47 protein-coding genes, 1 tRNA gene and 1 pseudogene (1 of these 49 running past the window's edge) are annotated in these 57,671 nt (G+C 61.6%); 21 read left to right on the top strand and 28 right to left on the bottom strand.

Going from position 1 to position 57,671, the window contains the following annotated elements:
* Positions 1 to 335 precede the first annotated feature (335 nt).
* Entirely contained in the window at positions 336 to 1,307 is a 972-nt protein-coding gene (locus EDD78_RS12350; RefSeq protein ID WP_132085145.1) for an N-acetylglucosamine kinase, read from the bottom strand.
* 55 nt (positions 1,308 to 1,362) lie between these two features.
* Entirely contained in the window at positions 1,363 to 2,127 is a 765-nt protein-coding gene (locus tag EDD78_RS12355; RefSeq protein WP_132085146.1) for a helix-turn-helix transcriptional regulator, read from the bottom strand.
* A gap of 168 nt (positions 2,128 to 2,295) precedes the next feature.
* Between EDD78_RS12355 and EDD78_RS12360 the strand changes: the two genes are divergently transcribed.
* Genes EDD78_RS12360 through EDD78_RS12370 form a run of 3 tightly spaced genes read left to right on the top strand, consistent with a single transcriptional unit; the run spans position 2,296 to position 5,695 of the window.
* A complete protein-coding gene (locus EDD78_RS12360; RefSeq protein WP_132085147.1) occupies positions 2,296 to 3,609 on the top strand; it encodes a class II D-tagatose-bisphosphate aldolase, non-catalytic subunit in 1,314 nt (437 codons plus the stop codon).
* Positions 3,602 to 4,948, top strand: a complete 1,347-nt coding sequence (locus tag EDD78_RS12365) for an MATE family efflux transporter (protein WP_132085148.1) — start codon at positions 3,602 to 3,604, stop codon at positions 4,946 to 4,948. The genes EDD78_RS12360 and EDD78_RS12365 overlap by 8 nt, the downstream gene beginning before the upstream one ends.
* Positions 4,949 to 4,972: 24 nt before the next feature.
* Entirely contained in the window at positions 4,973 to 5,695 is a 723-nt protein-coding gene (locus tag EDD78_RS12370) for a polysaccharide deacetylase family protein (RefSeq protein WP_132085149.1), read from the top strand.
* Positions 5,696 to 5,771: 76 nt separating this feature from the next.
* Here EDD78_RS12370 and EDD78_RS12375 read toward each other — a convergent pair whose 3' ends face one another.
* The 3 genes from EDD78_RS12375 to EDD78_RS12385 all read right to left on the bottom strand — a co-directional run bounded on the left by EDD78_RS12375 (position 5,772) and on the right by EDD78_RS12385 (position 9,144).
* Entirely contained in the window at positions 5,772 to 8,120 is a 2,349-nt protein-coding gene (locus tag EDD78_RS12375) for an Ig-like domain-containing protein (protein ID WP_132085150.1), read from the bottom strand.
* Positions 8,117 to 8,428: a hypothetical protein gene (locus EDD78_RS12380; RefSeq protein ID WP_132085151.1), complete on the bottom strand. Its 312-nt coding sequence runs from the start codon at positions 8,426 to 8,428 to the stop codon at positions 8,117 to 8,119. The genes EDD78_RS12375 and EDD78_RS12380 overlap by 4 nt, the downstream gene beginning before the upstream one ends.
* Positions 8,429 to 8,679: 251 nt before the next feature.
* Positions 8,680 to 9,144, bottom strand: coding sequence for a GNAT family N-acetyltransferase (locus EDD78_RS12385; RefSeq protein WP_132085152.1), 465 nt, complete (start codon positions 9,142 to 9,144; stop codon positions 8,680 to 8,682).
* Positions 9,145 to 9,296: 152 nt separating this feature from the next.
* On the opposite strand from EDD78_RS12385, the gene uvrB reads away from it, so the two are divergent.
* A complete protein-coding gene (gene uvrB / locus EDD78_RS12390) occupies positions 9,297 to 11,297 on the top strand; it encodes an excinuclease ABC subunit UvrB (RefSeq protein WP_079697940.1) in 2,001 nt (666 codons plus the stop codon).
* 23 nt (positions 11,298 to 11,320) lie between these two features.
* Here the strand turns inward: uvrB and EDD78_RS12395 are convergent, their stop codons facing one another.
* Entirely contained in the window at positions 11,321 to 11,707 is a 387-nt protein-coding gene (locus EDD78_RS12395) for a hypothetical protein (protein WP_079697939.1), read from the bottom strand.
* A 111-nt stretch (positions 11,708 to 11,818) separates the two neighbouring features.
* Here EDD78_RS12395 and EDD78_RS12400 point away from each other — a divergent pair, with 111 nt between their 5' ends.
* From EDD78_RS12400 to EDD78_RS12410, 3 genes are read left to right on the top strand one after another with little or no spacing between them, the layout of a single operon-like run.
* Positions 11,819 to 12,049: a helix-turn-helix domain-containing protein gene (locus tag EDD78_RS12400; RefSeq protein ID WP_079697938.1), complete on the top strand. Its 231-nt coding sequence runs from the start codon at positions 11,819 to 11,821 to the stop codon at positions 12,047 to 12,049.
* Positions 12,050 to 12,088: 39 nt separating this feature from the next.
* Entirely contained in the window at positions 12,089 to 12,805 is a 717-nt protein-coding gene (locus EDD78_RS12405; protein WP_079697937.1) for a DUF554 domain-containing protein, read from the top strand.
* Between the two features lie 15 nt (positions 12,806 to 12,820).
* Positions 12,821 to 13,426, top strand: coding sequence for an HAD family hydrolase (locus EDD78_RS12410; protein ID WP_132085153.1), 606 nt, complete (start codon positions 12,821 to 12,823; stop codon positions 13,424 to 13,426).
* A 322-nt stretch (positions 13,427 to 13,748) separates the two neighbouring features.
* On the opposite strand, the gene EDD78_RS12415 is transcribed toward EDD78_RS12410, so the two are convergent.
* From EDD78_RS12415 to EDD78_RS12450, 9 genes and pseudogenes are all read right to left on the bottom strand, one after another.
* Positions 13,749 to 14,579: a replication initiation protein gene (locus EDD78_RS12415; RefSeq protein ID WP_159448883.1), complete on the bottom strand. Its 831-nt coding sequence runs from the start codon at positions 14,577 to 14,579 to the stop codon at positions 13,749 to 13,751.
* 120 nt (positions 14,580 to 14,699) lie between these two features.
* Positions 14,700 to 14,783 (bottom strand): annotated as a pseudogene (locus EDD78_RS14280) (helix-turn-helix domain-containing protein); the annotation flags it as partial.
* A gap of 10 nt (positions 14,784 to 14,793) precedes the next feature.
* Positions 14,794 to 14,925 carry a hypothetical protein gene (locus EDD78_RS14225; RefSeq protein ID WP_286170889.1) on the bottom strand — a complete coding sequence of 44 codons (132 nt, stop codon included), beginning with the start codon at positions 14,923 to 14,925 and terminating at the stop codon, positions 14,794 to 14,796.
* Positions 14,926 to 15,127: 202 nt separating this feature from the next.
* Complete coding sequence (locus tag EDD78_RS12425) at positions 15,128 to 16,351, bottom strand: EpsG family protein (RefSeq protein WP_159448882.1); 1,224 nt, start codon at positions 16,349 to 16,351, stop codon at positions 15,128 to 15,130.
* 981 nt (positions 16,352 to 17,332) lie between these two features.
* Positions 17,333 to 17,827 (bottom strand): collagen-like triple helix repeat-containing protein, encoded by a 495-nt coding sequence (locus EDD78_RS14230; protein WP_132085154.1) that lies wholly within the window; start codon positions 17,825 to 17,827, stop codon positions 17,333 to 17,335.
* Positions 17,817 to 18,575 (bottom strand): ParA family protein, encoded by a 759-nt coding sequence (locus tag EDD78_RS12435; protein ID WP_079697931.1) that lies wholly within the window; start codon positions 18,573 to 18,575, stop codon positions 17,817 to 17,819. The genes EDD78_RS14230 and EDD78_RS12435 overlap by 11 nt, the downstream gene beginning before the upstream one ends.
* 670 nt (positions 18,576 to 19,245) lie before the next feature.
* Positions 19,246 to 20,337, bottom strand: coding sequence for an A/G-specific adenine glycosylase (gene mutY, locus EDD78_RS12440; protein WP_132085155.1), 1,092 nt, complete (start codon positions 20,335 to 20,337; stop codon positions 19,246 to 19,248).
* A gap of 16 nt (positions 20,338 to 20,353) precedes the next feature.
* Complete coding sequence (locus tag EDD78_RS12445) at positions 20,354 to 21,772, bottom strand: glycoside hydrolase family 18 protein (protein WP_132085156.1); 1,419 nt, start codon at positions 21,770 to 21,772, stop codon at positions 20,354 to 20,356.
* The gene (locus EDD78_RS12450; protein ID WP_132085157.1) at positions 21,772 to 22,479 is read right to left on the bottom strand and encodes a 5'-methylthioadenosine/adenosylhomocysteine nucleosidase; all 708 of its coding nucleotides are present in this window, start codon (positions 22,477 to 22,479) and stop codon (positions 21,772 to 21,774) included. The genes EDD78_RS12445 and EDD78_RS12450 overlap by 1 nt, the downstream gene beginning before the upstream one ends.
* A gap of 233 nt (positions 22,480 to 22,712) precedes the next feature.
* On the opposite strand from EDD78_RS12450, the gene uvrA reads away from it, so the two are divergent.
* Positions 22,713 to 25,532: an excinuclease ABC subunit UvrA gene (gene uvrA / locus EDD78_RS12455; RefSeq protein ID WP_079697927.1), complete on the top strand. Its 2,820-nt coding sequence runs from the start codon at positions 22,713 to 22,715 to the stop codon at positions 25,530 to 25,532.
* Positions 25,533 to 25,587: 55 nt separating this feature from the next.
* Here uvrA and EDD78_RS12460 read toward each other — a convergent pair whose 3' ends face one another.
* Positions 25,588 to 27,069, bottom strand: coding sequence for a DUF4417 domain-containing protein (locus EDD78_RS12460; RefSeq protein ID WP_165873224.1), 1,482 nt, complete (start codon positions 27,067 to 27,069; stop codon positions 25,588 to 25,590).
* 354 nt (positions 27,070 to 27,423) lie between these two features.
* Here EDD78_RS12460 and EDD78_RS12465 point away from each other — a divergent pair, with 354 nt between their 5' ends.
* The 5 genes from EDD78_RS12465 to EDD78_RS12485 all read left to right on the top strand — a co-directional run bounded on the left by EDD78_RS12465 (position 27,424) and on the right by EDD78_RS12485 (position 33,832).
* Complete coding sequence (locus EDD78_RS12465) at positions 27,424 to 28,722, top strand: MFS transporter (RefSeq protein ID WP_132085159.1); 1,299 nt, start codon at positions 27,424 to 27,426, stop codon at positions 28,720 to 28,722.
* Positions 28,723 to 28,867: 145 nt separating this feature from the next.
* Complete coding sequence (locus EDD78_RS12470; protein ID WP_079697924.1) at positions 28,868 to 29,557, top strand: response regulator transcription factor; 690 nt, start codon at positions 28,868 to 28,870, stop codon at positions 29,555 to 29,557.
* Complete coding sequence (locus EDD78_RS12475) at positions 29,544 to 30,533, top strand: sensor histidine kinase (RefSeq protein ID WP_132085160.1); 990 nt, start codon at positions 29,544 to 29,546, stop codon at positions 30,531 to 30,533. Before EDD78_RS12470 ends, EDD78_RS12475 begins: the two co-directional genes overlap by 14 nt.
* A gap of 81 nt (positions 30,534 to 30,614) precedes the next feature.
* Positions 30,615 to 31,304 (top strand): ABC transporter ATP-binding protein, encoded by a 690-nt coding sequence (locus tag EDD78_RS12480; RefSeq protein ID WP_132085161.1) that lies wholly within the window; start codon positions 30,615 to 30,617, stop codon positions 31,302 to 31,304.
* Positions 31,301 to 33,832 (top strand): ABC transporter permease, encoded by a 2,532-nt coding sequence (locus EDD78_RS12485; protein ID WP_132085162.1) that lies wholly within the window; start codon positions 31,301 to 31,303, stop codon positions 33,830 to 33,832. The genes EDD78_RS12480 and EDD78_RS12485 overlap by 4 nt, the downstream gene beginning before the upstream one ends.
* A 60-nt stretch (positions 33,833 to 33,892) precedes the next feature.
* Here the strand turns inward: EDD78_RS12485 and EDD78_RS12490 are convergent, their stop codons facing one another.
* Together EDD78_RS12490 and EDD78_RS12495 are read right to left on the bottom strand one after the other, a co-directional pair.
* Complete coding sequence (locus EDD78_RS12490; protein WP_165873225.1) at positions 33,893 to 34,651, bottom strand: tyrosine-protein phosphatase; 759 nt, start codon at positions 34,649 to 34,651, stop codon at positions 33,893 to 33,895.
* Positions 34,652 to 34,944: 293 nt separating this feature from the next.
* Positions 34,945 to 35,035 (bottom strand) — tRNA-Ser (locus EDD78_RS12495).
* Positions 35,036 to 35,206: 171 nt separating this feature from the next.
* Here EDD78_RS12495 and EDD78_RS12500 point away from each other — a divergent pair.
* Together EDD78_RS12500 and ybaK are read left to right on the top strand one after the other, a co-directional pair.
* Complete coding sequence (locus tag EDD78_RS12500; protein ID WP_165873226.1) at positions 35,207 to 36,865, top strand: M23 family metallopeptidase; 1,659 nt, start codon at positions 35,207 to 35,209, stop codon at positions 36,863 to 36,865.
* A 398-nt stretch (positions 36,866 to 37,263) separates the two neighbouring features.
* Positions 37,264 to 37,752, top strand: a complete 489-nt coding sequence (gene ybaK, locus EDD78_RS12505) for a Cys-tRNA(Pro) deacylase (RefSeq protein WP_132085165.1) — start codon at positions 37,264 to 37,266, stop codon at positions 37,750 to 37,752.
* A gap of 44 nt (positions 37,753 to 37,796) precedes the next feature.
* Here ybaK and EDD78_RS12510 read toward each other — a convergent pair whose 3' ends face one another.
* Together EDD78_RS12510 and EDD78_RS12515 are read right to left on the bottom strand one after the other, a co-directional pair.
* Positions 37,797 to 38,894 carry a hypothetical protein gene (locus EDD78_RS12510; protein ID WP_132085166.1) on the bottom strand — a complete coding sequence of 366 codons (1,098 nt, stop codon included), beginning with the start codon at positions 38,892 to 38,894 and terminating at the stop codon, positions 37,797 to 37,799.
* Positions 38,895 to 38,910: 16 nt separating this feature from the next.
* Positions 38,911 to 40,023 carry a GGDEF domain-containing protein gene (locus tag EDD78_RS12515; protein WP_132085167.1) on the bottom strand — a complete coding sequence of 371 codons (1,113 nt, stop codon included), beginning with the start codon at positions 40,021 to 40,023 and terminating at the stop codon, positions 38,911 to 38,913.
* A 225-nt stretch (positions 40,024 to 40,248) separates the two neighbouring features.
* Between EDD78_RS12515 and EDD78_RS12520 the strand changes: the two genes are divergently transcribed.
* The 5 genes from EDD78_RS12520 (at position 40,249) to EDD78_RS12540 (ending at position 49,392) form a co-directional block, all read left to right on the top strand.
* On the top strand, positions 40,249 to 40,983 hold the full coding sequence (locus EDD78_RS12520; protein ID WP_132085168.1) for a hypothetical protein: 735 nt from the start codon (positions 40,249 to 40,251) through the stop codon (positions 40,981 to 40,983).
* A gap of 251 nt (positions 40,984 to 41,234) precedes the next feature.
* A complete protein-coding gene (locus tag EDD78_RS12525; RefSeq protein ID WP_132085169.1) occupies positions 41,235 to 45,206 on the top strand; it encodes an AlwI family type II restriction endonuclease in 3,972 nt (1,323 codons plus the stop codon).
* 32 nt (positions 45,207 to 45,238) lie between these two features.
* Complete coding sequence (fabV, locus tag EDD78_RS12530; RefSeq protein WP_132085170.1) at positions 45,239 to 46,420, top strand: enoyl-ACP reductase FabV; 1,182 nt, start codon at positions 45,239 to 45,241, stop codon at positions 46,418 to 46,420.
* Between the two features lie 276 nt (positions 46,421 to 46,696).
* On the top strand, positions 46,697 to 46,999 hold the full coding sequence (locus EDD78_RS12535; RefSeq protein ID WP_079697912.1) for a hypothetical protein: 303 nt from the start codon (positions 46,697 to 46,699) through the stop codon (positions 46,997 to 46,999).
* A complete protein-coding gene (locus EDD78_RS12540; protein ID WP_132085171.1) occupies positions 46,996 to 49,392 on the top strand; it encodes an Ig-like domain-containing protein in 2,397 nt (798 codons plus the stop codon). Before EDD78_RS12535 ends, EDD78_RS12540 begins: the two co-directional genes overlap by 4 nt.
* Before the next feature lie 41 nt (positions 49,393 to 49,433).
* Here the strand turns inward: EDD78_RS12540 and EDD78_RS12545 are convergent, their stop codons facing one another.
* The 8 genes from EDD78_RS12545 to EDD78_RS12580 form a co-directional block, all read right to left on the bottom strand.
* Positions 49,434 to 50,930 carry a xylulokinase gene (locus tag EDD78_RS12545; protein ID WP_132085172.1) on the bottom strand — a complete coding sequence of 499 codons (1,497 nt, stop codon included), beginning with the start codon at positions 50,928 to 50,930 and terminating at the stop codon, positions 49,434 to 49,436.
* Positions 50,931 to 50,935: 5 nt separating this feature from the next.
* Positions 50,936 to 51,955: a Gfo/Idh/MocA family protein gene (locus EDD78_RS12550; RefSeq protein WP_132085173.1), complete on the bottom strand. Its 1,020-nt coding sequence runs from the start codon at positions 51,953 to 51,955 to the stop codon at positions 50,936 to 50,938.
* A gap of 34 nt (positions 51,956 to 51,989) precedes the next feature.
* A complete protein-coding gene (locus EDD78_RS12555; RefSeq protein ID WP_132085174.1) occupies positions 51,990 to 52,433 on the bottom strand; it encodes a carbohydrate ABC transporter permease in 444 nt (147 codons plus the stop codon).
* Positions 52,433 to 52,849 carry an ABC transporter permease family protein gene (locus tag EDD78_RS12560; protein WP_132085175.1) on the bottom strand — a complete coding sequence of 139 codons (417 nt, stop codon included), beginning with the start codon at positions 52,847 to 52,849 and terminating at the stop codon, positions 52,433 to 52,435. Before EDD78_RS12560 ends, EDD78_RS12555 begins: the two co-directional genes overlap by 1 nt.
* A 105-nt stretch (positions 52,850 to 52,954) precedes the next feature.
* Positions 52,955 to 53,857, bottom strand: coding sequence for a carbohydrate ABC transporter permease (locus EDD78_RS12565; protein ID WP_159448879.1), 903 nt, complete (start codon positions 53,855 to 53,857; stop codon positions 52,955 to 52,957).
* 60 nt (positions 53,858 to 53,917) lie between these two features.
* Positions 53,918 to 55,312 (bottom strand): ABC transporter substrate-binding protein, encoded by a 1,395-nt coding sequence (locus EDD78_RS12570; protein ID WP_132085176.1) that lies wholly within the window; start codon positions 55,310 to 55,312, stop codon positions 53,918 to 53,920.
* Between the two features lie 59 nt (positions 55,313 to 55,371).
* On the bottom strand, positions 55,372 to 56,103 hold the full coding sequence (locus tag EDD78_RS12575) for a GntR family transcriptional regulator (RefSeq protein WP_159448877.1): 732 nt from the start codon (positions 56,101 to 56,103) through the stop codon (positions 55,372 to 55,374).
* Positions 56,104 to 56,320: 217 nt separating this feature from the next.
* Entirely contained in the window at positions 56,321 to 57,070 is a 750-nt protein-coding gene (locus EDD78_RS12580; RefSeq protein WP_132085177.1) for a sugar isomerase domain-containing protein, read from the bottom strand.
* Positions 57,071 to 57,480: 410 nt separating this feature from the next.
* Between EDD78_RS12580 and EDD78_RS12585 the strand changes: the two genes are divergently transcribed.
* A protein-coding gene (locus EDD78_RS12585) for a Gfo/Idh/MocA family protein (protein WP_132085178.1) crosses the window boundary here: on the top strand, positions 57,481 to 57,671 show its 5' end (the start). 778 nt of this gene lie beyond the right edge of the window; only the first 191 of its 969 coding nucleotides appear in the window; it begins with the start codon at positions 57,481 to 57,483; its stop codon lies beyond the right edge, outside the window.

A 57,671-nucleotide genomic window follows, 5' to 3' on the forward strand; every position in this document is an offset into this window, starting at 1 on the left:
CCTGCAGGAGCGGTACGGCGGCGATGCCAAGGAGGCCGCCGGGGACGGCGGCAAGGAGAAGCAAAACCCCGGCACCGGCGGGTGCCGAAGATAACCCGTGCGCCAATGCGGGGAAACGCAGGGGAGGGGGAGGCCGTGGTGGCCTCCCCCTCCCGTTTTGTCCTGCTTTAAGATTCCCCGATGAGACTGACGTACTCCCGGAGCAGCTTGACGCACCGCGCGGGCGGCAGCATGCCGGTATCCAGGCGGAGGCGGCAGGCCTGTCGGAATAACAGCCGTAATCATTGGAGCGGCGCTTGCCGGTCTTCTTTTCGCGCCGGCAAATCCCTCCACGGTTATTTCCCTTCCTGCTCCAGCAGCGCCCGGACAGCCGCGTCGAAGCGCTCCGGCGCAAACTGCTCAAAGGCCAGGAGCGCGGCGCCCATAACGGGCGAAAGCAGCGGGGTACATAGCCTGCCGCCCATCTCCCCGACCTCCTGCCGAAAGGGCGCGAGCACCAGCTCGCCGGCCTTAAAGAGCCCGCCCGAATAGGAGACGGCGAATTCATTCCCGAAGCAGAACTGGTCCCGCACGCCGCGCACCGCCAGCGCCAGCTCGTGCGCCGCTTCGCGGTAGAGCGCGACCGCCCCCGGGTCCCCCTCCTTGGCCGCTTTCTCCAATATCACCTGCAGCGAGGCCACCTTCTCCCGGTAGGGCGCGTAGTCCCGCTCGATGATATCCACGAACTCGAAGTCGCTGCCGAGGCCGAACTCCTCGCGCACCAGCCGGTAGAGCGCCGCTCTGGGCGCGCGGCCGTCCGCCTCCTTGGCGAAAAGGCCCATGGTCATCCTGCCCAGCCAGTAGCAGGAGCCCTCGTCCCCGAAAAACTCCCACCAGCCGCCGCTGCGCGCAGTGTTGTGCCCTTCATCCCGCCCGAAGGCGATCGACCCGGTCCCGGCCACGATATTGATCCCCGGCTTGCCCGCCAGCGACCCCATATAGCCCACGTCCACGTCGTTGACCACCAGCGTCCCGGCCCCGGCGAAGAGGGAAGCCACCCCCTCGCGCAGCCGCCTGTCACTCTCGGCCTGCTCGCCGTAGAGCGGGAGCCCCAGCGCGATCCCGCAAAGCGCGCGCTCATCCGCCCCGGCCTCGGCGAAAAGGGCCTTCACATTCTCGCCAAGGTTATGAAACACCGTCTCGAACCCGTGCTGCCGGTAGGAGCTGCCGATGGCGCTGCGCTGCGCCCGCACCCGCCCCTCCTCGTCGCAGAGCAGATAGGCCGTCTTGGTGCCGCCGCCGTCCACGCCGATAAAATATTCCATCATTCCCGCCCCTTTGTTATAACATTATAATTAACATAACATACACCTTCCCGGGGTGTCAACCGTCTGCGGCCATTTTGCCGCGGCAGGCGCGGCGGTATTGCAGCGGGGTCATCCCGCTCTCCCGCTTGAAGGCGGCGCAGAAATGCTGCGCGCTGGAAAAGCCGCAGGCCACCGCGATGTCGATCGCCAGATCCCCGGTATCCCGCAGCAGGCCTTTCGCCTGCCGCAGCCGGGTGAGCAGCAGCACCTGCCCGAAGGTGCGCCCCGTCTGGCGGCGCAGCACCCGGCTCAGGTGGGAGGGGCTGACGTAGAGCTTTTTTGCCAGGTCCTGCAGCGTCAGCTCCTCGGCGTAACCCTCGCCGATGAGGCGCAGCGCCGCCGCCGCGAGCGTCTCGCCGGTGCGCCGCCGCCCGGGTGGGACAGGCAGCGTGCGGCGGCGGCAGCGTTCCAGCAGCAGCAGAGCCGCCAATGCCAGGTGCTCGCGCGCCTGCCCGGCGTATTCCCCCTCCCCGAGCGTCTGCAGCGCCCGAAGGCAGCCGCAAAGGCTCTCCCGCTCCCCCTCCCCGGGGCGCAGGCAGAGCCATCCGCTTTCCCTGGCGGCGCGCAGCGGCTCCCCCGCCGGGCCGGGCGGCTCGAAGTTTTCCGGCAGCCGCGCGGCCGGGATCGGCGCCTGCGCCGCGCCGAGCGGGAGCCGCCGCGGCGTGTCCGGTGCGAGCAGCAGCGCGCTGCCTGGCTCGAAGGAGACCCATCCCGCCCCGGACTGGAACCATCCGCCGCCGGCGGGGAGCAGCAGCTCGAAATCCTTCACCTTCTCTTCCATCCCTTCGCCTCCTCCCGTCTCAATGGGTTCAGTTTAACAGAATATTGGGAGCGTTTCAAGCGAAAAAGGGATATATAATTGATTTATAATCATATATTCTTAATAATTGTTTATGATGTTATTATATAATGACCTTAATAAGACTACATAAGAAAAGGGGTTGAGGGGATGCATCCTCTGCAGCAGATGATCGCGGCGCGCGAAAACGGCAGCCCGCTCGGGATCTGTTCGGTGTGCAGCGCCAATGAATTCGTACTCGCCGCCGGGATGGACCGCGCCAAAAAGTGGGGGGTTCCTCTATTGGTCGAAGCGACCGCCAACCAGGTCAACCAGTTCGGGGGCTACACCGGGATGCACCCGGAGGACTTCGTGCGGTTTGTCCGCGCGCTCGCCGAAAAGGAGGGCTTCCCACAGGAGCGGCTGATCCTGGGCGGGGACCACCTCGGGCCGCTGACCTGGAAGGACGAACCCGCCGAAAGCGCCATGGAAAAGGCGCGGGAGCTCGTGCGCCAATACGTCCTGGCGGGCTATCAGAAGATCCACCTCGACACCAGCATGCGCCTGGGGGACGACGACCCTGACGCGCCGCTTTGCGAAACGCTCTGTGCCGAGCGGGGGGCCGCCCTCGCCGCCGCCTGCGAGAGGGCCTATGACGAGCTGCTGCAGCGCGACAAGAACGCCCCCTGCCCGGTCTACGTCATCGGCAGTGAGGTCCCGGTCCCCGGCGGGGTGAAGGGCGAGGACGAGGGGCTGCGCGTCACCTCCCCCGAGGCGTTCGAGCGCACCCTGCGCCTCTTTTGCGAAGAATTCGGGAAGGCGGGCGCCGCCCGCGCGGCAAAGCAGATCATCGCCGTGGTGGTCCAGCCGGGGGTGGAGTTCGGCTCCCAGGACATCCACGCCTACCGGCCCGCCGAAGCCAGGGAGCTTTGCGCGCGCCTCGCGGCGCACCCGGGCGTGGTCTTCGAGGGGCACTCGACCGACTACCAGACCCCGGAGAGCCTGCAGGAGATGGTACGCGACGGGATCGCCATCTTAAAGGTGGGCCCTGCGCTCACCTTCGCCCTGCGCGAGGGGCTCTTCGCCCTCTCCCAGATCGAGCGGGAGCTGATGGATACCGGGCGCGCCGACTTCCCCGCGGCGCTCGAGCAGGCCATGCTCGAGTGCCCGAAAAACTGGCAGGGCTATTACGGCGGCACGCCAAGCGAGCAGGCGTTCCTGCGTAAATACAGCCTCTCGGACCGCTGCCGCTACTATCTGGGTGAAGAGAAGGTCGCCGCCGCCACCGGGAAGCTGCTCCAAAACCTGCGGGAGCGGGAGATCCCCCTTCCCCTGTTCAGCCAGTACCTCCCCCGCCAGTACACGGCGGTGCGCGCGGGGACCCTGCCAAACGAGCCGCGCGCCCTGCTGATCGACGCGGTCGGCCGGGTGCTGGACGAATACTACGGCGCTTGCGGGACCTGGACGCGGTGTCCCTATGTATGATCCCGCCGACCTGATCCAGGAAAGCGTCGGAAAGCTCTTTTCGCGCTATCTCTTCCCGAGCATCTGCGCCACCATCATGATCTCGATCAACTTCTTCGTCGATACGCTTTGTATCGGCCGGGCCATGGGCGAAGGGGGCTTGGCCGCGCTCAACCTCTCGCTGCCGGTAACCAGCCTGCTCTACGCGGTGGGGTCCCTGCTGGGGGTCGGCGGCTCGACGCGCTATTCGGCGGCGATGGGCCGCGGCGAGATCGACGAGGCGCAGAAGATCTACACCCTGTCGACGCTGCTCTGCCTCTCCGTCTCGCTGCTGCTGATGGCGCTGGGGGTGCTTTTCCTCCCCCAGCTCGTCACCTTCATGGGCGGGACGGGCGGGAGCCGGCAGGGGGTGACCGACTACCTGCGCTATGTCGTCTGGTTCATACCGGTCTTCACCGGGGAGATGTTTTACAACATCTTCGTGCGCAACGACCGCTCCCCGCGCTACGCGATGTTTTGCACCCTGTGCGGCAGCTCGACAAACATCCTGCTGGATGTGCTCTTTATCTTCGTCTTCGACTGGGGGATGGCGGGCGCGTCGCTCGCAACCTCGCTGTCCATCTGTATCAGCCTCGGGCTGCTGCTCTGCTATACCCGGCGAAGTGAATGCCTGCTCCGCCTTCAGAAAATTTCGCTGCGGCTGTCCGAAATCTGTCAGATTCTGCGCGTGGGCTTCTCCAATTTCCTGTTGGAGATCACCACCGGGGTGGTCACCTTCGTCTTCAACATGGTGCTGCTGCGCCTGGCCGGGGAGAACGGGGTCGCCGCCTATGGGATCGTAGCCAACCTGACCATCGTGGTGACCGCCACTTTAAACGGCGTCTCGAACGCCATGCAGCCGATCGTCAGCGCCAACGCGGGTGCCGGCCTCGGCGGGCGGGTGGCGCGCACCGTGCGCCTGGCAATTTTCTGCGCGCTCGGCTTCGGGCTGCTCTTCGCGCTGGCCGGGGAGGTGTTCAGCGTCCCGCTGGTGCGCACCTTCGTAAGCGCCGAGGGCGGGTTCCTCGCGATGAGCGCCCGGGCGGTGCGGATCATTTTCCTCTCCTACCTGCCCGCCGGGGTCAACATCGTGCTCACCGTCTATCTCCAGTCCATCCAGGCGGCGAAGGAGGCCATCACCCTCTCGCTGCTCAAGGGGGTGGTCCTGCCCAGCGTGATGGTCATGCTGTGCGGGTTCCTGTTCGGCCTGACCGGGGTATGGGTTTCCACCATCCTCAGCGAAGGGGCCATCCTGCTGTGCGCGCTGCTGCTCTGCCGTGGCGCCGGGCAAAAGTTTGCCGCTTATCAACCCGTAGAATAAGCCTTTGAAAGGAAGGGATTATAAATGTCCAGCCTATTCACCGCCGATCTTTTGGGCACGCTGCAAAAGGACCCGCGCGCGCTGGAGATGTTCCGTTATCTCAGCCAGGGCGCCTCGATCCGGGTCATCAACTACCACAACACCGAGCCGCGGGACATCCCCCGCTTTGAGCGGGAGATCTCCTACTATGCCGAGCACTTCCAGCCGGTGACGGTGCGCGACCTCGACGAATTCTTCGCCACCGGCCGCTGGCCGTATGAGCGCCCGGGGCTGATCCCCGCCTTCTTCGAGGGCTTCCGCAACCACTACGACGTCGTCTTCCCCATCCTGGAGAAGTATCATTTCACCGGGTGGTTTTACATCCCCAGCTTCTTTTTGGACGTGCCGGTGCCCGAACAGCTGGAGTTTTCCAAGGCGCACGAGCTGGACGTGATCGACGAGAGCGCCTACCCGGACGGACGCTTTGCCATGAACTGGGACGAGCTGCGCGAAATCTCCCACAGTCACGAGGTCTGCTGCCACAGCGGGACCCACTTCCAGATTTTTTGCGACACGCCGGACGAGGACATGCACCGGGAGATCGTGCTCGCGAAGCGGCGGCTCCAGGAGCAGCTGGACAAAACCGTGGACGTCTTCTGCTGGCTCTACGGCGAGGAGTACGGCTACAACACCCGCGCGCACAAATATCTTGAGGAGGCCGGCTACCGTTACGTGCTGAGCAACCTGAAGATGGAAAAAATCCGCTAGTCCTTTTATGGATATAGAACTCATTTGCGAAGGGGCCCCAAAGCGCTGGTGACGCTTTGGGGCCCCTTCGTGTCCACTAGGGGTTAAGGATGATTGCGGGGCGGACTGAGCAGGAGAGAGAGGCATCATAATTGACAAGCCCACCATTTCTTTCAACTGCACATGCGGGTACCGAACCTCCCGAGTGCCGGGAACGCAGCCACGCATTTAGGCCGCCGTACACAATTTTTACTGATCCATAGTTGCTTGTTGTCACCCCGGTCAGATAGCTGAATTGTTTCGTGTTGGTATAGCCGTCTGCCACCCAGCTGGGCAGACTGTTTCCGTAAATCTCATAAGCGCTGGGCAGCCAGGCATAATCCCCCACATACCTATGTTTGGAAAGCTTTCCCCTTTGTGTCGCATTCAAACTATTATAAAAACTATTGCACTGCGATCGTACCGTACTGCTGCTGTAAGTATTGTTGCCACCGAATATACCGGTCGAATAATTGAAATTGGCCAGCAGCACAACCGAGCCGCTGTTTCCTCCATAGCTGTTGCCATTGCTGTCGATCACCCACCAATTGCGTCCCGCCCAGTCGACGGTGGTGCCCAGCTTACAGACGTTGACCGTCAGCGCCTGGCTGTAGGAGGTGTTCCCGGCGGCCTTGGCGTAGATGGTCGCCGTGCCCTGCTTACCGCCGGCCGTGATGGTGACCGAAGCGCCGCTGGCAGTGGAAGCGCTGCCCACCGTAGCGATCGAGGTATCGCTGCTCAACCAGGTGACGTTTCGGTTGAGCGCCGTCGCCGGACTCACCGTGGCCGAAACTGAGCCTGTCCCGCCGAAGGCCAGATTCATCTGGGAAACGGAAATCGTGATTCCCGTCGGCCCCTGGTCGGTGACGGTGACGGTATAGGGCACGCTGGTCACCCCGTCCGCCGTGGCGGTGAAGGTGGCGGCGCCAGCCGTCGTCGCCGTCACCAGGCCCGAGGCGTCGATGGTGATCCCTTCCGGACCGCCCGTTTTCGCCCAGCTCACCGCTTTGAAGTGCGCATTGTCCGGCTTGACCGTCGCCGCAAGCTGGGTGGTGGGATTGAGGTTGTCGCTGGTGCGCGTAAGGCTGTTGGTGCCCGAGACGGTCACCGTGGTCACGGGGATCTTGTCCTTGACCGTGATGGTGCTGCTCCCGCTCCTGCCGCCGACGGACGCGGTGATGGTGGCATTCCCCGGCGCGACGGCGCTCACCAGCCCCGCGGCGTTGACACTGGCGATCCCGGGATCTCCGCTCGTCCAGACCGCTGCCGGGGCCGCACCCGTGCTGACCGTCACCGTCGCTGCCAGCTGCACCGCCTGCGGCGCGCCTTGGGTGTAAATCGTGAAGCTTCCCGGACTCACCGTCAGCCCGGTCACCTGCACCACCGTCACGGTGCAGGTGGCCTTATAAAACCCGCCCTTGTCCGTCACCGTGATGGTCGCCGTACCCGGCTGCTTGCCGTTGGCCGAGAGGTGGTAGACGTTGTTGCTTACTTTTGTCATATCGACCTGGTCCGGGTTGCTGTTCTCCCAGACCAGCTCGGTGCCGCCGTTGTCTCCCGTCAGGGTGGCGGTCAGCTCAAAGTCGGTTTCGGCCACTGTGCCCCCGGTGAAGAGGGTCTTGCTGCTGGGGTTGAGGCCGATCCCACTGATCGGGACCACCGTCACCGCACAGCTGGCTGTGACGGTGTTGGGATTATCGTAGACGGCGGCGGTGATGGTCACGGTTCCCCCCGTGTTTCCCGTGACCATCCCCGTCACCGGGTCTACCGAAGCGATGGCTGGGTCGCTGCTCGACCAGAGCACCTCGGCGGCATAGCTCTGGGAGGTGGGGTTCTTGTCGGCGGCCAGCTGTACCGTCTGGCGCTCCCCACCGGTTTGCAGGTAGACCGTCTTATCCCCCACCGCCTCGCCCCCGGCCTTGATGGTCAGGCTCTCGATGGCCTGGTAGGTGTAGGATGAGGTTTTCGTTTTGGGCAGGTCGAAGCCGGCCCGGCCCGCCTTCGCGACGGGCGTGACCGAGATGGTGAAGCCGGTGTCCCGCTGCGGCGGGTCGCTGAAATACAGCTTGTAGCTGTAGTCCTCCCCCGACACCTCGGGCTCTCCCGAGGCGGACAGCCTGTCCGCCTCCCCGCCGCCCTCGGGCAGGGCGGTGACGGCGAAGCCTTCGATCCGGGCGGGGTCGTTATTCTTCACCGGCACCCGGATGAACTCGGGGCCCGCAGCGGCCCGGGCGCGGAAGAGGGAAATCTCCGGGGTGGGTATCTCCGGGTCGATCTCCGCGATTCCGGGCGGGGTGCTCCCCCCGAGGGTCGCGCCCGGATCAGCAGACGCTGCCGCCGCCCCGGCGACCGGGATGATCCCGGCCGCCAGGGAAACCGCCAGCAGCCAAGCGGGAAGCCGCCTCATTGCGCCACCACATCCCCGGAAGCGGCGCGGATTTCACCGATCGTGAAATCGTCGAGCGGTATTTTCTCGCTCTCACCCATGGTTGCTCCCCCTCGGAGAGTTAGGGGGCCCACGGGGGGATGATTCCCCCCGTGAGGTGGGCCGCCGGCATCAGCCGGCAATTGCATTTCCGCAGAAATGCCGCCCACCTCGATCCCCTCCCCGAGCAGTCCCGCGTAATATTCACGGCGGCCGCTGCCGCCCACCGTGAAACCGGCGAGCGTGCAGAGCGCCAGCGCCGCCCCCATAATGACCATTCCCCTTTTCATGACCTGTCCTCCTGAAAAATAAATTGACCTCTAGCATAGGCTGCTTGCGGTCACCCATTTTGGAGGCTTCGGCAAAAAATGAGGTTTTGACTTGAAATCCGTTCCAGAACAGGATATAATTAGGATAATTCGGGAATGAACGGGCGGAAGATTCGCCGCTCCTTCTAAAAACAACAAAAAGACGACCGTTAGTAGCCTATACTAACGGTCTTTCTTGTTGCTTGACAGTTTCATGTTTTTTCTGACAGGGCCTAAAGCTCCAGCTCCATCGGGGTGTCGTCCGGCTCTACGGCGCGAAAGCCCAGGCGTTCGTAGACCTTCCGCCCCGCCGTGGTGGCCTCCAGCTCGAGATAGTGCAGCTCCATTTTCCGCGCATGGTCCACCAAACGGCCTACCACCCGTCCCGCCAGCCCCATACGCCGGAAACGCGGCACAGTATAGACGCTGATGATCCGTCCGCACCGCCCGCTGGGCGCATGCAGGTTGGGCGGGCGCTCCTGGGTTTGCAGCAGGGCCATCGCGGCGGCGCGTCCCTCACATTCGCACAAACAGGCGCAAAGGTCCTCCCTCAAATGCCGCTCAAAATAGTCCGGCAGGCTCTGCCGCAGCGCCGCCGAGTCCTGGGGCCGCAGCGGCCCGTGCAGCTCCTCGAGATAGTCCATGCGCAGCGCGCAAAGCTCCCCGGCATCCGCCGATGTCGCCATCCGTAGTTCCATGCCGTTCCCCTCCTGATTTCATTTTAGAAATAGTATACCATTTTTACGGAAAACTCCCAAGCGGGGGTTTATGCACGGCGGCGGATGATGTATAATAGATATAAAACGTCTATTTTCAAACAACCATCCACTGTCCAATACGAGGTAACTTTATGGACCAGTTTAAGCTGCATGCCCCCTACTCCCCCACCGGCGATCAGCCCGAAGCGATCGAGGCGCTTGCCGCCGGGATCGAGCGCGGCGATAAGGAGCAGTCCCTGCTGGGGGTCACCGGCTCGGGCAAGACCTTCACCATGGCGAACATCATCCAGAAGGTGAACCGCCCCACCTTGGTGCTCGCCCACAACAAGACCCTCGCCGCGCAGCTCTGCTCGGAATTCCGGGAGTTTTTCCCCGAGAACGCGGTGGAGTATTTCGTCAGCTACTACGACTACTACCAGCCCGAGGCGTACATCGCCTCGAGCGACACCTATATCGAGAAGGATTCGGCCATCAACGACGAGATCGAGCGGCTGCGCCATTCGGCCACCTGCGCGCTGTGCGAGCGGCGGGATGTGATCATCGTGGCGAGCGTGAGCTGCATCTACTCCCTCGGCGCGCCGATCGACTACAAAAACATGATCATCTCGCTGCGCACCGGCCACAGCTACGACCGGGACAAGCTGCTGCAGAAGCTGGTGGAAATCCAGTACGAGCGCAACGACATCAACTTCATCCGCAACAAATTCCGGGTGCGCGGCGATGTGGTCGAGGTCTTCCCCGCCTACTACGAGGACACGGCGATCCGCGTCGAGTTCTTCGGCGACGAGGTCGAAAAGATTAGCGAGATCAACCCCCTGACCGGCGAGGTCAAAAACGTGGTGACCCACGCGGCCGTCTATCCCGCCTCCCACTACATCGTGTCGCGCGATAAGATGACGGACGCCATCGCCGAGATCCGCCAAGAGTGCGACGAGCGGGTCCGTTTCTTCCAGCAAAACGGCAAGCTGATCGAAGCGCAGCGGATCGCCGAGCGGACCAACTATGATCTGGAAATGCTCCAGGAAATCGGCTTCTGCAAGGGGATTGAGAACTATTCGCGGGTCCTTTCCCGCCGCGAGCCGGGCAGCATGCCCTACACCCTGCTCGACTACTTCCCCCGCGATTTTGTGCTCTTCGTGGACGAGAGCCACGTCACCCTGCCGCAGGTGCGTGGGATGTTCGGCGGGGACTATGCGAGAAAAAAGAACCTGGTGGACTTCGGTTTTCGGCTCCCTTCGGCGTTCGACAACCGGCCCTTAAATTTTGATGAATTCTGCGGGAAGCTGAATCAAATCGTCTATGTTTCGGCCACCCCGGCCGAGTACGAGCGCAGCCGCTCGACCCAGCTGGTGCGCCAGGTCATCCGCCCGACCGGGCTTCTGGACCCCGAGGTGGAGGTGCGCCCCATCGAGGGGCAGATCGACGACCTGCTTTCCGAAATCAACCTGCGCGTGGAGAAAAAGGAGCGGGTGCTCATCACCACCCTCACCAAGAAGATGGCCGAGAACCTGACCGACTATCTGCACAACATGGGCGTCAAGGTGCGCTACATGCACCACGACGTGGACACCATCGAACGCATGGAGATCATCCGCGATTTGAGACTGGGCGAGTTCGATGCGCTGGTGGGAATCAACCTCCTGCGCGAGGGGCTCGACATCCCCGAGGTATCCCTCGTCGCCATCCTCGACGCGGACAAGGAAGGATTCCTGCGCTCGGAGACCTCCCTGGTGCAGACCATCGGGCGCGCGGCCAGAAACGCCGGCGGCAAGGTCATCATGTATGCCGACGAGGTCACCCGCTCGATGGAGGCGGCCATCACCGAGACGCAGAAGCGCCGCGAGCTCCAGCAGCGCTACAACGAGGAGCACGGGATCGTGCCCAAGACCATCATCAAGGACGTGCGCGAGATCCTGGAGATCAGCAAGAAGGAGGACACCGACCAGAAGTCCATCAAGAAGATGTCCCGCGCCGAGCGTGAGGATACCATCCGCAAGCTGACTTCGCAGATGCGCCAGGCCGCGCAGCTGCTGGAATTCGAGCAGGCGGCCTTCCTGCGCGACAAGATCGAAAAGCTGCGCCAGTCGCTGGAGGACCGGGCGCCAAAGCTCCCCCGCGGCAAGAAGCAGTAGCCTGCTGCGGCAGGGATTGCGGTTTATGAAACGGGAAGGTCTCCCCTCCCCAATCCACGAAAATTGGCTTTGCGAATTGCGGCAAGCAAGGCTTTGCGTTTTTCCTCGCTACGCTGGCTGTCTACAAATTCGGACAGCCATTCTTTTTGCTGGACAAGGGTTTCTTCTGCAGTCGTACTTTTCTCTTTTTGAGATATAAATGCATCGATATCTTCCCCCTTTGCCAGGTTTAAAAAGTAAATACTCAAAATACGGTTCCCGGTCGCTATTGCCAGAAAACACAGGCGAATAAGCCCTTCGACATTTTTTAGCATCATCGCTGCCAGCTCGTCCTCCCCGCACCACTCAAGAAACATCTCCAGTTGGCGTCCTAATTCCATGTTCCATTGTTTTTTTAAGCTCTCTTTCATAAAATTTTTCCTTTCTTCAGTTTTGTGACTATCTAGTGACAATAATAGCACTTTTTTTCATTATACTCAATATAAAAGTTTCTATTAAGTCACAAAACTGGAGGAGTTTCCATGCAAATGATTCTGCAGGACCTGCCATTGGGCCGGAATATCCGGACAATCCGGCTTTCAAAAGAAATGACTCAAAAGGAAGTTGCCGAGAAGCTGCAGCTCATGGGAAGCCTGATCTCCCGTACCACCCTGGCCAATATCGAAAGCGGCCGTCGGAACATCAAAGCAAGCGATCTAAAAGCCTTAAAAATACTTTTTGCGGTGGACTATTCAGAATTCTTCAAAGATTGAATCGCAATCAGTAAAAATCAAACGAAGGGAAGCGCGCACATGCTGGGTGAAGTGATCAACGCGCTGGGAATCCTGCTCGGCGGCGCCATCGGGCTGCTGGTGGGCAGAAAAATGAACGAAGGGGTGCAGACGGGGCTCTCGAAGGCCCTGGGCCTCTCGGTGCTGGTGGTGGGGCTAAACGGCGTCATCAGCAACATGTTTACCGTCGAGGGCGGCAAGCCGCAAAGCGCGGGCGAGCTGCTGCTCGTCTGCTCTCTCGCCATCGGCACTCTCGCGGGCGAGGCGCTGCGGCTGGAGGAGAGGATCACCGCCTTCAGCCGCAGGATCGAAGGGCGCTTTCGCATGAGCGGCTTCACCGCCGGGTTCGTCAGCGCCTCCACCCTCTTCTGCGTGGGGGCGATGGGGGTGGTCGGCTCGTTAAGTGCCGGGCTGACCGGAGATATCTCGATTTTGGTGACCAAGTCCCTGATGGACATGGCCTTTTCGGTGGTACTCGCCGGGAGCCTGGGCAGCGGGGTGCTCGCCTCGGCGGTGCCGGTCTTCCTCTACCAGGGGGCCATCTGCCTGCTGGCGGGCCAGCTGCGCAGCGTGTTGGTGGGGGAGCTGTTGCGGGACATCAGCGTGACCGGCTTCGCACTGATCATCTGTATCGGCCTCAACTACGCGGCCGACGCCAAAATCCGGGTGGCCAACATGCTGCCGGCCCTTCTGGTACCGCCGCTGTGGCATGTCATCCGGGGAATCCTCCCATTATAGAAAGGAGCAACCGATTTGATCCGTAACATTGTATTTGACCTGGGCCAGGTGCTGGTTACCTTTTCGCCCGAATATATCGTGCGCCGCTGCGCGCCCGATCTCCCCGAGGAGGATGTGCGCCTCCTGGTGGAGCGGGTGGTGCGCGATCCCGAATGGATTAAACTGGACAGCGGCGAAGCGAGCGAGGAGGAGCTAATCCCGGTGTTCTGCCGGCGGCTCCCCGAGCGCTTACATAACGGGATCGCCGCGCTGCTGCGCGGATGGATCGATTGCCTGCTTCCGATCGGGGAAATGCAAGCGCTGGCCCAAAGCCTCGGCGGGGCGGGCTACCGGCGGTACCTGCTCTCCAACGTGTCCCACCGTTTCTGGGCGATCAAGGAGCAGATTCCCCCGCTCGACGGCTATCTCGTCTCAGCCGACGAGCGGCTGATAAAGCCCGACCCGGCGATCTATCAGCGGCTGTTTGAGCGTTTTTCACTGGATCCCGGGGAGTGCTTCTTCATCGACGACCGGGAGGAAAACATCGATGCGGCCAGGGCCTGCGGAATGGATGGGTTCGTCTTTACGGGCGATGTGGCGGCGCTGAAAGAGGCCCTGCGCCAGGCGGGGGTTGTACTTTAGCCGGCGCCATCTGTGCACAGACCAATGATGGCGGTCCTGCCGCCATGGGGAAACCCCTTGATAGGGTTTCCCCTCGCAAAAACCTCCCACAGGGAGCTTTTTGCCCCCTTCCTGATCCGAGGAAGGATTATGTCACGGCCAACTGACAACAGGCCGCGGGCTCTGCCCGCACCCGCCAAAAGGGCATGTCGCCATCAGCGCCTTGGACCCTTTAGAATCCCTTTAAAGTCCCGAAGCAAAGCAAAACAGGGGATGTATCAATCATTGATACATACCCTGTTACAATTTTGTTTCAATGTCTGCATGCTCAGTGTCTGCACGTTCAGTGCTTATACAGCGTGTCGATCCGGTGGGCGAGCACCCCCAGCGAGTCGTTCGGCTCGATGGTGAACTTCAGCTCCACGATCTTGCGCCCCCGCGCCACCGTCTCATAAGTCACATAGATGTCGCTGTACTTGTTGATCTCCCCCACCGCCATCTCCAGCACCTTGACCCGGAAATCCTTGAAGTTTATGTAGTTCTGCGCGTCCAGCCGCTCCTTGAGCTCGTCCACCCCGACCGACATCTTCCCCAGGTACGAATAACTCTTCATCAGCTCGTAAAGGCGGATGCTGTACTTCGACTTGAAGGAGAGCACATTAATCAGGTGATAGGAGGTAAACTGCTTCTTGAGCTCCAGCAAAAACGGCCGCATATCCTCGCAGATGCGCAGGGTAATGGTCCCCTGCTTGCGATTGTAGCGGCAGGTGGACAGCCAGGAAAGCAGGATCTCCTCATGGTCGTTGATCCGCACAAAGAAGCTCTTATCGCGCAGCTTCTTGGTGACCTCCTTGAGGTAGCTGTAGCTGCTGTCCGGCGTGATGTCGCAGATGTCGCAGAACTCCTTGATCGAAAATTCGTAGGTCTGAAATTCCCGGTCGTCGATCCCGATCTTGGAGATCAGGTATAAGATCACCTTCTGCTCCTGCAGCGTCAGCGAATAGCGCGTCTTCTGGATCAGCACATTCGCCTTGGTGACCTTGTAATTGCGGCTCTCCTCGATGTCCAGCGCCCGCCGGTCCAGATAGCCGCCCTCCTGGCCCCAGGCCTCGAGCAGCTCCCGTTTCACCCGCGGGTCGCTGGTCACCGGACGCCGCTGTTCCTCTTTTACCAAAACCCCCACCCCAATGCGCGAATATATGTTCTCATTTTAAGTATATCCGACATTGGGACTTTTGTCAAGGGTGTGTCCCAATTATTTTTCCCGGTCTCCCTCCCCTTGCGGTTCCCGGTATCAAAGCAGCTCCCCGGCGGTGCAGCCGAGCGCGCAGCACAGCCTCGCCAGGATGGCCAGATCGACCCGCTGGACCTCCCCTTTACAGTATGCGTTAGCTGGCTGCGCTGCATAAGCGCAAGGTGCGCAAGCGGTTTTTGCTGATCCCGGCCCGGCGCAGCACCTCCTCGATCCTGATTTCGACCTGCCCGTAGTCCTCGTCACACCAAATATCCGGTTTCTCCATTGTTGTTACTCCTATATCATGCTTTCTGCCTTTAGTATAGTATATCCCGGTGCAAAACGGTATGGCCATCGTTTGGCCATACCGACTCTTGCTTATTTCTCTTTGCTACAATGATACCACACCAGAAGCGCAAACCAGGACTTTGCCACAAAACAATGGCATTTAAAAAGCCCCCACCAAACGGTGGGGGCTTTTCTTTCTGTTAAGGCAGCCGCTCCAAAAATCCGACAAACGAATGGTACGGAAAAACCCCGTGGAAGCCGTTGGTCCCGTCGTACATCCCGAACACCTGGTAACAGAAGGTCGCCACCAGTACTGCGCCGACCACGCACCAGTAATAGACCTGCTGCAGGGCGACCGTCTCCTTCATGGCGCCGAACTGCCGCGAAAGGCTTTTGAGCTTTGGGCTCTTGCCGCCGAGCGAGCGCGCCTGGCGCAGCTCCTCCCGAAGGCTTTGATATTTCTCCATCATCGCATTGTCCGGCGCGAAGGTCTCGCAGGCCATCGGCACCGCCAGCAGCACGAAGATATAGACATATAGCGAGAAGCGCTCCAGCACAAAATGCTTGGTGATGAACAACCAGATCAAGAAGCTGTAGAGCATCATATTGACCATCAGTCCGCCGTCGGGGTACCGTTCGGTAACCTTTTTCTGGGTGCACAGCGCCAGCAGCAGGATCAGCGCCGGGACGATCAGAAAATGGAACCCGAACCCCAGCTCGAGGTATATTTTCCCTTTGTACTGGGTATAGATATAATCGGTGATAAAGTCGATGATATAACCGCTGGTGACGTAGAGCGCCAGCGCCAGCCCCGCGTAGGTACCCAGCACCCATTTTTTGAGCGGGATATAGCAGACCAGCAGGATGGGCAGCATGATAATGGCACTCTTGTGGAAGGTGCAGGCCAGAAGGATCACTCCGGCATAGCACAGCGCGGCCGGAATCTTGCGCCTGCGCAGCAGCGGGAAGCCGAGCAGCAGGATGGCCACCGCCAGATTCTGGCGCACAAAGTTCATGGTGCCATAGAAGAAGGTCAACGTGACATACAGCCAAGTGGACAACCACACGTTCGGGCTGTAACGGTAAATGAACCAGGCGACCGGCACTAGGCAAAGCAGCGCCATTACAGCATAGAGGAAGACGGTATCCATGCTGATCAAGGAGAGCAGCTTGCACAGCAGCACATAACCTTTTTCCTCGGGCATGGCCCAGAGCTGCGATACGGGAGTCGCCCCGATCCGCTGATAGATTTCGATGTAGGTATCGTAGTCGTTGCCGATCCCCTGCCGCAGGGCCGCCAGCAGGAAGAGGGCCCCGAAGGTGACGGCAAGATAGCAAAGTTTCTTTTTAGGCGTCGGCTTATGTATGCACAGCGGCCAGGCCAGTGCAAGGATCAACACAAGATTGAGGATGTAAATGAGCAAGATGGTTCCTCCAGTCTATCTTTCTTCCCACAGGGCGCGAAGCACTCCTGTTTATTATACACCCCTTCCCCTTTTACTGGCAAGCCGACACGGCAAATTTTACCCCCAACCATTCCCCACCTTTGTAAAGGCTCCGCCCTTCCACACAGTTGGCCGGTCAAAGCCTCCTGCTGTGATGCCTCTCCTCTTTACAGTATGTTTTCCACCAGATTTCACCGTCTCTCTGCACAAATACCACTTTGGATTTTACGGCAGATTCGCTAAAATCCGAGTGTTTTTTTTATTTTGTGTGAAAAATAAACCTTGCGCGTACAACAATCCCGTCCCAATAGAACCTCTTCCCCCTTTTTTCTACAGCTCCATTTTCTCCTGGTTTTCTGATTTTGGCCCGTGTCTACTCCATCCCAGAGCCAAAACCGCTCCCTTTGGCCTGAAAGCCGCCTAAAAACAGCGCCACCAAAAAAGTCCCAATAGGATCGCCCTCCGCAAACGGCTTGTCCATCGTGGTTTGCTGTAAACGACACCAAGGAAGTCCCAATAAAGTCTGCTCTCCCCTCCCCTTCCGCTGGGCTGCCGGCTATTTCTTGCAACACCAGAAAAGTCCCAATGCTTTTTTATCCGGACACCAAAAAGGTCCTAATAAAAAACGGCTTCCCAGGCCGTTTACACCATATCCGTCCCAATATGGATTCTTCCTTATCCCTCGCGGCACCAGAGAAGTCCCAATAAAACTCCCGCCCTTTCCCACCAGAAAAGTCCCATTCCGTTTACCCGGTCATCCCCCCAAAAAAGTTTTCAACACCATGCTTGTCCCAATTCAACAACAGAAACCGCCCAGCTAACACCAAAAAAGTCCGCGACAGCACCAGAAAAGTCCGCAAAAGGGCCCGGGAACGGCTTGCAAAAGCCGATCTCGAGCCCTTAAATAATAAAATAATTAAAAAGAGATAGAAAAGAAAGAGGTATCTTTCTTCCGCCCTTTTATAAATCGGTGGAAAGGTTTTGCTCTCCCTCCAGAATTTCATCCAACGCACAGCTGAGCAGAAAATCCACAAATTCCGCCTTCTTCATCCCTGACATCTTGGTTACCAGCGCGATCTTTTCAATGGTCGATTCCCGTAGGTGATAGGCCTGCCGTTTGACGATATCGGTGTCATAGTAGATAGTCGAGTACTTGCGCCCTCCGATGATGATATTGCGCTCGGTCGAGACCAGCCGCTGCTTGGGGCGGCTGGCGGTTTCCACCGGCCCGGTAGGGCCGATCGCCCCAACGGGGGCGGCTGCTCCGGTAGGCTCAGTGGGCCCGGTCGCACCAGTGGCGCCGACCGGACCGGCAGTTTCCGCCACAGCGGCGGTTTCATCAGACGGGTATTCGGGCTCCTCCCCTGCCACCGGGGTGGAAACGAAGGCGGAGATCGCCCGGCTCATCCGGTCCTTTTGGACCCGGTCCTGCAGGGACGTGCGTTTAGCCGGCATAGTCGATTACCTCCTTTGCAAAGTCGAGATAGGCCTGCGCGCCGGCGAAGGAGTCCCCGGCATAGTCGAAGATGGACTGGCTGCTTAAACAGCTGTCCGAGAAGCGGATCGAGCGCTTGACCATCGTCTTAAAGGTGGGATAGCTCTTCTTGAGCTCCTCGATCACCTCGGCGTGGTGGCTGGTGCGCGGGTCGTACATGGTGATCAGCACTCCCATGAATTTGAGCTTGCCGTTGAAGGAGACCACTTGGTTGATGGTCGAGGTGAGGATCTCCAGCCCGCGCAGCGCCAGATAGGTCGGCTCGCTGGGCGAGATGACGTAATCCGAGGCGATCAGGCTGTTGACGGTGAGCACCCCGAGCGAGGGGGAGTTGTCGATGACGATGTAGTCATAGCCCTCCACAACGGGGGCCAGCTTGTCCGAGAGGATGAATTCCCGGCCGATCTTGCCCACGATTTCGACCTCGGCGGCGGACAGGTCGATTGAGGCGGGAATGATGTCGATCCCTTCGATGGGCGAATTCATCAGCGCATCCTTGGCCTCGCAATGGTTGGTGAGCACATCGTAGATCGATTTTTTGAGCTCCAGCGGCTCGAGCCCGCAATAGATGGTCAGCGAGCTCTGCGGGTCGAGATCAATCATCAGCACCCGCTTTCCCAGCCGTGAGAGCGCGCAGGAGAGATTGAAGGCGGTGGTGGTCTTGGCCACCCCTCCCTTGTTGTTTACAATGGAAATAACCTTACCCATAATGAGGACCCTTCCCTTCTGAAATTGGAGCACAAGTTTTGAGGCAATATAATTAACAGAAAGCGAAACATAATATGTTACAAAATACTATTCTAATTTGAAACATAAATTGTGTGTGATTTATTATATATTATTGTATCATAATTCACACAGAATTTGCAATAGTTTTTGATTATAATTATGATATAAAATTAGATCAAAAAATAGAATCAAAATATGTATCTAAACTGATACAAAATAAATATATAATTTGTTACAAATTAAGTTTCAATACTTGTGCTGGGGGTGAGCCTGTCCAGCATCCATTATAACGCATAAGAAAGCCAAAAGCTGTAGAAATGCGGGCGAAGAGGTTGACAAAAGAAGCAAAAGCCATGCGAAGAAAAGAAAAAGAACAGGAAACGAACCGGGAAACAAAAATAGAAACAGATAATTATCAAAAATCAGAAACATAATTTGAAACAAAAATAAAATATTTAGTGTTACAAAAAATGAATCAAACAAAAAGACACATAATTTGTAACAATAAATTATCAAAATTTATTGTTGATACTGTAACAAAATCTGTTCTAAAAATTAAAACAAATAATGTGTTATATCAATTGTTTAGAATAATAAGAATAAAAAACACCTCATGCAACATAAAATGTTGCATGAGGTGTTACAGATATTACAGCAATTTTGGTAGCAACGAGCGATACATTTTAAAGGCTCCAGGCAGGGCATAGACCTCCTCAACCTCCTGTAAGCTGGCCCAGACATAATCCTGCGGCAGCAGGATGGGGGAGGGGAGGGTGACAAGATACCCAGTCATTCGCCACTCGAGATGGGTAAAGATATGCTTTGCCTCGCCCAGGGGGGAAAGCGCGCAGCCGGCGAGCTCGTATTCCTCCAGCGACGCCTGAAGTTGGGAGAGGGTGCGCGCCCCTTCAAAATTCGGCAGTTCCCAAAGCCCGCCCAGCAGCCCGCCGGGAGCGCGGCGGTGGAGCAGCACCCTTCCTTCATAGCGCAGGAGCAACACGGTGCGCGCCTCGATTTTGCGCGGAGCCTTTGGGGGCTTATAGGGGAGCTCGTTCCAAAGCCCGAGGCGGAAGCCCTCGCAGCTCTCCCGCACCGGGCAGCAAAGGCACTGCGGCTCGCCGTTCGGCAGGCAGACCATCGCCCCCAGCTCCATCAGCGCCTGGGTGAAGTCCCGCGCCCGGCCCTCGGGGTAAATGGTCTTGAGCAGCCCTGCCCATTCTCGCTTGAGGGCGGGGGCGGTGACATCCCGCTTATCGGCACAAACCCTCGAGAGGACGCGCAGCACGTTGCCGTCCACGGCGGGGAAGGGCAGGTTAAAGGCGATCGAGAGGACCGCCCCGGCGGTATAGTCGCCGATCCCGGGCAGGGCGCGCAGCTGCTCATACCGGCGCGGGAATTCCCCGCCGTACTGCTCCATAATCACCTGCGCGGCGCGCTGCAGGTTGCGTACCCGGCTGTAGTACCCGAGACCCTCCCAGAGCTTGCTGAGCGCCTCGGGGTCTGCCCCGGCCAGGGAGGCGACGTCGGGCAGCGCCGCCAAAAAGCGTTCAAAGTAGGGCAGCACCGCCGAGACCCGTGTTTGCTGGAGCATGATTTCACTCACCCAGACCCGGTAGGGGGTGGGCTCCTCCCGCCAGGGGAGGACCCGTGCGCTGCGCTCGTACCAACGCAGCAGCGGCAGGCAGAAGCGCGAGAGCCATTCCTCACGGGAGCTTTGCGCGTTTAGCGCGTTTTGTTCCATCCGGCATCCCTCCATTCTAGCGAAGACTTTGCAGCAGCGAGAGACGGTCGGGCGCCGGCAGGTCCCCGCCAAGGTGATATAAAAACACCTCGCCGAATCCTTCCAGCGCCGCGAAGGCGGCCTTGTCCCGCGCGAGGGCCGGGGAATTATAATAGGCCCCATCCGCTTCATTTTGGGCGTAGCCGAGGGCCGCGTCCCGGTAGAGCGGCCAGCTGGCGCTTCCATCCAGCGGCCGGCCGTAGGTCGGGATGCCAAGACAGAGCTGTGCGGGGGCGAAGCCCGCCCCGCGCGCCTTGGCGGCCGCCTCGTAGGCCGCCAGATAGGTGGAATGCCGCCCGCCGTCGTCGAACTGATCGTAAGCCATCAAATTGAGCGTCGGCAGCGCCGCCACCGCCTCGGAGCTGAGATATTGGCAGTCCCCGGGATAGAGGGCGGCGCTGAGCAGAAGCCCGCGCTCCTCCAGGGCCTTTGCCGCCTCGGTGATCAGCGCGCTGTAGAAGGCCCACTCCGACTCATCCTTCGGGGTCTCCCAGTCGAAGTCGATCCCGTCAAGGCCGTACTCCTCGCAGTGGGCGATCAGCGAGCGGATCAGCGCGCTGCGGCGCTCGGGGGTCGCGACGCTCTCCCCGGCGCTCCCGGCGCGCACCAGCTCTCTTGCGGGATAGAAGGTGCTTAAAATCTTGGGTCCGTCCTCCCCGGCATACTCCTTCAGGGCGGCGAGCAGGGCGGGGTAGTTTTGATCAATCACCTGCACCTCGCCCTGTGCGTCCCAGCAGGCGCCGGTGATGAGCGTCACCTGCCGCAGCAGCGCCAGGCTCTCCCGGTATTCTCCGAGGGCCTTTGGCTTAGTGGAGGCGGGCAGATAGGCCGAGGCGGGCAGGCCCTGTTCCAGCAGCCCGAAGGCGGTTTCATCGAGACATACCCCCTCCTCGAGCGGGGTGACGGTGAGGGTAAACCTGTCCGCCTCAGTGTCGTCGAAACGGCAGATGATCCCGCCGGTCAGGCCCTCTTTGGGCAGGGGGGAGGAAGATTCCGTATTCGCGTCGTAGAGCACCCGGCCCCCGGCCTCCACCTTGATTTGGCAGCGCCCGATCGGGGAGACGCGCAGAAAATTGAGCGTCGTCCCCGGCGCGAAGGTGAAGCTGAAGGTGCTCTCCTGCGGGATTTGCAGGAAGGTGCCGTAGTAGCTGTCAAATAGAGGCTCGAGGTCCACCCCCTGCGGTCCCAGAACAGAGAGCGGGGCGGGGTAGGGCCCCTGCGGGCGCGAAGATTGCAAAGCCTGCGCGGGTTCCTGTATATCCGCTTCGGAAGAAGCAGCAGGGGAGGACACAGCGGGCGGGGGAGGGGATTCCTCTCCCTTTCCGCAGCCGCTCAGCAGCAGCGCGGCCGAAAGGAACGCCGCGAGCACACGGGATACACGGTACGCGCGGTACATCAGAGCGCGCTCCCGTCGTCCTGCGCGAGGATGCCGAGCACCGTCCGGGCTGAGAGCAAGCCGGCGTGGCTGATCAGATTGTCATAGCTCTCGTTGGCGTTTTCGTCCGCGCAGTCGGACATGGCCCGGATCACGAGGAAGGGGCAGTCGTTCACCAGCGCCGCATGGGCGACGGCGGCGCCCTCCATCTCGCAGCAGAGAGGCCGATACTTTGCGATTAGCTCCCGCTTCATCTGTGAGCTCTCCACAAAGTGGTCCCCGGTGAGCACCCGCCCATGGTGCACCCGCACGGGGGCGCCGTCCGGCTTCTGGAGCGCTTCGGCGGCTTTGATGGCGCGCCCGGCCAAAATGGCGTTCGCCTCATAGACGGTGGTGAAGGGGTAATACTTATGATAGATCGGGGCGTCGATGTCGTAGCGGGTGACGTCCTTTGAGATTACCAGGTCGAGCACCTGCACCCCCTCGCCCAGGGCCCCGGCAATCCCGGTGTTGATCACCGCCGTGGCGCCGAACTCGCGGATCACGATATTCGTGCAGATGGCGGCGTTGAGGGTCCCGATCGAGCATTTGCAGAGCACGGCCTGCCGTCCCCCGAGCTCGCCGCGGTAGATGGTGGTGCCGCAGCAGGCCTTGCTTTCATGGACCTCGGTGCGCTCGAGCAGGGGCAGCAGCTCCTCGTCGAGGGCCGCGATGATGCCGTAAATCATCAGGATAGCTCCTTTTTTATCGAATTTAGAAGGATTATAGCATGTTTGCCCGCTTTTTACAAACTTTGCCCTTACCCAAAAAAGGCAGGAAAACCTTCTAAAAGAACTCGAAGTGTTCAAAGAACGCAAGGCGTTCTTAAATTGTCTTGAGCGAACGCTCAAGACAATTGACTTCTAAAAAGATTATGCTATAATCAGAAACGAAAGTATGTTCGCTGTTGGGAGGCATTTTTTTGGCGACTGATAAAATTGTAATAAAGGGCGCGCGGGTACACAATCTGAAAAATATCGACGTGACCATCCCGCGCGATAAGCTGATCGTTTTCACCGGGCTGTCGGGGTCGGGCAAATCCTCGCTGGCGTTCGACACCATCTATGCCGACGGGCAGCGCCGGTATGTCGAAAGCCTCTCCTCCTACGCCCGGATGTTCCTCGGGCAGATGGACAAGCCCGACGTGGACCAGATCGAGGGGCTGTCGCCCGCCATTTCGATCGACCAGAAGACCACCTCGAAAAACCCGCGCTCCACCGTGGGCACGGTTACCGAGATTTACGACTATCTGCGGCTGCTCTATGCGCGGGTGGGCGTGCCGCACTGCCCGGTCTGCGGGCGCCAGATCAAGCAGCAGACGGTGGACCAGATGGTGGACCAGGTGCTTTCGCTGCCCGGGGGGACCAAGATCCAGGTGATGGCTCCGGTGGTGAGGGGCAAGAAGGGCGAGCACACCAAGGAGCTCGACCGCGCCAGGCGCGGCGGCTATGTGCGCGCGCGGATCGACGGGAACATGTACGAATTAAGCGAAGAGATCAAGCTGCAAAAGAATTTCAAGCACAACATCGACATCGTGGTGGACCGGCTGGTGGTCAAGGAGACGATCCGTACCCGGCTGGCCGATTCGATCGAGACCTGCCTCTCGCTGACCGGCTCGCTGGTGCTGGTGGATGTGCAGGATGGGGAGGAGATGCTCTTCTCCCAGTCCTTTGCCTGCCCCGAGCACGGAATCAGCATCGAGGAACTAAACCCCCGCATGTTTTCCTTTAACAACCCCTTCGGCGCCTGCCCCAAGTGCACGGGGCTGGGCACCTTCATGCAGGTGGACCCCGATCTCATTATCCCCAAAAAGGAGCTTTCGATCCGCGAGGGCGCGATCAAGGCCAGCGGCTGGTACTACGCGCCCGACTCGATGAGCGCGATGTACTACGAGGGCCTGGCCGAGGCGTACGGCTTTTCGCTGGACGTGCCGGTGCGCGAGCTGCCGAAGAAAGCGCTGGATGTGCTGCTCTACGGCACAGGCGGAAAGAAATTTAAGGTGGTGCGGGGCAGCGGGGCGATGACCGGGGAATATATGACCGACTTCGAGGGGATCGTCAACAACCTGGAGAGGCGTTTTCGCGAGACCAACAGCAACTGGATGCGCGAGGAGATCACCTCGGTGATGACCGCGGTGCCCTGCCCCGAATGCGGCGGGCGGCGGCTCAAAAAGGAGTCGCTCTCGGTGCTGATCGGGGAGCGTAACATCACCGAGCTGTGCGATTTGTCGGTGGTGGGGATCCTCGACTTCTTTGAGCACCAACATTTTACCGAGCATGAGATGCGCATTGCCGACCAGATTTTAAAGGAGATCCGTGAGCGGCTGGGCTTCCTGCGCAGCGTCGGGCTTGGGTACCTCACCCTCTCGCGCTCGAGCGCGACCCTCTCGGGCGGCGAGAGCCAGCGTATCCGCCTGGCAACCCAGATCGGTTCTTCCCTGGTGGGGGTGCTCTATATCCTGGACGAGCCCTCGATCGGGCTGCACCAGCGGGACAACGACAAGCTGATCGCCACCCTCAAGCGGCTGCGGGACATCGGCAACACCCTGATCGTGGTGGAGCACGACGAGGACACCATGCGCCAGGCGGACTGGATTTTGGACATCGGCCCAGGCGCCGGGGTGCATGGGGGAGAGGTGGTCGCCCAAGGGACGGTGGAGGACATCATGGCCTGCAAGGAGTCGCTGACCGGCCAGTACCTCTCGGGCGCGCGCAAGGTCGAGGTGCCGGCCACCCGCCGCACAGGCAGCGGCAACACCCTGGAAATCCTGGGGGCCGAGCAGAACAATCTGCAAAAGATCAATGTGAAGATCCCGCTCGGCACCTTCACGGCGGTGACCGGCGTTTCCGGCTCGGGCAAGAGCACCCTGGTCAACGAAATCTTATACAAACACTTAGCGAAGTATTTGAACGGCGCCAAGGGCAAGGCCGGGAAGTTCCGTGAAATCAAGGGGCTTGAGCACCTGGATAAGATCATCGACATCGACCAGTCGCCCATCGGGCGCACCCCGCGCTCCAACCCCGCGACCTATACCGGGGTCTTTAACGACATCCGCGAGCTGTTCGCCCAGACCGCCGACGCCAAGGCGCGGGGCTACACGGCCTCCCGCTTTTCCTTCAACACCAAGGGCGGCCGGTGCGAGGCCTGCGAGGGCGACGGGATCATCAAGATCGAGATGCACTTCCTGCCCGACATCTTCGTCCCCTGCGAGGTGTGCGGCGGCAGCCGCTACAACCGGGAGACGCTCGAGATCAAATATAAGGGGAAGAATATCTACGACGTGCTGGAGATGACGGTGGAGGAGGCGCTCGAGTTCTTCGGCCCGCTGCCCAAGATCCGGCGCAAGCTGCAGACCATCGTGGACGTGGGGCTGGGGTACGTCAAGCTCGGCCAGCCGGCGACCACCCTGTCGGGCGGCGAGGCGCAGCGGGTGAAGCTGGCCACCGAGCTTGCCAAGGTTTCCACCGGGAGGACCATCTATGTGCTGGACGAGCCGACCACCGGGCTGCATACCTACGACGTGCACAAGCTCATCGGGGTGCTCCAGTCGCTGGTGGACGCCGGGAACACGGTGGTGGTGATCGAGCACAATCTGGATGTCATTAAAACCGCCGACCATGTGATCGACCTCGGGCCCGAGGGGGGCGACGAGGGCGGACGTGTGGTGGCCACCGGTACCCCCGAGAAGGTGGCGGCCTGCAAGCGCTCCTATACCGGGCAGTACCTCAAAAAAATGCTGTAATCCAAAAAGCGCCCCGCAGCTTGATCAAGCTGCGGGGCGCTGGTATGCTGCGGGATCAGATGGTGCGGTCGGTGACCTCTACCCTTGTGATGATGTCGCGCAGCCGCTCGCCGTCGATGACGTACTCGAGCGCTTCGTCCGGAGTGTCGTACCACCCCTCGGTCGCCTCGGGATTGTCGATCAGGACTTGGGTGATTAAAATCTGAATGGGGGAGTCCGGCGTTTTTTGGAGCTTTGAAAAGATGCCAAAGGTCTTGTCCTTCCAAACAAATTCGATTTCTGCCCCACATTGTACGCTCCATTTAAACTCGCTGATGGTTTTAAAGCGATTGTCCTCCAAACGCTGTTCCTCGGACCGGTTGTCCGGCACGAATGTGATCATATCGTCCATAGTCTTTAACCCTCCATATTTTTTAAATACCGGAGCGCCGTCCGGATAATTAATCGGCGGCTCTAGGTCTGGAAAGCCCTTAGACCAATCTATGATGTGGTCGTGGGGATCAGTATGTTTTGCTGGATTACCGTGAACCGAATGATGTCTTTCTATAATCGCCCTGCCGTCTTCTCCTATTTTGGTTTCTCTGTGATAGCCTCCTCCTTTTCCGCCTGTCTGAGATTGTTTTATCTCGCCCGGTTTACCCACAAAACGTTCGTCATCCGGTTTCGCAGGCGTCCACTTACCGCCGTGGACGCTGCCCATCCCCTTATGGGCGGGCGGGTTGCACGGAATATACCCTGATTTGATTACGATGCCGCTGTCCTTTGGCAGCGGCTTCTCCCCGAGGATATAGGGAAGATATTTGGATGGGACATAATCGTCGTTTTGATATTTCCAGGAGGAGAGCTCATAATCGACAAAGATGATGTTCCCCTCCATCTCGGGGAACGGCTCATTGTAGCAGATGATCCGCTGAGGCTCCAGCCGCCTCATCATCTCCCGATAGCCTTTGAGAAAAAATTCCTTTTGATCCGCGTGGTTGCCGTGCGCACTCACCATATAGGTGGAAACCGCCACCGTGCTGCCTTTGGGGATCCCCATAAAACAAAAATCAAAGGTGTTTTCTTCCCCCCAGCTCACGGTCGGGACCACCCGCATGCCTTTGCTGGCAAAATATGCGCCGCACCAGCGGTTGCGGAAGACGTTGTAGAGCTGGAGCACCGGAGTCATTTCCGTGTAGATGCTAAAGTCCGGCGAGAGCACGGCGCGATAGCGCCGCAGCTTTTCAATGTCGCTGTCCGGGCTCTTCCAAACCCGCTCAAATTTGTAGTCGTAGAGGAAAAAGTGCACCATCCGTTCCAAAAGATTATTGTTCTCCAGCTTTGTACGGTCAAAGCCAATCAGCCGCAGGTTTTCAAAGTCCGCCTCGGAAAATTCTGCCTTGGGGATGAGGGGGATTTTCCAAATATCGGCCCCATCAAACTGATTGCGCAGCAAGAGAGGGCTGGTACGGTAATTGTAGTTTTCCTGTGTCATAAGTGATTCTCCCATGCAATAATTTAAAGAATGCAAAGCATTCTTGGAATGGCTCGGACGCAAGTCCGAGACAATGTCCTGCCATATGTGGGAGAAAGTGATGAAACAATGAAACACCGCCATGCACTTTTTTACACAGTTTTTTATATTCTATCACACAACCGCCCTGCCGGTCGAGCGTCCCTATAGGCAAGCGGCAAAAATTATGCTATGATGGTTTGGCGGCCTGTTCTGGGCCACGTGCCAGAATCCGCTTCAACCGGCCGCAAGAGAAAGGAGCAGCGGGATGAGACTCTGTATTGTCGCCCCTCCGTGCAAGGTCTGAGACCGGACGAGACTGCACGGAGCGGATCACTTATATTCGTCCGCTGGGCTTTGCACGTTTCAGGATGATTCTTTGAAACGAGGGGCAAAGTCATGTTTAAAAATTTTCGTACATCCTTTGGGGAGCTGCGTGCTTTCCTGATCCTTTGGAGCACCCAGGCCCTTTCCGGGCTGGGCAGCGCCATGACCAATTTCGCACTGGTGCTCTGGGCCTATCAGCGCAGCGGCTCGGCGCTGGTGACCTCCCTGCTGGCGGTCGCCTCCTATGCGCCCTATGTGCTGCTGAGCATCTTCGCCGGGGCCCTGAGCGACCGGTGGGACAAGCGGCGCACCATGCTGGTCTGCGACAGCGTCGCCGCGCTGTGCACCCTGACGGTGCTGATCCTGCTCACATTGGGCCGGCTCGAGGTCTGGCATCTCTACTTGCTCAACGCCCTAAACGGCCTGATGAACACGGTGCAGCAGCCCGCCTCGGACGTGGCGGTCAGCCTGCTGGCGCCGAAAGCGCAGTACCAGCGCGTCGGCGGCCTGCGCTCGCTTTCCAATTCGCTGGTGACCATCCTCACCCCGGTCTTCGCCGCCGCGCTCTACGGCTTTTTGGGACTACGGGCGGTCATCTGGGTGGACCTCGGCTCGTTCGCGCTGGCCTTCCTGGCGCTACTGTGCCTGATCCGGATCCCTCAGCCGCCGCGAGACGGGGAGAGGCGGGAATCGGTGTTCCAGTCGGCGGCGGCCGGGCTGCGGTATCTGCGCCGCAACCGGGGGATTCTCGATCTGATCCTGTTTTTATCCATCATCAACCTGACCGCCTCGATCTTCAACGCCGCCCTGCCCGCCATGCTGCTCTCCCGCCCGGGCGGCGGGGAGCGCGCGCTTGCGCTGGTGAACACCGTGACCGGCCTGGCCTCGCTGGCGGGCAGCGTGCTGGTGTCGCTGCTGCCCGCGCCCAAGAGCCGGGTGAAAGCCATCCTCAACAGCCTGCTCTTCTCGATGAGCACCGAGAACTTCCTGCTCGCCTTCGGGCGCAGCACACCGGTCTGGTGCCTGGCGGCGGTGCTGGGCTGGCTCTTCATCCCGGTGATGAACGCCAACATGGATGTGCTGCTACGCACCAAAATCCCGTTGGAGATGCAGGGGAGGGTCTATTCGGCCCGCAACACGCTGCAATTTTTCACCATCCCCTTGGGCTACCTGCTGGGCGGGCTGCTGACCGACCGGGTATTCGAGCCCTTTATGGCAGCACAAGGGCCCCGGAGCCTTTGGGTGCTGCTCTTCGGCGGGGGGAAGGGCTCGGGGGCCGCAATGCTTTTTCTAGTTATCGGATTGTTCGGCTCGCTTTCCTGCCTGCCTTTCCGGGCGGACCGGCATATCCGGCGGCTGGAGGAAGAGTAGGACAAAAATACTTACCAAAGAAACGGCGCGGCTGCGGCTGCGCCGTTTCTTTTGCTTGTACTATTTGCCTTTTCAAAATATAATTGAGGTACCGGACGCTGCCTTTGGGCGCCGGTTATAAACCTAAAAAGATTGGTGAACCGAAATGAAACGGATATTTTTGGTTGAGGACGACAGGGAAATTGCGAAGAACCTCTCGAGGCTGCTCTGCGCGGAGGGCTTCGCCGTCACCCATGCCTCCACGCAGCGGGAAGCCGGCGACCTGCTCGCCGGGGGCGGCAGGTTTGACCTGGCGCTGGTCGACGTCTCCCTGCCGGACGGGAACGGCTTCGCGGTCTGTACGCAGATCAAACAGGCGCAGGACATCCCCGTGATCTTCCTGACGGCCTTCGGCGATGAGGCGAGCGTCGTCACGGGGCTCAACATGGGGGCGGACGACTATATCACCAAGCCGTTCCGTCCGCGCGAGCTGGTCGCGCGGATCGGGAGCGCCCTGCGCAAGGCCGGGCGCACGCCGACGGCGTTTGAAATCGGCGGGCTCTCGGTCGACACGGCCAGCGGGACCGTGAAAAAGGGCGGGGCAGAGGTCTTCCTCTCCGCGCTGGAATACCGACTACTGCTCATCTTCCTTTGCAACCCCAAAAGCATTCTCACGCGGGAGCGGCTGTTGGATGAGCTTTGGGACGCGGCGGGTGAATTTGTCAACAACAATACCCTGACCGTCTACATCAAACGGCTGCGCGAAAAGATCGAGGACGACCCGGCCGATCCGAAGATCATCCTGACCGTGCGCGGAACCGGGTACCGGCTGGGAGGTGGCTATGTTTCGAGGTAGGGAGGTCCGGCGTTTTGCCGTTTTGTTTCTCGTCATCACCGCCGCGGCCGCGGCGGCGGGCTTCGCCATCCGTCCGGCGGCGGGGGCCCTGGCCCTCGCCCTGTCCGCCGCCCTTGGGACGGCGTTTTTTGCGTTCACCAAGGCCCGGTACCGGAGCATCGCGCGGCTTTCGGAGCAGATCGACCTGGTGCTCCACAACGCCGAGCGCCTGTATATCAGCGAGTCGGACGAGGGGGAGCTCGCCATCCTGCAAAGCGAGATCACGAAAATGACGCTGCGCATCCGGGAGCAGAACGAGGCGCTCAAAAGGGAGAAGGGGCGGCTGGCCGAATCCCTCGCCGACATCGCCCATCAGCTGCGCACCCCGCTCACCAGCGCGAACCTGATCCTGTCCCTGCTGAAAAACAGCCCCGAAGAAAAAGAGCGCAAGGCCCTGCTGCGGGAGACGGAGGAGCTGTTTTTAAAGATGGAGTGGCTGATTGATTCGCTCTTAAAGCTGTCCCGGCTGGATGCGGGAATCGTGGAGTTCCAGAGCGGGCGGATAGACGTAAACGCCCTGATGAGCGCCGCGCTGCGCCCGTTCCTCATCCCGATGGAGCTGCACGGGGTCCAGGTAACGACCGACCTGCCGCGGGGGATGGAGATGATGGGAGATGGGGACTGGCTTTCGCAGGCCGTCCAGAACATCCTGAAAAACTGCATGGAAGGTGCGGGCGACGGTGGGAGGATCAAAATATCCGGCGCGGATACTCCGCTGTATACCGAGATTGCCATCCGCGACAGCGGCCCGGGGTTTGAAAAGGAGGACCTGCCCCGGCTGTTCGAGCGATTTTACCGGGGGAAGGATTCGGGCGCCGCAGGGCACGGTATAGGGCTGGCGCTCTGCAAAACGATCATCACCCGGCAGGGCGGGACCATCACCGCGAAAAACCATCCGCAGGGCGGCGCGGTGTTCACCATCCGCTTTCCAAAGTGACAAATCTCTCACCGGGAAGTCACCGGGCTGTAAGGAGGAAGTCCTATCATAGAGGTAAACCACCGGAGGGAGGCGCATATCATGGAGTTTTTAAAAGTTGAGGACCTGTGCAAGGTCTATGGCAGGGGGGACAGCCGGGTGGCCGCGCTGGACCATGTTTCCCTCTCCATCGGGAAGGGGGAGTTCGTCGCGATCACCGGCTCTTCCGGCTCGGGCAAATCCACCCTGCTGCACGCGATGGCGGGGGTGGACGTGCCGACGAGCGGCAGGGTTTACCTGGACGGGCAGGACGTTTATGCGGGGAGCAGCGAAAGCCTCGCCATCTTCCGCAGGCGCCAGGTCGGGCTGATCTACCAGTTCCACAACCTGATCCCCACCCTGGATGTGGTGGAAAACATCACCCTGCCGGTCCTGATGGACAAGCGAAAGGTCAACAGGGAGCGGCTGGAAGAGCTGCTGGAGCTGCTCGGGCTCCAGGAGCGAAGGAACCACCTGCCCAACCAGCTTTCGGGCGGCCAGCAGCAGCGCGTCGCCATCGGGCGCGCGCTGATGAACGCGCCGGCGGTCTGCCTGGCCGACGAGCCCACCGGCAGCCTGGACAGCCGCAACGGCCAGGAGATCATCCGCCTGCTCAAGGAGAGCCACCTCAAATACCGCCAGACGCTGATCATCGTCACCCACGACGAGAACATCGCGCTGCAGGCGGGGCGGATCATCACCATCGCGGACGGGAAAGTGGTGCGGGATGAAAGGCAGGCGGCGCGGGGATGAACATCTTTCATAAAGTGGCCCTGCAGGGGCTCAAAAAGAACCGCGCGCGCACGCTGGTGACGGTTGCCGGCGTGGCGCTGTCCGCCGCCTTGATCACGGCGGTGGCGGCCTTCGGCACATCGCTGCTAAATTTTATGGTCAACGGCTCGATTGCAAAATGCGGCGGCTGGCACGTCGAATTTCCGGATGTGGGCGCCTCCTTCGTGCAGGAGCGGATCCGCGAGAGGGAGGTCCTGTCCGCCGCGGCGTTCCAAAATATCGGCTATGCCGCGCTCGATGGCCTGAAAAGCCCCGAGAAGCCCTATCTTTTTATCGCCGGGTTCGGCGGGCAGGCCTTCGACGCCCTGCCCGTCACCCTGATTTCCGGCAGGCTGCCGGAAACCAGCGGGGAAATCATCATCCCCTCCCATGTCTCGGTGAAGGGCGGCGTGCGCCTGAAGGCAGGCGATACGCTCACCCTCGCGCCCGGGACCCGCCGGGCCGGGGACGAGACGATGAACCAGCACGACCCCTACCGCCCCGGCGGGGAAACGCTGGCGCCCGGGCGGGAGAGAACCTATACGGTGGTGGGCACCTATGAAAGGCCGGGCTATGAGGAGCATACGGCCCCGGGCTACACCGCGATAACGAAGGCGGACCCGGGAGGTGCGGACAGCTACAGCCTGTTTGTAACGCTCAAAAACCCGCGCGCCGCCCGGGACTACGCGGACCGGACGGCGGGCGCGGGCGATTATGTGCTCAACGAGGACGTGCTGCGCTTCCTGGGCGCTTCGGACGACAGGCTGTTCAACACCCTGCTGTATTCGGTCGGCGGGGTCCTGGTCGCGATCATTATGATCGGCTCGGTTTTCCTGATTTACAATTCCTTCAACATCTCGCTCAACGAGCGCACCCACCAGTTCGGCCTGCTCATGTCGGTGGGCGCCACCAAAAAGCAGCTGCTCAGTTCGGTGCTCTTCGAGGGGGCCTGCATAGGGGCCGCCGGGATCCCGCTCGGCGTGCTGGCGGGAATTGCCGGCACCGCGCTTCTGCTGCCCGTCGTCGCAAGGAATTTTGGCACCATCACCAGCAGCAGCGTACCCCTGACCCTGGCGGTGTCCGTCCCGGCGCTTGCCGCGGCGGCGGCAATCAGCCTGGTTACCATTCTGATTTCGGCCTACATCCCGGCCCGGAAAGCCGCCGGCACGCCGGTGATGGCGTGCATCCTCCAGACGGGCGAGATCAAGACCGGGATGAAGGCGGTGAAGCCCTCAAAGCTCGCGCAGCGCCTGTACGGCCTGGAAGGGACGCTCGCGCTCAAAAATTTTAAGCGCAACAAAAAACGCTACCGCAGCGTCGTGCTCTCCCTGACGCTGAGCGTGGTGCTGTCCGTGGCGGGGAGCGCGTTTGGTGCCACGCTCAAACAGCTCGCCAAGGAATACACCGTGGAGATGGACGGCGACGTCAGCTTCTACACCCAGGAGATGGAGGAAAACGAGCTGCTCACGCTGTATCAAGAGCTGAAAACCGCCGCCGGCGTTTATGGCAGCACCTACCAGGCGGACCTGACCTATCCCGGCAGGACGGGCGGCCTTCCGGCAGATTTTTTGGGCGCCTACCGGGAAGCGGTGTCGGATGAAAGCACGGGAGAAACGCTGGAGCTGCCGATCGACGTGCAGTTTATCGAGGATGGCATCTACTACGATTTCATCGAGGGCCTCGGTCTGCCCAAGGCGGAATATACCGGGCCCAACGCAAAAATTTTGATGATTGGGATGAATACCGCCGAGCACAGGACGTATTTCACCGGCAGCACGATGGACTTTACGTTTTACTCCGCCGGCGGGGAAGGGGCGCTGACGGTGAGCGGCACCTTTGTGGATCGCTATCCGCTGGATACCCTGCCGAAAGATTCCATGCCCGATTACCTTTTTATGGCGGTCGCCCCGTGGCAGCAAAAGCCGCGGTTCGACGCGCTGGGCGGACGCGCGACGTTTGGCCTGACCTTCTGGTCGGATAATCCCGCCCGGTCGATGGCACAGATGCAGGCGATGATCGGGGAAGCGGGCGTCGCGGCCGATTATACCCTGCTCAACCTGTCCACGACCGTCGATTTGTTCCGCAGCGCCACCTTTGTGGTCGATGTGTTCACCCGTGTTTTTGTCGTCATGATCTCGCTGATCGCGGTTGCCAACGTGTTCAACACGATCTCCACCAACATCAGGCTGCGCCGGCGCGAGCTCGCCATGCTCCGCTCGGTGGGGATGTCCGAGCGCGGCTTCAATAAGATGATGAATTTTGAGTGCGCCTTCTACGGCATGCGCACGCTGCTGTTCGGAGTGCCCCTGGCCGGGCTCCTCGCATGGCTGATTTACAAAGCGATGGCGCTCGGGGAAAGGCTGGAGGACCTCGCCTTCGTGTTCCCGTGGGGCAGTCTGGCGGCCAGCGTGCTGGGCGTGTTCTGTATCGTTTTCATCACCATGCTGTACGCCACAAGCAAGATCAAAAAGGAAAATATCATCGACGCGCTGCGGGACGACATGACCTGACCGGGATGCCGGCAATGAGAAGGGGCCTGCTGTACGGATCGTACAGCAGGCCCCTTCCGTTTAGATGGGCTCGGTCAACGCCGTTTTGAGCAGCTCCTGCTGCTCCAAAGAAAAGCCCGCTCCCTCCAGGAGGGTGCGAAAGTCCCGCTGGTCCAGTTCGCCGAGCAGCTTTAAGATGGTTTCGGGCTGCGATGCAAGACAGCTTTGAAGTATGGCGGGGTCGGGGATCAGCGCGCGGATGGACTGCGGGATGGAGGAGAGCTTCTGGTTGAAGCCGTCGGCGTTATAGGTGCTGCTGACCATATAGTCTGCGACGATGTCCTCGCGCGGGACGCCGCACAGGTAGAGCAGCACCGCGGCGATTATGCCGGTGCGGTCCTTGCCGGCCGAGCACATGAAGGCGACGCTCCCCGCGTCCAGCCGTCCGGCGATGGCGCGAAGGACTTCAGCGCAGCAGGGCAGGGAGTCGAACAGCATCTTCCCGTAGTCGAGCAGCATGCTGTCCAGCATCCTTTTTTCACCCGTGCCGGGGCCGGGAAGGACGCCGTCCAGCTCCCGCATGAGCGGGAAGTGAAGGGCCAGGACCCCTTCGGGCGGGGAGAGGGGGGCGGACTGTGTTTCCGGCAGGCTGCGCAGGTCGATCACCGTTTTGAGCCCTCGGTGAAGCAGCAGCGCCCAGTCCGCCCGGCTGAGGGCACAGAGCGCGTCGCTGCGGTATAGCAACCCCCACCTGGTGCAGCGGCCGTCGGCGGTGGGATAGCCGCCCAGGTCCCGGAAGTTGTGGGCGCCCTGTAGCGGGATTCGTTTGAGATTGGGCAAAGGACAGACCTCCTTTTGAAATGCGGCGCCAGACGGTAAAGCGGGCCGGGCAGGTTGGATTTTTCTCCCGGCCACCGCTTTCATTATAGGACAGTGCGGGAGCGATTGCAAAATAAATTTCGTGGTGGACGGCGGGGGCCTGCGCGCGGGCTGAGGAACCCGCCGCAGGCGGCTTTGAATTTACAAATTTATTGCGCCGTCCGCGAATGAGATCAAATCGGGCGGAACGCCGCAGCGCGGCGCGCAACCCAAAAAAGAAGGAATTTTGTCATATGACAAAATTCCTTCTTTTTTGGCGGAGCGGGTGGGATTCGAACCCACGGGACCCGCAAGGGCCCAACTGATTTCGAGTCAGTCCCGTTATGACCACTTCGATACCGCTCCATATATCGTCCTTGATGAACGCTCAATTATTATATCAAACTGTATCAAAATATGCAAGAGATAATTTATTTTTCTGGCGGCTTAACTGCTAAAATTTGGTTGTCAGGAGGGGGCCGGTATGCTAGAATAATGTTATCTGATACCAGCGCTGTGAGAGGGGGACGATCGGCGGTGGATTTTTTCGACGAACAAATGGACCGGTTCGGCGAGCGGCTGCGTGCGCTCGCCAAGGTGATTCTGCCGGTTGCTTTTCTGCTGATCCTGCTCATCTGCTTTCTGGTGGGCAGCACGGCGCATAACAAAAGGCTGAGCGCCATGCTGACGGGGGAGATCTCGCTCTCCGCCCCGTCGCTGATCACCCGGTCGGGCACCTACGTCGAGGGGGGCGTGCTGATGGACCAGCTCGGCGCTCTGATCGCCGAGGCCACGCGCGCGAGCGTGGACAAGCGGGACCTCACATTCCTGTTCAGCATAGATTTTAAGCAGGCGGACGGCAGAAGCGTCAAGCGGATGTTCTACGAGGATCCGCAGCATGCCGACAGCTACATCTGCCGGCGCGAGGGGTACTATGTGCGCCTGCCCCGCGCCTCCGTGGACGCGGTCGTGACTGCCCCGGCGCTCGAGGGGCTTTACACCTACGCCGTGCCGCCCACCCTTTCACTGAGCAGCGACAAGCGCACCGAGACGCTCACCCCTGCCACCGCGCAGTGGGAGGTGCGCATGCTCGACGGGCAGTTCCACACGGTTGCCCCGCCCGCGCCCGGGGATGCTCCGCTCTTCGAGAGCCAGGGGGCCTTCCGGTGCAGCTATAAGTTTTCCGTCGCGCCGGTGAGCACCATGATTGAAGTGCTGCGCGACGGGCAGACGGTTTTTAGCGGGAGCAAGGAGGAGATCGGTTCCTTCGCGCCCGACCGCGACGGGCTTTACACCTACCGCTTCACCGCCGTCTTCGAGCAGGAGGGGGCGGACTTCCGGGGGAGCTGCACCTACGAGGTGGATGTCCACTGCGCGGTGCCCCGCCATCTGGGGGTCAGCGGCAGCTGGAGCTATCCCGGCGAGCTGGTCACCCTCTATATGGCGGGCGGGCAGGAGGAGGACTTTGCGGCCTCCTGGGCCTTCGGGGAGGCCGGGGTCTTTCAGTACCAGGACTACCGGGTGGCGCTGCTGCCGGTTCCGCTGAGCGCGCAGTCGGTGATGCAGCCGGTGGAGGTGCGCTACGGCGAACAGGGGCGCGGCACGGTCAAGCTGGACTTGAAGGCCAAGGATTTCGAGGTCATGCACATCACCGACAATGCCAGCTATGTGACCAACGCGGACTACAACCGCCAGGCGCAGCAGCAGTTTTCCGAACGGATCGCCCCGCTGCTGTCCCAGCGCGGGGAGGAGTACCTGCCCGACGGGCCCTTCCAGCGCCCGCTGGAGGGGGAGATCATCACCCCGTTCGGGGCGGTGCGCTATATCAACCAAAGTACCACCGGCTCGGCCAAGACCGGGATTGACATCAAGGCGGCGGTGGGCACGCCGGTTTCGGCCGCGCAGCGGGGGAAGGTGCTGCTTGCCGAGAACCTGACCATGACCGGGAATACGGTGATCATCGAGCACGGCTTCGGGATCAAGAGCTGGTACTACCATCTGGACACTCTGTCGGTGCAGGCGGGGGACGAGGCAGAGGCGGGGCAGCAGCTGGGCACGTCGGGGCAGACGGGGTTCGCCAGCAGTCCGCGGCTCTGCTTCTCGGTGAGCGTGGACGACGTTTACATCAACCCCCAAACGGCGTTCCAGAAGAAGCTGATCGATCCGCCGGCGGCGCAGTTCCGGGTGATCGAGTAGGATCGGGATTCTTAAGGGTCCAAGACCCTTGAGCGGGTGCGGGCGGCGCCCGCGGTCCTTTCCGGGGTGTTGACGCCCGCGGTTATAATAACCCCCCAAAGATCAGGAAGGGGAGTGCCGACGTTCCAGTGGAACGTTGGCACGTGGGGAAACCCTATCAAGGGGTTTTCCCATGGCGGCAGGGCCGCCATTCTTTCGCGGAGCGAAGTGCTCCGTCTTTTTCTTTTGCAGCGGGCGGCAATGCCGTTGCGGGGTTTCGCCCCCGCAATCTCACCACCGGTCTGCGGCCGGTGAACAGCTCCGGCCCCCGGCCGCCCGGGAGTCCTCCCCTGCGGCGATAGCCAACGACAGCATGTTATGCTATAATATTCTCATCGAGCAGGAAAGGTGGCCCCGCCATGCCGCAGAAAAACCTCAAAACCAACGCCATGCGCATCCTCGAGCGGGAAAAGGTGCCCTACCGCACCTATGAATACGAGACCGGCGACGGCGCGATCGACGGCGTGTCGGTCGCCCACAAGCTCGGGCAAAACCCGGACCAGGTCTTTAAAACCCTGGTGACCAAGGGCGCCTCGGGCGGTTACTTCGTCTTTGTGATCCCGGTGGCGCGCGAGCTCGACCTGAAGGCCGCCGCCCGCGCGGTGGGGGAGAAGTCGGTTTCCATGATCCCGGTCAAGGACATCAACGCGGTGACCGGCTATATCCGGGGCGGGTGCTCCCCGGTGGGGATGAAAAAGCCCTACCGCACCGTGCTCGACAGCTCCTGCGAGGGGCAGGGGACCATCATCGTCAGCGCCGGGAAGATCGGCCACCAGGTCGAGCTCTCACCCGCCGACCTTATGCGGGTGTGCGGCGCTTCCCTGGCGCCTCTGACCCTGTCGGAATAAACGGAAGACGCCGTGGCAAGTAATCCTGCTTGCCACGGCGTTTTTTAGTTTTGGGCGATCTCCTGGTTCGCGAGGTACTCGAAGCCGCCGTCCTCCTTGGGCCGCACCGAAAGGACGTAGCGCTCCGGCCGCGACTGGATCGCGGGGCGGCCCTCGTCCCCGGCCAGGTAGGTATAGCCGGCGTCGAGGTCGAAGTCATCGAAGCCGTAGACGATCAGCAGCCGGTCCGCCTCCTCTTTTATCTCGAAGACGCGGGTGGTCACCGTATACGCGCCGCCGAGGCCCCCCTCGTAGTGATAGGTCCCGCTCGCCTCCCGCCAGATCCCCGTACCGGCGCGCAGCTGTGCGGACGAGATGGGAAAGTGCTCCTGGATCACGCCCTCGAAGACCTCGGGCGGGAAGTCCCCCTGCGGGTAGTCCTGCCAGAGCCGGTCCATCCCGTAGCTCAGCTCGAAGTAATAGGCCATCTGCCCCGCATAGGTCTGCGGCAGCCCGGCCTCCCAGGTCTGGCCCAGGAGGTTGAATTCGAGATCGCGCAGGTAACGGTCATAGGCCGCCAGCCGCTCGTCCCCGAAGTCCTCGCCGCGAAAGTCGAGCGCGAGGTCCCCGCCCTCCCGCCCGTCGCGCAGGTAGAGCACCGCGTTGGAGAGCAGCTCCATAAACGGCACGTCGGGGTTTTCAAAGCGTCCGCTCTCCTGGCCGCTGCCGTAGGGGTAGGTGACGGATGAGACGGAAAGGACGCCGCCCTTGACCTGCAGGCGGTGGCGGGTGTAGTCGTAGGCCGAGAAGTCGGTGACGGCGAGCTCGGCGTCGCCCCCGTTCTTCCAGGCGGCGAGCAGCGCGTTTACCTGCTGCGGGTCGATCACCGCGCGGCGCAGGCAGAAGCCGGTCAGGTTTTCCCCGCGCTCGAGCGCCTGCATGAATTCGGGGAGATGGGTCATGGATTCGTAATCGAACACCCCCACCGGCTCGGTCTCGGGCGGCTGGGAGGCGCTCTCCTCCTTCGAGGATTCGGAAGGGGACTCCATCGAAAGGGAGGTCCCGCCTTGCGGGGGAGGCGTCCCTTCGCGGGAGACGCAGCCGGTCACAGCGAAGAGGGCGCCCAGCGCGGCCAGCAAGGCCGCGCCAATTTTATATTGCATGAAGGATCATCTCCGGTTATTTTTCTTCGGGGTACTTGAGGCGCTTGCGGCGGTACATGTCGCTGTCGGCCTGGCCGATGAGCGCGTCGAGGCTGCCGGAGTCCTCGGGATAGCGCGCGCAGCCCACACTGACCCCCAGAAAGGGCTTGCGCCCGAGGCTGGGCGAGACCTGGGCCAGCCGCCGCGCCAGGGCCTCGGGTTCCCCAAACGGGCAAAGCGCGGAAAATTCATCCCCGGCGATCCGGTACAAAGTGCCGTCCTCCCCGAGCGCAGTCTGCGCGGCCTTGGAAAAGGCAATGAGGTATTCGTCCCCCACGAGGTGGCCGTACTGGTCGTTGACCGTCTTGAAGCGGTCCAAGTCGAGATAGAGGAAGCAAAACGGCCGCTTGTCGCGCAGCAGCGCCTCGGCGTCGCGGTAGAGGCAAAGCCGGTTGCGCAGTCCGGTCAGGCTGTCGGAATAGACGGTGCGCTGCAAGGAACGGATACGCTGCGCGCCGCTGACCGTAGTGTCCAGCAGGCGGTAGCACAGCAGCGCGTTGTAGGCGGTCACCACAAGGGCCAGCAGGCGCAGCACCATGTACTGCGGAAAGACGAAGGCGAAGTGTATACAAAAGATGGTGACGAACCAACAGATGCTGGTTTTCAGCAGGTTTAAGCTGGTGCTCTGTTCCATCCCCTCCAGCACCGGCAGGAAGCGCCGGCGCACGAAACGCAGAAAACGCGGGGTCAGCAGCAGAAAGATGACGCTCTGCACGAGCAGTGCGACATTTTCAAAGCCTTCGCCGGGGTGCAGCGCCTTGGAGAGATGCACCGAGACGGCAAAGGCCGACAGGGTATAGATCCAGGCGCAGCACATGACGATGATGCAACGGCGCAAGGGCCCTTCATAGAGTTTATACAGCGGCAGCAGGTAGAGAAAGCCCAAAAAAACGAACAGCCCGTTGCCGTTGCCGAAGAAGGGGAGCAGGCCGAGCAGCAGCATGGCTGCGGCGACCAGCACAATGGAAAAGCCGGCCAGGGACAGCGCGGTGATAGCGCCGGAATACCGGCGCTTGGAGCAGCTGTCTGCGGTCAGCAGGTTGACAAAGATGATTTCAAAGACGACGGCGAGATAAACGGCAAGCTGCATGGGAACCTCCGAAAGAGATGTAATGATTCAAAAAATAAGAGCCGTATGCGGCTATTATAGCACAATTTCTATGCGGTTGGACAGCGGCAGGGGGAAAATATTTGAAAGGGCAAGCGGCTGCCGCGGCGCCGGCGCCGAAATTTGACCGGGGTATGGAAATTTGCCGAAGGAAATGGTAAAATGTAGAAAAAGGCCGCCCCGCGGCCGGGAAAGGATGATCGGAAGTTGAAAAAGAAACTGTTCTCCCTGCTGGCGGCCGCCGCGCTCTGCTGCGGGATGTGCTCTGGCGCCTTCGCCGCGCAGGAGCCGCGGGTGGGCAACGTCATGCTCCAGCCCCACACCTATGAGGGGGACGAATATACCATGGTCCCGGTGGGGGTCAACACCCTGATGATGAGCTTCGTGCGGGACGACGTGTCGGTGGGCAAGGGGAATATCACCGTGACCGACGACGGCACCAGCTCGGTTCTCTGCAAGGTGGATGTGCAAAACGACCTGCTGGTGCAGAATATCACCACAAAGGAGGACAAGGGTACCGTCTTCATGATCGTGCTGCCGAAGGACCCCAAGGCGGGGCACAGCTACCGGGTCAGGGTGGAGGCGGGCTGCTTTACCTCCTCGGGCAACGGGGCCGTGTCAAGAGCGATTGATAACCCCGAGGCCTGGCATTTCACCGTGGACCTGTACGGCCTCTCGATCGCCGGGCACGATATCAATAAAGTCTGGCGGGCAGGCGAGGAGGCCGCCTTTGACGTCATGCTCTGCAACCATGCGGTGCGCGCGGTGGTCAGCGCGGTGGACGCGCGGGGGATCTCGCTCGAGACGGCCGAGCTGACCGAGTCCGGCCGGGTGAGCGCCACGGTACTCGACCCGGAAAATGCCGCGGTAAAGGCTGATTTCTACGGGCCGGATGGGGAGCTTTGCGGCTCGCTCGTCAGCACGCTGAGCGCCTGGGAATAGGGCTTTCGGGGATAGGAAGCGTATCCCGGGAGCGGGCATCAGAAAGGAAGGGGCGGCAGATAGAATCTGCCGCCCCTTTCGGTAGGCGCTCAAAAGGGCGCGGAATCAATCGCCGGCTCGCAGAGAGAAGACGCGCCCTTTGCATCCGGTTTTTGCCCTGTTTTTGGGGGAAAACCGGTTGTTTTCCCCCAAAATGTATGGTACAATGTGCAAAAAGGGTTAAAAAACGTTGCAGAAAGGGGGCGCGGGAAATGGGGCTGCTCACCACCGTCGAGGTATGCCGGGAGCTGGGGATCCCGCGTTCGACGCTCTACTACCTGCAACGCAGCGGAGCGGTGCCCCTGCCGCAGAAGCGGGGAGGGCGCCGGCTCTGGGACGAGGAGCACCTCGGCGCGCTGCGCGCGGCGCTCGCGCAAAGAAGGAAGGAGCGCCCCCCCGAGCCCCTGCCCTGCAAGACGGTGCAGATCCAAAACCGGCGGTATCTGGGCAGCAAGTATAAGCTGCTGCCCTTCATTAAAAGGGTGGTGCGCCAGGAGTGCGAGGGGGTGCACACCGTGGCCGACATCTTCGCGGGGACCGGGGTGGTCGCCTCGGCCTTTCCGCGGCAGATGGTCACCCTCAACGACAACATGGCCCACAACTGCATCTGCGCCACCGCCTGGTTTTCGGGCGAGGCGTACGACAGGGACAAGCTGATCCGGCTGATCTGCCATTATAACGCCGCCGAGGTGGACGAGGAGAACTACATGTCCCGCAACTTCGGGGACACCTACTATAGCCGCGCGGTCTGCCGTAAGATCGGCTACATCCGGGAGGACATCGAGCGGCGCTACCGCGCGGGGGAGCTCGGCGTGCGCGAACGCGCCCTGCTGATCACCAGCCTGCTGTACGCGATGGACAAGATTGCCAACACCTGCGGGCACTACGACGCCTACCGCAAGGGGGGGGATTTATCCCGCCCGTTCGAGCTCTGCCTGCCCGAGCCCCCCGAGCGGGAGAACCCCCGCAGCCGGGTATTTTGCGAGGACGCAAACGAGCTGGTGCGCCACATCGAGGCCGACCTTGTCTACATCGACCCGCCGTATAACTCGCGGCAGTACTGCGACGCTTACCACCTGCTGGAAAACGTGGCGCGCTGGGAATGCCCGCCGGTGCACGGGGTGGCGCGCAAGATGGACCGCGCCGCGCTCAAGAGCGATTATTGCACCCGCGAGGCGGCCGCCGCCTTCGCGGACCTGGTCGGGCACATCAACGCCCGCTACATCCTGCTTTCCTATAATAATATGGGGCGCAAGGGGGACGAGCGCTCGAACGCCAAGATTTCGGACGAGGACATCCTGCGCATCCTGCGCCGCAAGGGGGAGGTCAAGGTCTTTTCGACCGGCTACCGGGCCTTCTCGGCGGGCAAGAGCCAGATCAGCGAGAACGCCGAGCGGCTCTTCCTGTGCATCTGCCGCCCCGAACGGCAGCAGATGGCCTCGCCGCTCAACTACACCGGGGGCAAATATAAGCTCCTGCCCCAGCTGCTGCCCCACTTCCCGAAGGGGGTGGAGCGCTTTGTCGACCTGTTCTGCGGGGGATGCAACGTCGGGCTCTCCTGCGGCTGCTCGAAGGTGCTTTTTTCGGACGACAACGCGCCGCTGCTTGCCCTCTACGAGACCCTGCGCACCCTGCCGAAGGAGGAAACCTTCCGCCTGGTCGGGGAGCTGATCGACCGTTACGGCCTTTCGCGGGTGAGCGAGCACGGCTACGAGCACTACGGCTGCGACGGCGCCAACGGTTTGGCCGAATACAACCGTCCGGGCTATCTGCGCCTGCGGGAGGACTTCAACCGTTACCCGCTCAGGGATGCGCGCTACTATATCATGCTCTATGTGCTGATCGTTTTTTCCTTCAACAACCAGATCCGCTTCAACAAGCGCGGGGAGTTTAACCTTCCGCCCGGCAAGCGGGATTTCAATAATAAGATGACCCAAAAGCTCTCTTCCTTCATCGACCGGCTGCAGAGCGGAGACTATGAGTTCCTGTGCAGCGACTTTAGGCGGCTCGATCCGTCGATGTTCCATAAGGGGGATTTCGTCTATGCCGACCCGCCCTATCTGATCGCCTGCGCGACCTACAACGAGCAGGGCGGCTGGGGCGAGCGGGAGGAGCGGGCCCTCTTCGATTTCCTCGACGAGCTGGATAAAAGGGGGGTTCCCTTCGCGCTCTCGAACGTGCTGCGAAGCAAGGGGCGGCAGAACGACCTGCTGCTTTCCTGGCTCAAATCGAAAGGGGGACGCTATAAGGTGGCCGATCTCAAATACAGCTATTCCAACGCGAGCTATCAGACCAAAGACCGCACCTCGGGCGCGCTGGAGGTGCTGGTGACCAACTACTCCCTCGACGCCTCGGGCGCGCTGGTGGAGGAACCGGGCGAAGGCAAGCCGGGGCTCAAGCGCCTTTGGAGCATGTCCACCACCGTGCGAAACCCCTACCGCATCCGCGACTTCTTGGCGACGCTCCAGCAGCTCGAGGGCAGGGAGTGGAACAACGAGACCCAGGTGCGCTTCCAGACCCTGCTGATCCAAAACCGGCTCTACCGGCCGGGGGACGGGGGGCTGAGCGAACGGCAGCGGGAAATGCTCGGCGACCCGTTCTATGAGATGACCTACGACGAGGCAAGTGAAATCTTCAGGCAGAAGAATTACCAGGACCCGCCGATGCGCGGGCGCACCTCCTTTAAACCCCTGGAAAAATGGGGGCTGGCCTTCATCCTGGACGGCAGGATCGCCATCTCCCAGGTGGGGCATCGCCTGCTGCTGGGCGAGGAAGAGGTGGACGACGTCTGTTTTCGCAGCCTCTTAAAGTGGCAGTACCCGAACCCCCTCTCCAACCAGTTCGCCGCCAGTGCGGGATACGATGTGAAGCCCTTCGTGGCGACGCTGCAGCTCATTAGCCGGGTCAACGGGCTGTGCGCCGAGCGGGGCCAGAAGCAAAAGGGGATCTCCCGCACCGAGTTTGGGATCTTCGCCCTGTCGCTTTGCAGCTGGCGGGACGTCGAGCGGGCGGCCAGCGCCCTGCTCGATTTCCGCGCGCGCTATGAGGAGCTCGCGCATGACCGGAACGCCCAGCATGAATTTTACCTGCAGACCATCGCCACCTGGCTACGGGACTATCAAAACGCCAATGAGCAGAACATCAGGGACTACGCCGACAACGCGATCCGCTACTTCCGCCTGACCAAGTATATCTATATCCGGGGCGGGGGATACTACGTGGACCTGGAGCCGCGCCGCCAGCGGGAGCTTCATGAGCTGCTGCGCGCCGACTGCGGCGCCGCGCGGTCCTTCGCGGACAAGGAGGAGTACGTGCGCTACCTCTCGGATTACGAGAGCTATCCGCTGCCCTGGGAGAGCGCGCGGCAGCTGCGCAGAATCGCCCTGGGGATCGCCGAGGAGCTGGGCGCGCTCTGCCGGGAGCTCGGGCTGCCGGAGAGCGCGTACCCGCTCGGGGAGGACGTGGCGGCGCTCAAAGAGGGGATCCGCTTCCTGCGCGCCGAGCGCCTGCGGCTGCAAAACCTTTCGCTCTCGCGGCGGCTGCGGCAGGGCGAGGAGTTCGCGCGCATCATCGACGCGCTTGGGAATATCACCCACCAGCCCGAGCGCCCGAGCGTGGCGCTGGAAAAGTGGGCGCGCCTGGCGCTTCAGGCCATCGGGGACGCCAAGGCGATCATCCCCAACTGCCCGATGGGCGACGACAATGAGCCCACCTTCACCGCCCCGGGGGACAAGGCGGACATCGAGACCGACTACGGCGACTATGGCGGGATCTGCGAAGTGACCATGCTCACCTCCCGCGACCAGTGGTACAACGAGGGCCAGCCGGTCCAGCGGCACCTGCGCGACTATGAGGCGCGCAGCGGCTACCAGGACAACTACTGCCTCTTCGTCTCGCCGCGGTTGCACCGGGACACCTGCAACACCTTCTTCATGGCGGCGCGCTACGAGTTCGAGGGCCGGCCGCAGAAGATCGTCCCGCTGAGTATAGCCCAGCTGCGCCAGCTGCTCGAGGGGATCCGGGCGCTGCGTGAAGCGGGCGGCGACTTCGGCAGAGGCGAGCTGCGCGACTTCTATGAGCGGGCGCTGCCCGTCGAGGGAATCTCCTCCGACCAGTGGCCCGCGCACATCCAGCGGGTGCTGAATGAGACCTTCCCCCCGGCGCAGCGGGCGCTGGGCGCTTAAACAGGATACCGATCATCAAAGGAGATACACATATGATTATTGAACCGAAAGTCAGAGGGTTTATCTGCACCACCGCCCATCCCGAGGGGTGCCGCCAGAACGTGCGCCGCCAGATCGACTATGTGAAGGCGCGCCCCAAAACCGAGGGGCCCAAAAGGGTGCTCGTCATCGGCGCCTCGACCGGCTACGGCCTCGCCTCGCGGATCGCCGCGGCCTATTCCAGCGATGCCGCCACCATCGGGATCATCTTCGACAAGCCCGCCAGCGGCTCGCGCACCGCGTCGGCCGGATGGTACAACACCGCAGCCTTCGAGCAGTTCGCCCACCGCGACGGGCTCTACGCCCAAACCTTAAACGGCGACGCGTTCTCGGCCGAGATGAAGGCGCAGACGGTGGAGCTGATTAAACAGGACCTCGGGCAGGTGGACCTGGTGGTCTACTCGCTGGCGGCTCCCCGGCGCACCATGCCGGATGGCACGGTGGTCTCCTCGGTGCTCAAAACGGTGGGGGAGCCCTACACCAACAAGACCATCGACCTGCGAAGCCGCCAGCTCTCCGAGATCACCATCGAGCCGGCAAGCGGGGAGGAGATCGAGGACACCATCAAGGTGATGGGCGGCGGGGACTGGCTGGACTGGATGACCCTGCTGCACCGCGAGGGGGTCCTGGCCCCGCAGGCGGTGACGGTGGCCTATTCCTATATCGGCCCGGTGCTGACCCACCCGATGTACCTCGACGGGTCGATCGGGCAGGCCAAGCGGGACCTGTACGACACGGCGAAGAGGATCACCGCCGGGCTGCCGGGGGTGCGCGGCTACATCTCGGTCAACAAGGCGCTGGTCACCCAGTCGAGCGCGGCGATCCCGATCGTGCCGCTGTACATCTCGCTGCTTTACAAGGTAATGAAGCAAAAGGGCCTGCATGAGGGGTGCATTGAGCAGATGTGGCGGCTGCTGCACGACAAGCTCTATTCGGCATCCCCGGTGCTGGATCCGGACGGCCAGCTGCGGCTGGACGACCTCGAGATGCTCCCCGAGGTGCAGCAGGAGATCGAGCGGATGTGGGGGACGCTGGATGAACGGGGCGTCGAGCAGCTGGCCGACATCGACGGGTACTGGGAGGACTTTTATCAGATGTTCGGCTTCGCGATTCCGGGGGTGGACTATACCGCCGATTGCGACCCGACGGTGGAGATCGAAAGCCTGGCACAATGATAAAATATAAGAAGGGCCCGGGAAAGGCGAAAACCTTTCCCGGGCCCTTTTATGCCAGGACATGAAAAAGACCGCAAGCAAGGCCTGCTTGCGGTCATATTATGATGTAAACTCATATAAAGGTGGAGGAAAACCCCCAGACCCTTCCAGTTCTTTCTAAGTATATCCTGTTCTGGCGAAAAATGCAAGGGAATTTGGTGGTTTTCGGCGGGTTCCCGCGAAGAAAACGACCCCAAGAAGGCCTTGCTAACGGTCTTTCTTAAAAGGGGGATTTTCATGAAAACGAAACTGTTTGCCATCATCCTGTCCGCGCTGACGCTGTGCGTCCTGGGCGGATTTTCGTCGGGGGGAAACGGCGGCAGCCCGGAACATCCGAAACCGGATGTTCCGGGCCTGATCGCCGCCGGGGACCGCGAGGCCCTGGGGAGAATCTACACCGCGATGTTTGAGCGCGGGGAGCTCAGCGAGGAGGAATACGCCCTCGCTGAAAAATGGGACTGGATCATTCCGGACGAAGAAAAAATTCCTTTGGATGACTTCTCGATCGGGGAGGTCAGCACCGGGGTGGTGGTACCGTGAAGGAGCTCGTTTCCCGCAGGGCAGTTTGTCTCTCGCTGGCCCTGTCTTTGACCCTCGGGCTCTGTCTGCCCGCCGGGGCCACCCTCGGCGAGAGCGGCGGGGAGCGGGTGCCCCAGGGCGCCGCGCCGCGCAACACCCCGGCGGCGGCCCTCGCGCTTGCGCGCGGCGCGGCCGCCTCGGCCGGGCCGGAGAAGATCTTCATCCCGCTCTCTTCAGGTGATTCGCAGATCGCAAGCTTTCTGGTGACTGCCAAAACCGGGGACGAGCCGCCCATCGCCGGCAGCTACGACCCCGCGAAGGGCCGGGCCGAAATCCCGCTCGTTCCGCCGCCGCAGAGAGATACCGACTACGAGATCACCGTGACCTCGGTTTCCGACCAGCCCGGCCTGCGGGCCCCGGCGACAAAAACGGTGCGCCACACCTACCCGGCTGTGAAGTCGATCGCCCTCTCGGGCCCCGCGGCCCTGCGGGCGGGAGAGGGCGCCACGGTGGGCGCGGCGCTCTCTCCCCACCAGGACTATGTTTCCCCGGTGCGCTGGGCAAGCAGCAACGAGGCGGTATTGTCCATCATCCCCGGGGCGAATGACCGCAGCGTTACCATCAGCGCCCTCAAGGGCGGGACGGCGACCGTCACGGCCAGCATTTACGAGGGCGCCGACACGGTTACCGGCTCGATGAGCGTGACGGTGGTGCCCGCCGGGGGCGGGGGGAGCGAGGGGTCGGCCTTCTGGGTCACCCCCGAGAGCTACACCCTCTTCACCTCCGGGACGGCGGACGAGACCGCCTTCACCGTGGCGGCCCTCTTCTCGCCCGGGGACGAGGCCACCCCGGTGAGCTGGAGCACGGATAAAACCGGGATCGTGGAATTGCAGGAGGTCCCCGGCCAGCCGAATCAGAAACGGGTGGTGGCCAAGGCCCCCGGCAGGGCGGCCATCACCGCCGCCACGGCGGGGGGCTTGCTCTCGGACAGCTGCGTTGTCACCGTCTACCAGATCGGGGACGGCAGCGGGAGCGGGGAGGACATCACGGTGAAGCCCCCGGACGACCCCGCCGACGGGAGCTACCAGTACATCGTGAACGGCAGGCTGGTGCTCTATACCAATGGCACGCCGAATAGCGCCAACCTGAGCGGGAGCATATCGGTCACCCCGTCGCCGCCCAGTCCCCCGCAGCCCGCCTGGGCGAGCGGGAATCCGGGCGTTGCGGCGGTGGACCAAAATGGGAACGTCAGGGCAGTGGCGGCGGGGGAGACGACCGTCACCGCCACGCTGGCGGGGAAGACGGGGAGCATCCCGGTGACGGTCTACACCATCGCAAACGGCAGTCTGAGTATTACCGGGGCAAAGAACCTCGTTCACGACGGCAGTCCGGCGAGCGCGGCGCTCAGCGCCGTCTATTCCGGCCTGCCCAGCGGCGCGCGGCCGCTGACGAGCTGGCAGTCGAGCAACAACGGGGTACTCTCCCTCTCGCCGGCGGCGGGGGGTTCCACCACTGCGGCGGCGCAAGGTAAGGGGACGGCCACCGTCACGGCCAGCGGGGGCGGGCAGAGCGCGACGGCGAACATCAGCGTCGGGCAGGCGGTGACGGGGATCACGGTCAGCGCCGCCACGGCAACCGTCAAGGCCGGGGAAACGACCACGGTGAGCGCGAGTATACAACCCGCGAACGCCGACAACCGGACAATCAACTGGACGAGCAGCAATCCGGCGGTAGCCACGGTAAGCCCCGGCAGCAGCGGCAGCGGGGCGGCCGTCACCATCACCGGCGTGGCAGTGGGGACGGCCACCATCACGGCGACCGCCGCCGGGAACGCCGGACTCTCCAAGACCATTCCGGTAAAGGTCCAGTCGAACGCCCCGGTGGACGACAGCGGCAATTCCATGGAGGAGGGCAAGACAATCACCTGGGGAGGTAAGAGCTGGTGGGTAATCCACGACCACGGCGAGGACTTCGGAGGCAACACCGGCTCGGTCGTGCTGCTGGCGAATTTTAGTGGAGCAGCTGTGACCGGTTGGTATAACGGCGCCAGAAGCTTTTACGATTCTCTTCCTCTTACTGCCGAGCAAAAAGCGAAGATATCACCGCACAAGACGGTAGGAACCGGTTATGGTATGGCGTGGGCGCCGAGCGCAAAAGAAGTCTACGGGAGCAACGGCGACTACGCTGTAGACGAGAAGGAACTCCCCACCCTCACGCAGTTCAGCTATTTTGCGAAGAACGGGGTAACAGTCAATAATTGTAGCCTGGTTAGAGAGGTATATGGCGGGGATTCCCTGCTGCGCAATGATGCTGGAAGGGGCTACTATGCCATGGTAAATGCAAGCGGTAGTCTAGGTCGTGGAGTCACAACTATCAGCCGCCCCATACGCTACTGCCTCATCCTCAACCCCTGACAAAAAAGCCCGGGAAAGGCATTTGCCTTTCCCGGGTCCTTTTATGCATCCTCCCGCAGCTGCCGCAGGAGGGGATAGGCCCTGCGGTAACGCCGGTATTCCCGCTCGTAGCGCGCGTGCTGCGCGGGGCTAAAGGCCACCCGCTCCCCGCCCATGCCGTCCCCGGACGGGGCCGGCGCTTGGCCGCAGGCGGCCAGGTAGGCGAGCCGGCAGGCGCCCGCCGCCGTGGCCTGCTCCCCGGCGGGGAGCAGCAGGTCGTGCCCCAGAATGTCCGCCAGGATCTGCCGCCAGAGGCCGCTCCTTGCCCCGCCGCCCGAGAGGCAGAGGGTGCGGATCCGTCCGGCGCCCCCCAGCGCCTCGAAGCAGTCGCGCACGCCGTAGCCCACCCCTTCGAGGAGCGCGCGGCAGAGGTCCTGCCGGGTGTGCCCGCTGCCGAGCCCTAGGAAGGCCCCCCGGGTCCCCTCGTCGAAGTAGGGGCTGCCGGTGCCATTTAGATATGGCGCGAAGAGGAGGCCGCGCGCGCCCGGCTCGCTCTCGGCGGCGTAACGGTCCAGCCGCGCGAAGGGGGAGAGGGCGGCCTCCTCCTCATCCCGGGCGGGCAGCTCCCCCACCTGCTCCAAAAACCAGCGCAGGCAGTAGGCGGCGCTCGGCAGGGCGCACAGCGAAAACCGGCTGCCGGGGGAGAGGAAGGAGAAGAGATAGCTCCCCTTCGCACAGCCGGCGCCCGGCGCGCCGAGGGAGAGCACCTGTCCGGCGGTGCCGAGGTTTAAGAGCGCTTCGCCCGCCTGTGTCAGCCCGCTGCCGAGCACGCTGCACGCGAGGTCCCCCGCGCCCACCGCCACCGGGATCCCCTGCGGCAGCGCGAGGGCGGCGGCGCTCTCCCGGCAAAGGGAGCCGCCCGCGGCGAAGGAGGGCAGCAGCCCGGGGAAGAGGGCGGGGCGCAGCCCCAGCGCCCTTATAGCTTCGGCGCTCCAGGCGTTGGTTTCAAAATCGTAGAGCAGGCTGCCCGAGGCGTCGGTGTGGTCGCTCGCCAGCTCCCCGGTCAGTCGGTAGCGGATGTAGTCCTTGCAGAAGAGCACCGTGGCGGCCCGCTCCATCCGCTCGGGCTCATGGCGCAGCAGCCAGAGGAGCTTTGGCGCGGTGTAGGCGCAGGAGGCCGGGTTTTGCAGCCGCTCAAAGAGCGTCTCGCCCAGCAGCTTTTGGAGCCCTGCCGCCTCCTTGGCGCAGCGGGTGTCGCACCAGGTGATGCATCCCCCCACCGGCTCGCCGTGCCCATCCAGCAGCACCGGCCCGTGCATCTGGGCGCAAAGGCCGATGGCGCAGACCCCGGCGTACTCCCCGGGGAATTCCTGCCGCAGCGCGGCGCAGGCGGCAACGGCCGCGCGCCACCAGTCCTGGGGGTCCTGTTCCATATGGCCGCCCTGGTTGCGGGAAAAGGGGTAGCCCTCCTGGCGCAGCGCCAGCTGCCGCCCACCGGGGGCAGAGAGAAGCGCCTTGACCCCGCCTGTTCCGAAATCGAGGGAGAGCAGGGTTTCCATCCCGCTCACCCCTCGCCCCGGACCGACACCACCTCGCCGCGCTCGGCGCTTTCGAGCACCTTGATGGCGGCGTAGGCCACCTCGTACCCGTCGCGCACCGAGCAGCGGGGCGTGCGGTCGTACCGCACGCAGTCGAGGAAATGCACAAGCTCCAGCCTCAAATCGCCCTTACGCACCCCGAAGGATTCGGTCCAGTAGCTCACGTCCTGGTATTCGCACCCCTCGTTCGAGCAGACCCGGTACCCCTGGTCCCCGAAGTCCATGGTAATGGCGCTCCTGGTGCCCACGATCTGCATCGACGCGTCAATATAGCTGGGATATTTGTCCGGCAGCGCCCAGGTGTTTTCCAGCGAATAGGTGATCCCGCCCTGAAGTTTGAAGACGGCCTGGATCGAATCCAGTGCACCGGGAAAGCCCTCGTTGCACATGCGCACCGCGCGCGACGCGGCGTAGACGTTCTCAAATTCCCGCCCGGTCAGCCAGCGCACCAGGTCGATGTCGTGCACCCCGCTGTGGGTGATCAGCTTGCACTGTCTGGCGTAGCGCTTGGCGCCGAGGGTGGGGGAGTTGCGCTTGGAGGAGATGTAGATGATCTCCCCGAGCGTCCCGTCCCGGATGGCCTCATAGGCGCGCTCGTACCGGATGTCGAAGCGGCAGATGTGCCCGACCATCGTTTTATAGGGGTAGCCCTCGCACGCGTCGAGGAGGATTTTGGCGTTTTCCAGGGTGTCGGCCAGGGGCTTTTCGATGAGCACATGCTTCTTCTGCGCCAGGGCGGCGAGCACCACCCCGGTGTGCAGGCTGTCCGGCACGCAGACGTCGACGACGTCCACATCGGCGCGGGAGAGAGCCGCCTCCCAGTCGTCGGTGCCCTCGCACCCGAGCCGCCCGGCGAGGGCGTTTGCACGTGTGCGCTCAAGGTCGGCCACCACCGCGAGGCGCACCCCGGGCTCGGTGGCGTAGATTTCGGCGTGCATGCTGCCAAAGTATCCGCAGCCGATGACGGCAACGCTCAGTTTATCCATAAATGATCAGCCTTTCTTGTGAAGGTAGAGGTCTTTACTTGATAGCCCCGAAGGTCATCCCCTTGATGAAGTATTTCTGCACGCACAGCGAAAGCAGGAAGACGGGCAGGATGGTGGTGATCCCCACCGTGGCGATCTCCCCCCAGCGGGAGGCGACCGCGCTCCACATGCTGGCCGCGGCGACCGGCATGGTCTTGGTATTCTCCCCCGTGAGGATCAACGCGAAGAGGAACTCGTTCCAGGAGAAGATGAAGGTGAAGATCATCGCGGTGAAGAGCCCGGGCAGCGAGAGGGGGAAGACCACCCGCAAAAAGGAGGAGAAGGGCCCGCAGCCGTCGAGCTTGGCCGCCTCGTGCAGCTCGGGGGGCACCTCGCGGAAGAAGCCCTGCAGCGTCCAGATCACGAAGGGCAGATTCATGGCGATATAGGAGATGATCAGCGAGAGGAGGTTGTCGAGCAGCCGCAGCTGCCGGAACATCAGATAAAACGGGATGGCCGCCGCGATGGGGGCATCATCCGTGTGCTGATGATCCAGAAGGAAAGGTCGCGCTTGCGCTTTTGGCTCATGCGCAGCCGCACCAGGCCATAGGCCCCGAAGGAGCCGGCGACGATGCAGATGAGGCACGCGCTCCCCGCGGCGATCAGGCTGTTGCGCAGGTATTTGAAATATCCGCCCTCCCCCAGGACCACCGAGTCGTTGCTCGCGCCCAGGATCACCGCCCCATAATTTTGCAGGCTGGCGCTCTGGGGGACGAGGCTGGGGGGATACGCGAATATCTCTGCCTTGCCCTTGAGAGAGGTGGCGAACATCCAGTATACCGGGAAGAGGAAGGCGCAGAGGATCAGCAGCAGGCTCAGGAAGACCAGGGCATGCAGCAGGCGTTTTTTAACCATGTTTTTGAATCCTTTCTCGGGAATTGGGGCCGCTCCTAGCTTTGCCGGAGGCCGCCAGGGCGCAAAAACCAGGGTGTGATATTGGAGGGATGAATCCTTCCAATATCACACTTCCCACTCGTCGGCGATCAGGTGGTTGAGCAGCTGGCAGACGGTGAGCACCACGAACAGGATCACCAGGCAGCTGGCGCTCGAGCGGCCCACCTCGAAGAAGGAGAACCCCTCCTTATAGGCGAAGTAGCTCACCGTTTCAGTCACGTTGCCCGGGCCCCCTTTTGTCAGCATGTAGACCACCTCGAAGAATTTGAAGGTGTCCATCACCCGCATGAGCAGCGCCACAGCGACCACCGGCCTTAGGGAGGGCAGGACGATCGAAAAGAAGCGCTGGCGGGAGTTGGCCCCATCCACCTGCGCGGCCTCGATCACGTCGCGCGGCATGCTCGTCAGCCCCGCCAGGAGGATCAGCATGACGAACGGCGTCCACTGCCAGACATCCACCAGGATCACCGCCGGCATGGCCAGGGTCTTGCTCGCCAGGAGGGCGGGGGGACTTTGGATCCCGATACACTGCAGCAGGTAGCGCACCACCCCGTAGTCCGAGTTGTACATCAGCAGCCACATCAGCGACGCCACGATCGGGGTGATCATGGTCGGGGCGATCATCAGCGAGCGGAAGAGCCTGGTGCCCGCCACGCTCTGGTGAAAGAGCAGGGCGATCAGAAAGCCCAGCAGGAATTCCAGGGTGACCGCCGAAGCCACCAGCAGCAGGGTGTTGAGCATGGCCCGCAGGAAGTTCTGGTCGGTGAGCACGCCCTGGAAGTTTTCGAGGCCTACGAACCGGCGGGGCTGCGAGCTTGCAAAATTCCAGTCGAAGAAGCTGTTATAGACGTTGAAGACCATCGGATAGATTGACATTAGAATCAGCAGGAGCAGCGACGGGGCGATCATCAGCTTCCACACCCGGTTTTCCGCCGCCATCAGCGAGCCCCGCTTTCCGGCACGTTTCATCGGTACGACCATTCCTTTCTGCCAAGGGCCGCGCGCCGGGAGGGCGCGCGGCCCCGGGTTCTAGCCCGCGACGGGGTAGCCGTTTTGTTTCATCAGTTCGTTGATCTTGCTTGCCGCGTCGCCGAGCGCGGCCTCGACCTCCTTCTCGCCCGAAACGGCGAGATTGAGCTCCAGCCCCAAAATCTCCTCGATCTGGGTCCACTCGGGCAGCCGGGAGCGGTAGTCCACCCCGTCGGCGAGGCCCTGCGTCTCGGCGTCGTAGATGATCTTGAAGTAGGGATACTTCTCGACCAGCTCCGGGTCGGTCACGGTCGAAATGCGCATCGGCACGCCCGGGGTGCCGGGGACGTCCACCCATTTCTTGTCCGTCTCGGGGCTGGTCATCCACTTCATGAAGGTCCAGCTCTCCTCGACGTTCCTGGAGTCCTTGTTGATGGCGATCGAGAAGCCGGCGAAGGGCAGGCTGGGCTGCGAATCCGCGTCGAGGCGGGGGAGGGTGGTATAGCCCACCTTGCCCGCGACGGTGGTGTCCTCGGCGGTCTCGAACTGCGGGGAATTGGCGTTGAAGACGGCGGTCATCCCGGCGTTCCCGTGCATGAAGGCGTTCCAGCGGTCGGCGTTTTCATACTGCAGCACGCCGTCCGGCAGGTAGGGGACCAGGTCTTTAAGCATTTGGGTGGTCAGCACCCCGATCTCGCCGTCGATGTCGGTGGTGTAGTCGTTCGGCATGTCGCGGAACATCTTTCCGCCGAAGCCGTTGTAATAGGCGCACCAGTCGTGCACCACCGAGGCCCCGCGCTTGAGGGCGATGGCCAGGCCGTAGAAATTATTCTGCGGGTCGTAGAGGCTCTGGATGGCGTTTACGAACTCGTCCTTGGTTTCGGGGACGGCGAGGCCCTTCTGTGCGAACACGTCGGTGCGGTAGTGGATGTACATATAATAGGGGGCCAGCGGCAGGGCGATCACCCGCCCGTCCCAGGTGGCGAGCCCCTCCCAGGCGCCGGGGAGGAAGTCGTCGACCTGCAGCTCCTCCTTATCCCGCTCCACCAGGTTGGTCAGGTCGTAGAGGTGTCCTCCTTCGGCGAACTCGCCGGTCCAGGGGATGTCGATCGACACCATGTCGTAGGAGCCGGTGTCGCCGGCCAGCTCCAGGATCGCCTTGCCGTGCAGGTCGAGATAGGGCACCGAATCGACGACCACCTTGATCCCGGTCTGCTCCTCGAACTCGGGCAGCACCGCCTTCATCGCCCCGACGTAGGGGTCGCCGACGGTGAGGAATTTGATGGTCTTGCTACCGGGCGCGGAATTTTCGGAACCGGCTTCGCCGGCGTCCGGGGCGGGTGCGCTCCCGGAGGGGGGAGCCTCGCTCCCGGCGCTTTGGGATGTGCCGGCGCAGCCGCCGAACAGTGCGGTGGCGAGGCTGACGGCCAGCAATGTGCAGATCAGTTTTTTCACGGTTCTAACCTCCATTTCTGTCCTTGCGGCAGAGGGAAGCACCGAAAAGAGAGAATGGCCTAGAGACTCTTGAGCTCGATAACGAATTTGTAGGTGTCCCCGCGGTAGAACGAGCGCACATACTCCACCGGCACGCCCTGCCGGTCATAGGTGACCCGTTCCATCAGCAGCCCCTGGGCGTTTTCGGGCACCTGCAGCAGCTGGGCGTGCCGCCCGCAGAGCAGGGTGGTCTCGATGGTCTCGATCGCCCGGCACAGCTCGATGTGCAGCTCGTCGCGCAGGTAACGATAGAGGGAGAAGTTGTCGCTCCCCCCGGTGTCGATCCGCTTGATCCGCGCGCCGTCCAGGCAGCTGTCCTCGAAGGCGATCGGCTTGGCGTCGGCGTAGCGCAGGCGGCACAGCCGCAGCACCGGCGCGCCGATCGAAAGGGAGAGCTTGCCCGCCGTCTGGCTGTCCGCGCGCAGGTTTTCGATCGCCAGGATCTTCGACCCCGGCGCGCGGCCGGTGCGCTTCATGTCCTCCGAGAAGGAGGTCAGCGCCGCGAGATTCTGCTCGATCTTGCCCGAGGAGACGAAGGTCCCCTTGCCCTGGAGCTTGTAGAGGTACCCCTCGTTTTGCAGCTCGCCGATCGCCTGCCGCGCGGTCATCCGGCTGATGCCGTACTGCATGCACAGCTCCCGTTCGGAGGGGATCAGCTGCCCGGGGCGGTATTCGCCCTGCAAAATCCGTTCCTTGATCAGCTCCTTGAGCTGCAGATAGATGGGAATCCGGCTCTCCTTGTCAACTGCCACCATGATCGCTCCTGTTCTGTCTGGTCCATCCGGTATGGATGTCCGTACCACTTGTTTTTAGATTTACCTTATAGCAGATTCCCATGGTTGTCAAATATTCTCTCTTCTTCCAGTGTTTTCCGCCTGCGGCGGGTTGGTTTCGGTGTGACTATTGTCCATACCAGCAGTATTAATTGTCTAGACCAGTTGGTCTAAGAAAAAAGCCGCCGGCAGGGGCTCACACCATTTCGTAGCAAATCTGGTCGCGGTAGGTCTCGTAGACCTTGCGGTTGTACTCGCCGCCGCGGTCCACATTGGCGCTGGAGTAGACGGGGGGCAGCAGGCCCTCCTTGTCATAGGCTGCGGCCACCCTAGCCGCGATGGCGTTGACAATGGCGGCGCCCAGCACGGTGGATCCGGGCGCGACCCCGACGCCGGAATGGGGGAGGCTCAGCAGCGCGTCCCCGAAGGGGCACAGATCGTCGATCACCAGATCGCACACCTCGAAGAGCCGTTTGCCCGAGGGGTGCCGCGAGGCCGATTCCTTAGAGTACTGCAGGCTGGTGATCCCGATGACCGATACCCCCAGCTCCCTGGCCGCGAGGGCGAGCTCCACCGGGACATGGTTGCGCCCCGACACCGAGTGGATAAAGAGCAAATCCCCCTCCCGCAGCCCGGCCTGGCGCGCGATGATCGGCCCGTAGCCGCCGGTGCGCTCCAGCTCGGAGGTGATGGTGATGGGGGTGCTGTCCACCGTGAGCCCCGGCGCAAAGATCGGGTTGAAAACGGCGAGGCCCCCGGTTCGGTAGTAGGCCTCCTGGGTGAGGATCCCCGCGTGGGTACAGCCGAAGAAATAGACCCGGCCGCCGCAGCGCAGGGTGGTGCAAACCCGGTTTGCCGCTTCGTCGATGTCGGGCAGCGCCTCCCGGCGCAGCCGTCCGATCAGCTCCTGCACCCGGTCGAGGTATTCTTCCGACTCGTTCTTCATACGTCCCTCCTTTCCGTGGTGCCTCCATTATAGCCGCCCGCCCCGCCGGTTTCAATTTCCGGAATCCCCAAAGATTCGACTCTGTAATTGGATATATTATCTAAATATAATTCGTATAATTTTTATAATATGTACAAAATATCCCATACTGGTCTAGACCACAAAAATACCGAAAAGGCTATTTCCGGCCCCATAGGATAGGATGAGCAGGACCAGGTGGTCTAGCCGGACGGTGGACAGGAATGAAACCGCGGCGCGACAAGGGAAATGGCTTTACAGGATAAAAAATATATACATTATAGAAAGGAGGAGATATTTTCCAGAAGGCAATGGCCGGTTTCAGCCTGGCGTGTTATAATATGTAAAAGACCATGCGGGCCGCCCGACGGGGCGGCAGGGAGGAGGACAGCATGAAAATTGGGATACTGGGCGCGGGGGAGATCGCGCACGAGATGGCAAAGACGGTGGCCGGGATGGAGGACTGCGAGGTGCTGGCGGTGGGCGCGCGGGAGCTCCTGCGCGCCGAGGGCTTCGCAAAGGAGTACGGGATCCCGCGCGCCTACGGCTCATACGGGGAGCTGGTGGAGGATAAGGAGGTGGA

Source organism: Harryflintia acetispora (assembly GCA_004340125.1).
GTDB classification, from domain to species: Bacteria; Bacillota; Clostridia; order Oscillospirales; family Ruminococcaceae; genus Harryflintia; species Harryflintia acetispora.

Excerpts from the sequence above, each read along its gene's own strand:
- EDD78_RS12350 (WP_132085145.1), bottom strand. The coding sequence starts at position 1,307 with ATGATGGAATATTTTATCGGCGTGGACGGCGGCGGCACCAAGACGGCC.
- EDD78_RS12355 (WP_132085146.1), bottom strand. The coding sequence starts at position 2,127 with ATGGAAGAGAAGGTGAAGGATTTCGAGCTGCTGCTCCCCGCCGGCGGC.
- EDD78_RS12360 (WP_132085147.1), top strand. The coding sequence starts at position 2,296 with ATGCATCCTCTGCAGCAGATGATCGCGGCGCGCGAAAACGGCAGCCCG.
- EDD78_RS12365 (WP_132085148.1), top strand. The coding sequence starts at position 3,602 with ATGTATGATCCCGCCGACCTGATCCAGGAAAGCGTCGGAAAGCTCTTT.
- EDD78_RS12370 (WP_132085149.1), top strand. The coding sequence starts at position 4,973 with ATGTCCAGCCTATTCACCGCCGATCTTTTGGGCACGCTGCAAAAGGAC.
- EDD78_RS12375 (WP_132085150.1), bottom strand. The coding sequence starts at position 8,120 with ATGAGGCGGCTTCCCGCTTGGCTGCTGGCGGTTTCCCTGGCGGCCGGG.
- EDD78_RS12380 (WP_132085151.1), bottom strand. The coding sequence starts at position 8,428 with ATGAAAAGGGGAATGGTCATTATGGGGGCGGCGCTGGCGCTCTGCACG.
- EDD78_RS12385 (WP_132085152.1), bottom strand. The coding sequence starts at position 9,144 with ATGGAACTACGGATGGCGACATCGGCGGATGCCGGGGAGCTTTGCGCG.
- uvrB (WP_079697940.1), top strand. The coding sequence starts at position 9,297 with ATGGACCAGTTTAAGCTGCATGCCCCCTACTCCCCCACCGGCGATCAG.
- EDD78_RS12395 (WP_079697939.1), bottom strand. The coding sequence starts at position 11,707 with ATGAAAGAGAGCTTAAAAAAACAATGGAACATGGAATTAGGACGCCAA.
- EDD78_RS12400 (WP_079697938.1), top strand. The coding sequence starts at position 11,819 with ATGCAAATGATTCTGCAGGACCTGCCATTGGGCCGGAATATCCGGACA.
- EDD78_RS12405 (WP_079697937.1), top strand. The coding sequence starts at position 12,089 with ATGCTGGGTGAAGTGATCAACGCGCTGGGAATCCTGCTCGGCGGCGCC.
- EDD78_RS14225 (WP_286170889.1), bottom strand. The coding sequence starts at position 14,925 with ATGGAGAAACCGGATATTTGGTGTGACGAGGACTACGGGCAGGTCGAA.
- EDD78_RS14230 (WP_132085154.1), bottom strand. The coding sequence starts at position 17,827 with ATGCCGGCTAAACGCACGTCCCTGCAGGACCGGGTCCAAAAGGACCGG.
- EDD78_RS12435 (WP_079697931.1), bottom strand. The coding sequence starts at position 18,575 with ATGGGTAAGGTTATTTCCATTGTAAACAACAAGGGAGGGGTGGCCAAG.
- mutY (WP_132085155.1), bottom strand. The coding sequence starts at position 20,337 with ATGGAACAAAACGCGCTAAACGCGCAAAGCTCCCGTGAGGAATGGCTC.
- EDD78_RS12445 (WP_132085156.1), bottom strand. The coding sequence starts at position 21,772 with ATGTACCGCGCGTACCGTGTATCCCGTGTGCTCGCGGCGTTCCTTTCG.
- EDD78_RS12450 (WP_132085157.1), bottom strand. The coding sequence starts at position 22,479 with ATGATTTACGGCATCATCGCGGCCCTCGACGAGGAGCTGCTGCCCCTG.
- EDD78_RS12465 (WP_132085159.1), top strand. The coding sequence starts at position 27,424 with ATGTTTAAAAATTTTCGTACATCCTTTGGGGAGCTGCGTGCTTTCCTG.
- EDD78_RS12470 (WP_079697924.1), top strand. The coding sequence starts at position 28,868 with ATGAAACGGATATTTTTGGTTGAGGACGACAGGGAAATTGCGAAGAAC.
- EDD78_RS12475 (WP_132085160.1), top strand. The coding sequence starts at position 29,544 with ATGTTTCGAGGTAGGGAGGTCCGGCGTTTTGCCGTTTTGTTTCTCGTC.
- EDD78_RS12480 (WP_132085161.1), top strand. The coding sequence starts at position 30,615 with ATGGAGTTTTTAAAAGTTGAGGACCTGTGCAAGGTCTATGGCAGGGGG.
- EDD78_RS12485 (WP_132085162.1), top strand. The coding sequence starts at position 31,301 with ATGAACATCTTTCATAAAGTGGCCCTGCAGGGGCTCAAAAAGAACCGC.
- ybaK (WP_132085165.1), top strand. The coding sequence starts at position 37,264 with ATGCCGCAGAAAAACCTCAAAACCAACGCCATGCGCATCCTCGAGCGG.
- EDD78_RS12510 (WP_132085166.1), bottom strand. The coding sequence starts at position 38,894 with ATGCAATATAAAATTGGCGCGGCCTTGCTGGCCGCGCTGGGCGCCCTC.
- EDD78_RS12515 (WP_132085167.1), bottom strand. The coding sequence starts at position 40,023 with ATGCAGCTTGCCGTTTATCTCGCCGTCGTCTTTGAAATCATCTTTGTC.
- EDD78_RS12525 (WP_132085169.1), top strand. The coding sequence starts at position 41,235 with ATGGGGCTGCTCACCACCGTCGAGGTATGCCGGGAGCTGGGGATCCCG.
- fabV (WP_132085170.1), top strand. The coding sequence starts at position 45,239 with ATGATTATTGAACCGAAAGTCAGAGGGTTTATCTGCACCACCGCCCAT.
- EDD78_RS12535 (WP_079697912.1), top strand. The coding sequence starts at position 46,697 with ATGAAAACGAAACTGTTTGCCATCATCCTGTCCGCGCTGACGCTGTGC.
- EDD78_RS12545 (WP_132085172.1), bottom strand. The coding sequence starts at position 50,930 with ATGGAAACCCTGCTCTCCCTCGATTTCGGAACAGGCGGGGTCAAGGCG.
- EDD78_RS12550 (WP_132085173.1), bottom strand. The coding sequence starts at position 51,955 with ATGGATAAACTGAGCGTTGCCGTCATCGGCTGCGGATACTTTGGCAGC.
- EDD78_RS12555 (WP_132085174.1), bottom strand. The coding sequence starts at position 52,433 with ATGTTCCGGCAGCTGCGGCTGCTCGACAACCTCCTCTCGCTGATCATC.
- EDD78_RS12560 (WP_132085175.1), bottom strand. The coding sequence starts at position 52,849 with ATGGTTAAAAAACGCCTGCTGCATGCCCTGGTCTTCCTGAGCCTGCTG.
- EDD78_RS12565 (WP_159448879.1), bottom strand. The coding sequence starts at position 53,857 with ATGAAACGTGCCGGAAAGCGGGGCTCGCTGATGGCGGCGGAAAACCGG.
- EDD78_RS12580 (WP_132085177.1), bottom strand. The coding sequence starts at position 57,070 with ATGAAGAACGAGTCGGAAGAATACCTCGACCGGGTGCAGGAGCTGATC.